Below are 56,616 nucleotides of genomic sequence, written 5' to 3'. Positions count from 1 at the left end.
TCCCCAATCGAACCTCGAACGCTCCTCCCCCAGAAGGCGTGCACGGATCGGCTGAAAGCGTGCACAAACGATCGGATCGACACATCGCCACCGATCTAGCGTTGGGGCAGACCCACCCATCCGCGGATCGGGTGGGCCGACATGCTGACACGACGTGATGAAGAGGAGTCGACCTGATGAGCCACGACGACGAAGCCCAGGAAATCAGCGCCCGGTACCGCGCCTACTGCGACGCCTGCCAAAGCGCGCAGCTGGACGAGGTGCCATCCTTCTGGGGGCTGCCCGCCCTCTTCGTCGTCGACACCGGAGCACCAGAGACCATCAACACCGTGCTCAACACACCGGAAGAACTGATCGCCTTGTACAGCACCGAATTCGGTGCCTCCACCGGCGTCGACCAAACCGTCATCGACAGCAGCGAGGTGGTCTTCTACGGAGACCAACTGGCGACCATCAAGACATCGTTGCGCCACTTGGCCGGTGGCACACTGCATGACACCCAGGACGCCATCTACGGCTGCCGCAAGGTTGACGGCGAGTGGCGCTTCGTCTCCCATCTCAGCGTCGAAGTCACGCAATGACCCCGGACCCGCACCCACTGCGGCACGCTCTATCCCCGAACGGCAATCCTCCATTACGACGGCATCGTCGCATTCTCCCAAACCGACTTCACCGAGGACCTCAAGAAGATCAGCGTCCCGGTCCTCGTGATGCACGGTGACGACGACCAGATCGTGCCCTACGCCGACTCCGGACCGCTATCAGCCGAACTCGTCCAGAACGGCAAGCTCATACCTACCACGGCTTTCCGCACGGCATGCCCACCACCGAGGCAGACACCATCAACGCCGACCTGCTCGCCTTCTTCACGACCTGACACCCGTCACGGACTAACTTGAGGAGAGAGACATGGATCTAGGTCTCACCGACCGCGTGTACGTCGTCGCCGGAGGCAGCAGGGGCCTGGGACTGGCCGTGGCCCAATCACTGCTCGCCGAAGGGGCCCGCGTCGTGCTGTCGGGTCGGGGTGCGGAGGTGCAGACCACCGCCGACGCCCTGGGCGGCCCCAACAAGGCGATCGGCATCATCGGTGACAACGCCGACGAGACCACCGCCGGGCACCTGGTCACCGCCGCCCGAGAGCACTTCGGGCGCCTCGACGGTGCATTGATCAGCGTGGGTGGACCTGACCCCGGCGCGGCGATGGACGTCGAGGACACCGTCTGGCGTCAGGCCTTCGAGACGATCTTCCTCGGTGCCCTGCGGATCGCTCGCGCGGTCGCCGTCGCCGCCCCGGGCGGCTCGATCCTCTTCGTCCTGTCCTCCTCGGTACGCGCGCCGATCCCCGGTCTGGCCGTCTCCAACGGCCTGCGACCCGGGCTGGGCATGCTGGCCAAGACACTGGCCAACGAACTGGGTCCAACCGGCACCCGGGTCAACGGCCTTCTGCCGGCCTACATCGCGACCGACCGCGCCAAGCAACTCGCCACCCTCACCGCAGACACCGCTCCCACCAACTCGCTGCGCCGCCAGGGCACACCCCTGGAAGTAGGCCATGCAGCGACCTTCATCCTGTCCCCCGCCGCCAGCTACATCACCGGGACGATGATTGCCGTCGACGGAGGCGCCATCCCCGCACTATGACGAACCCGATCGACCGCAAGTGATTTCATCCAACGAAGCCAACACGCGAAGGGAACGCACATGAGCACACCATCGTCGGTCAAGAACAACCCGGTGATCTTCGTCCACGGCCTTTGGATCCACTCCAGCGCCTGGCAGCCGTGGATGGACCTATTCTCCGAACGCGGGTACACCGTCTCCGCACCCGGCTGGCCGGGTGACAGCGAGACCGTCGCCGCGACACGGAACAACGCAGACGCGCTCAACGACGTTGGCATCGCCCAGATCGTCGACCACTACGCCGAACTGATCGGTGCGGGAAGACACGAGGTCAAGCCGATCGTCGTGGGACACTCCTTCGGCGGGTTGATCGCCCAAGAGCTGCTCGCCGGCGGGCACGCCGCCGCGGCCGTCGCGATCGACCCCGCCCCCATCAAGGGAGTCAAGGCTCTCCCCCTCACCCAAATACGGGCAGCGTTTCCGGTTCTGGGAAACCCGGCGAATCTGCACCGCACGGTGGCGTTGACCGTCAAGCAGTTTCACTACGCGTTCGGCAACGCCCTGACCGAGGAAGAGTCCAACGACCTGCACGACCGCTGGACCATCCCGGGCCCCGGACGGCCATTATTCGAAGACGCCACCGCTAACTTCTCCAAACACTCCCCCGCCAAGGTCGACACCCACCTGGCAGAACGCGGACCACTGCTGCTGACCTCGGGCACCGAAGATCACACCGTTCCGTTGAAGGTCACCAAGGAGGTCTACGCGCTATACGGCAATGGCAGCTCTGACACCGACTTTCACGAGTTCGAAGGCCGTGGACACTCCTTGACGATCGACAGCGGATGGCGCGACGTGGCCGAGGTCTCTTTGGATTGGCTTGGCAGCAAGGGACTTTGAGTGCGCAGCACGTCAACTACCGATTGCGCCGAAATGCCTGTCTAAGTAGTCCATCAGGGCTGCCTCGTCAGTGGCCGGACCGATGAAAGCGAGGTAGCCGTCGGGCCTGACGAGGTATAGACCAGCTGATCGGGCGTCATAGGATGTGTGCGCCCCCAGTTGAGGATCACTCAGTACGGTCACGTCCTGGAGCGCAACCTCAGGTGTCTGGTCAACCACGACGAGCAGCGCGCGGAGCAGTCCGCGGCTACACGATTGCGTGCGCCGCGCCATTTCGCCCAACGCTTGGGCGTCGCCGCGTCTGCTGTGTCCCTGGAAGATCAACAAGCGGAACTCGGTAGACCGGAAGTAGGTGAACAACGACGTTCGGTGTCCCTCATCATCGAGGACAGCGCCATCAGGTGCCCGATCGCCGGCCTGCAGTCCGGCCCCGACGTGGACGTGCCGTTCGGACAGCACCGACGACCGATAGTTGACACCCAATTGGGAGCTGCGCTGCAACGCGGCGTCGGTCACGTGCTCACGGAGCGAGGCATGACTCAGCAGAGGGACTGCCACATGGTTCACCAGGAACTCCGCCACTGAGTTGTGCGCCATCGCCAATCGCTGATTGACGTCGGTCTCCTTCAACACCTGACGGGCGACGGGGAGCCTCTCGGCTTCGTAGGTGTCGAGCAGCACCTCGGGTGCCCCGCGCAGTATCACGGCTGCCAGCTTCCACGCGAGGTTGTAGCTGTCCTGAATGCCGGTGTTGAGCCCCTGCCCTCCTACGGGGCTGTGAATGTGGGCCGCATCGCCTGCGACGAACGCGTGTCCCTTCCGGTAGTGTCCGACCATCCTGTGGTGAACGCGAAAGTTGGACAGCCACAATGGTTCACAAATTGTGATGCGGGTGTCGTGGCCCCGATCGGTGAGTAGCCGTTGGAAGACCTCGACCGATGCCTGCGGCACCTGGTCGGTCGTATCGGTGTCGACTGCGGCCAATAGCCGCCACACCCCGGGTTCGCGAAACGGAATCGCGGCGAGCAGGCCCTCGTCGTTCAGCCATAACATGGCCAGGCCATTCGGGAGATCCCCCTGCAAGTGGACGTCGGCCAAAATCAGGTTCTCCGGATACTGACTCCCCTCGAAGGACAAGCCGAGCTGCTTGCGTACCAAGCTGTGGGGCCCGTCGCAACCGACCAACCAGCGGGCGGTGATGCGCTCCGTCGAATTCGTCGTTGGATCGGCCACGTTGGCGACGACGCCCTCTGCGGACTCGTCGAAGCCGGTTAGCTCACGCCCGCCTTCAACGCAGCCGCCGAGTGCGGCGAGTTTCGTACGCAGGACACCCTCGATCACGGCTTGATTGACGATGACGACGCGGGGAAAGGGTTGATCGGGTTCGGCAGACGGTAGCGGCAACTCGAGCCGGGCGACTTCGGCCCCCCGGCGCATCACCACGACGCCTCGCACGGGGTTGGCGCCCTCCAGTATCCGCTCGGCCACACCGAGCGAATCGAGCACCTCCATCGAACGCGGCTGTAAACCATTGGCGCGTGACGTAGCCGGAAACTCGGTGAGCTTGTCGACGAGTCGGCAACTGACCTGACGTCTACGCAATTCGCAGGCCATCATCAGCCCGACTGGGCCGGCACCGACGATGAGGACGTCGGTCCGGCTGGACGTTGGAGCACTCACTACGTCACCTCTCCTGGTCCGATGATTGCGATGCGTCGGCGGTAGTGCGGATCATGGACCTGCGCGAGCATGAAATCGGCGACGTCGCCGCGGGCGATCCGGGGGATGGCGTGCAGTGCCAATGCTTCGCCGTGGCGATACCCACCCGTTCGGGGGCCGTCGGTGAGCAACGGTGGATACACGATGGTCCAGTCGAGATCGCTTGCCGCTAGAGCTTCTTCAGCTCGGTCCTTATCGGTCTCGATGGCGCGGCCTAGCGTTCGAAACGCCAACCGAAAACTGTTTGGCGCGTAGGCGGCGCTGCGTCCGACGCCGAGCGCCGACAGCAAGACGACTCGGGTCACTCCGCGCTCGGACATCGCCGGAACCAACGCGTCGACGGTGGCCCGCATCAAATCAGTGGGCAGGAATGAACGTTCAATCGGCGTCCCCAGCGCACACAGCACGGCGTCGACGCCGTCAAGAACGGCGGTCAGGGCCACTTGCTCAGTAGCATCGCCGACGACCCATTCCAGCCGCGAATTCTTTACCGCCCCAATGTCGGGATGTCGCGTAAGGGCGACGACCGTGTCATCACCCGCGATCGCCTGGGCGATGATTTGGGAGCCGGTCCGTCCCGTTCCACCCAGCACGAGCAACTTCATCGCGAACGCGGACTGGGCGAAGGCCGTCCAGTCGATGATCTTATGACTGCGTCCATTACCGCGGGCATGGCACGACCTAATCTCGTTTCTGGCGGGAGGTGTTCCCGCGACCGTGGGTCACGCTAGCTCGATGCGCCCCCGCGAGTCCGCCCGGTGGTGCACGCTTCTTGCGTTCTAGTGCACGGTTCATGGCGTCTGGTCCTTCTTCTGCCACGTCCGATGACTGACGCGCATTCAGTTTCTGACAGAGCGTTGAATGCTCAGAGCCAGCGTGGGGCTGGGTTTGGTGGAGCCCGGCGGCGCACTCTGACCTACGCGTGATCGCGGTTGCAGCGCATCCTGCAGATGCGAGAACTGAACTGCCCGTGACAGAAGTTGCTTAGCCGATGCAGATAACATCGGTCAGTGTCGAAGATCAATCGGAGAACGTTGTTGACCGGTGGCGGTGTCGTGGCGGCGGGAACCGCAGCATTCGGTGGTTACGAGTTGCTCAGCCGCTCAGGGCGAACCGATGCGGCGGCATCCGGAGGAAACAAGCCGAACATCCTCGTCGTCGTCGTCGATCAGATGCGAACACCGCAATGGTTTCCCGACACCCAGCGTCTGGATGCCCTGCTGCCAAACCTAGGGCGGCTGCGACAAAGCAGCGTCGCGTTCGATGCGCACTACACCGCGTCGAACGCCTGCACGCCGTCGCGGGGAGTCATGACGACGGGGCTGTACTCACATCAGACCGGCTGCCTCTACACGGGCGACGGCCCCACCGAATCGAGCCTCGCCCCGAAGTTCCCCACGTGGGGCACGATGCTGCGCGAGCAGGGCTACCGCACCTGGTGGTGGGGCAAGTGGCATCTCGGAGCAGCGGCCGACACCACCCCCGACGGACTCGACGCGCACGGCTTCGCCGGCGGCACGTATCCCTCCCCCAACGGCGCGCCCAACCAGGGGCTGCAGCGGGATCCCGGCATCGCCGACCAGTTCGTCGACTGGTTCGACGCTCACGCGACCGAAGGCCCGTGGTGCACGACGGTCTCCCTGGTGAACCCCCACGACATCATGTGGTGGCCGAAAACGCCTTTGCCAGAAGATGTTCCACGCTTCTTCGCCGAGAAGCCGCCCAACTTTGAGACACCCGCGGACCTCGCGCACCGCAGCAAGCCGCAATTGCAGATCGACTACATCGACTACATCGCACCGCTGATGGCTGGCGCGCTTGCGTTCTCGGGACCTGACGTCGACGAACGGTGGGCCCGCGGCCTTGACGTGTACCTGTGGCTGCAGCAACAGGTCGACCACCAGATCGGCAGGGTCCTCGACACCGTGACCGCACGCCCCGAGATCGATCGCAACACCATCGTCGTCTTCACCTCCGATCACGGTGAGTACGGCGGTTCACACGGTATGCGCGGGAAGGGCGCGGCCATCTACGAGGAGGCCATCCGTGTGCCGCTGTACATCCGCGACCCCTCCGGTCACCTCACGCCGAGCCGAGGCGACGTCCGTACCCAGATGACGTCCAGCGTTGACCTCGCACCGCTGTTGTTGACGATCGGTGCCGGCGGGAACGGCTGGCGCAGCGATTCCCGGTTCTCGCATCTCGCCGACCGAGCCGACATCGCAGGCATCGCTGCCAACCCTGCGGCGTCGGGGCGCCCCTGGATCGCTCACGTCACCGACGACATCTCCGTCGAGGAGATGGCCGCGATGTTGACGTCGCCGGGGCTGCCGACCTCGCAAGCACCGACGAACGCTCCCGGCGAGGTGCCGACGTCGGCGCCCAGCCACATCGTCGCCGTCCGCACGCCTGCCGCCAAGTTCGGTGTCTACTCGCACTGGAAGCCCGGCGGCATGGATGTCGCCCGGTCCCGTCCGGTCGACCTCGAACTCTATGACTACTCCACCCCGATGGGCGTACGTGAGATCGACAATCAGGCCGGGCGGAGCCGTCAGCAGGAGGGTCTTCAGGGGCTCATCGACCATGAGGTGCTGCCCGAGATCGGCGCCCCGCTACCCGCCGCCCTGCACGAGGCTCAAGAACTCGGTCTGGCCAACATGCAGCAACTGACCGCGGCCCGCGGAGGCTAGCAACTTCGACCTGAAGTTGGGCACGGCTGCGGCAGCCGCACGGACGAGAAACCCCAACTACCTGGGCGAGATCCTGATCTACGCCGCATATGCACTGCTGTCCATGCACTGGATCTCTTGGATCGTCCTGGTGGACTGGGTATTCGGCTTCTTCGTGCGCGACATGCTCAAGAAGGACAAGTGGGGTCATCCGGATTAACTACGAGGTCTAGTAAACAACAAGGGGCCACTTGTTGTTCGCTGCATCTCGACAAATACAACCGTTCGTGTAACGTCGAAGCGTGGGCGGCCCGATCGTCAGATCGACCGGTACAGCAAACAAAGCCTGTAGCAGGCGTCCGCCATTCCGCTCAGCGGAAATAAGGTTCAACCGTGCCACTGAGCTTGACGACCATAGGGTTTCCGTGGCGATCCTTCGCGGTAGGGACTTCAACACGGACCCAACCCTCGGCCACGTTGTATTCGTGAACATTGGTTTTCTCGGTGCCATTGAAGCGGATACCCACATCGCGGCGAAGCACCTCTTCGCTGTAGAAGGCGCTGCGCGGATCGATGGACAGGTGATTCGGTGGAACGTCTGTGTACTGATCCTCGGACATGGTGGCCTTCGTTGAACGCTCGGACTCTTCTCAAATAATTTACGCGACCGATGCCTCCGGTCGCGCCGTAGGCTCACGGCGTGCACAACGTGACCCTGGCCAACGCCGCGTCAACGGCGGCGTTGACGGTGGGGCTCGCGGCCTATGCAGCGTTAATCTTCGCCGGCATCGCTGTGGCGATCTTCGACGCACGCCGGCACAGACGGGGCCGGGCGACCGCCGCTGCGGTGATGGTCGGACTGCTGACCCTGGCAGGGCTGGTTTTCGCGATCGCCAGCAGTGTCGTGTGAACCGTCGCAACGCGGCGGGGTGAACACCAGGTGCAGGGCGAGGTCCGGCAACTCCCGGAAGTAGCAAAGGACCCCCACACGCGCCGATCCCGCGAGTGGACCCCAGTGACCCGACCCACAGGCCGCAGAGCGATACCAGTTCTGGTCCGTCCGCTGGTGGCGCCCTGGCCGGCAGTCCGCGCTTATCCCCTGTCACATTCCCCCGATTCACTGCAACGCATCGCGAGGAATACGACGGGATCGAATATGGCGGCTTACCAGTAAATACGCCGTTTTCATCAGATAAATCACGGGCGTTCTGAGCGTCCCTCACCCGCCGCGCTAGGTCGAGCTGCCCAAAGCACCTCGACGCCAACAGGTTTAGTTGGATTGGGCCCACGCGCAAGTCTAGGCTGGCTGCAGCGTTCGCTCGATCTGCTTAGACCTCGGCGCTGAGTCGTTTAATTGCGAAGACTCCGCCGATCAGAAGGTCGCCACTGTCGAGCACCGTGGTGATGCCGCCCAACGCGTTCCAGCGGCGGCTGTCGTCGGGGAACATCCAGCGTTGCTTGAGTTCGCCGGTCAACCAGTCCAGCCCGACGTATTGGTAATCGCCGTGGTCCTTGTGGGCGCAGTACATCAGACCCGTGGCCGCGGAGACGACGGGGACCATGATGTCGGAGTTGTCGACCTCGTTGTTGATCCAGGATTGTACGAAGCGCCGGTCATCGGGATTCCAGATGAACTTCTGCGCCCCGCGAGGTGCGGGACGGGTTACACCTGCGGTGAAGGCATTAGGTAACCCCGGCGTCGGCACCGGGTCCGGGTAGGAACCGTTGATCACCGCAACGCCGTAGCCGAGCACATTGGCCGACGGCTCAATCGTCAACTGGGAGATCGCGATCCTCGCCTGATCAGCGATGCGCCGCGACTTCGTGCCGGGGCGCTGCTCGAAGTCGGCTGGGATGTCGTCGCGCCAGAACCCCACCAGGTTGGTGCCGCCTCGGGCCGCGTCGGCGATCACCACCAGTTTGTCCGGGAATCCACTCGTACCCCGATTCCCACGCGCCGTCGGCCTCATCAGTCGACAGCGTCTCGCCATTCCAGACCACCTTGAGCATGCGTCGGGAGGTCACGACGTAGATACCGTTGTGCTCGTCGATGACGATGCTGTTATCGACGGCCTCGCCGGGAAAGGTGACGAAGTCTTGAACGTTGAGGTCGCGGTCCAGGACCACCAGGGCGCCGGGCGCGGCGGCGGCGATGAAGCCGTCGTAGGTCATGTTCAGCCCGATGATGCGGGTGACGGCCTTGGCTGTCTCCTCGGGCAGTGCGTCGGCGACGTTGACCGATTTCACCACCCGGACCGGGCCGTCGACCACATTGTCATCGCTGGTCTTGAGGACTTGATTGGCGCCGAAGACGCAGTAGTGGTTGCCGTCGCGGTCAAACAGGTTGTACACCCCGTTGATTCCGGCTTCGAAGGTCACGCCGAGTCTTTCGACTCCCCCGATGGCCGCCAGCAGTGCAGTGTCATCTACAGCTCGGCGGGCCTCATCGACCTCGGTCAGCACCCCGTTGATCGCCTCGTCCGTCGCCAACGCGGCGCTGTCTTCGTATCCCGGATACGGGGTGAAGGAGACCGCGTCCAGTGCGTTGCCAGTAAGCCGTAATTTGAGGATGCCGAGCGTTCCGCTGGCGAAAGCGACGGTATCGGAACCGATGTTCTTCACCGCCGGGTTGGACACCATGACATTCGTGACCGCCTTGACATCACGATCAAGGACAAGTTGACGTCCGACAGAGGGCCCGGCCGGAAGAACCGAATCCGTTGCGCCGGAGTTGAAATGGGAGGTGGGATACACGCTGTCGGTCAACCATAGATTGCGGGCAGGCACGGACGGCGTGGACACGGACGCGTCACGAGTCATCTCTCGATGGTTCCACTCCGCGCTCTACCGGAGACACGAATCGGCGACATCCGTACGGCTTCGCGACATCGCCGCCCAATCGCCAACTGAGTCGGGCACCTCTCGCTTGATTCAGCAACACGGCCACTCCTGAACCGGATGTAACCCTTCCACAGGGGGAATACGGCGGGATCAAATATGGCGGGTTACCAGTAATGCGCCATGTTCACGAAAAATGCTGTCTTTCAACGCAATTCTCCCTCTGCCCCGTCTACAGGGGGCGGTTGAGGCCTTTAGCAGCCGCGACTACGGCTGGGTGGTTGAGGTTGAGATGTTCGAGTTCGATGAGCTTGGGCCGTTCCCAGCTGGCAATGACTGTCCAGTTCGGCCGATGGAAGGACCACCATTGAACCGCCTGCCACTTTCTGTCGTCGATGGCAGGCGAACGCTGCGACCAGATGCGGTGAGCCCATTCTGAAGTGACGGCAAGGTTGCGGGTCACGATCTGTGTCGGTCGTAGCCCCAGCTCTACCAGGCGGTGTGGGTCATCGAGGTCGCAGATGCGCATATCGTCGGGCAGTTCGTACACCCCGAGTATCTTGCGCGCGCCAGCCACTGCAGGAAAGTCGAACATTGAGTCGGTCCAGCGTGAAAGGTTGCCAAACGCTTCGCCGCACGCGGCTTCGGTTTGGCGGGCTACGTACCAGACGTAATAGTCGGGGTGGTCAGCCCGGCCACCGCGTTGCGGGCGGTGCTCATACAGCGGATGCCCTGGTTCGCCGGGCGCAGCGGTGTCAAGGTAGGGAAAGACGCGGTAGACCAGCACTCACGCCGCCCCGCCCCACATCTCTGCGTCGAGCGCTTGAAGAACTCGAGCGGCTCCATCGGTGAGTAGAACGTCAAGAGGTCTAGCTCCCCCGAGGAATGCGTTAGCGCTTTCCATCCAGATGCGTGCCGACTCGCCTCCCCACACCAAACGCGCGCGTGAATAGACGTGTTCGAGGTCGATGAGGGCTGGGGCAGCGGCCGGGCCCGGCCGCTCCTCACCTGATGCCCAACGCGACGTCTGCGATGGACTCACACCAATCCACTTAGCCAGCTGGGCGCGTGAGAACACGTTTGCGAGGAAAAGAACCCGCTGTTCAGCCAAAGGATCGTCAGCGGCGACACGAGCCGTCCGCGCGGCCTTGACTGCGGTCGCCTTCTTAGTGGGCGCCCTCTTCACCGGAGTTCTGGCGGCGGCCTTCTTCGACGCACTCTTGGCGACAGCCACCTTCTTTGGAGCCATATTAACACTCTACCCAATGTTTTCCGTGGGCAACTAGTATGACTGGACAGAAGCTTCCGCCCGCTGGACATTGGCGCTGGCACTTGGGCCCATGCGTCCACCCACATCCCGGCCGACATCTCTGTCGCATAGCAAACGATCAGCGGTCAACTATGGCCCAAACTGAAGCCCACGGCCCAATCGTCGCCCTACCCAGCGCCCTGGAGCTGGGCCCACTGCGATCGCCGGCAGATCCACCGCTAGGCGCCTCAGGAATACGGCGAAATCGAATATGCAGGGTTACCAGTAACTGTCGCCGTTTTCATCTGATGAATAACGGACGTTCCGAGTGGCCCTGTCCGGTCTCGATTTAGCCCCTGCCATCATCGAGAATCAGGCGCTTCGCTCATCCTTGGGCCGCCCTGCCCAGAGGGAATGCGGCGGAATCGAACATGGCGGGTTACCAGTAGTCTGCGTGTGCTATTGCGCTGCACCCCAATTGGTTTCATCTGACTACGGTTTACACCGAGAGCTGGGATTACAGATCTAGGCCGAAACGCAGTGCCTTAGTCAACGGCGTAAATCGGTTTCAGCACGGATTGCTCGGGGCCGCCGCAGCCACGGTAATCATCCGGAAATCACCGGCTCGGTGCGGTCGCCTGGCAACCAACGTTGACTTAAATAACTTACTAGGTAAACTTATCGGATAAGTGTTCCGGCTGCAGGATTGGGAGGGTCGGGGCACGTACGGCTCGATCGTCTTCCCCACTCACCGAACAGGTTGGAGGATGTGCATTGCCGTCTTTGAAGGTCCTTGTCTGCGGTGCTGGCGTCGCAGGACAGGCACTGGCCTACTGGCTGGTGCGCAGCGGTCATCGAGCGATTGTGGTCGAGCGCTTCCCGACGCTGCGCGACACCGGCGCCCAGGTCGACCTCCGTGGTCAAGGCATCGCAGTCGTCGAGGCCATGGGGCTTCTTGCCGCGGTGAGAAGCAAGCTCGTGGACGAAGCGGGCGTCGCTTTTGTGAACGGACAGGGCAGGGCGAGGGCGACGATCATGGCCAACACGTCCGGTCGAGGACGCCAGACTCTGACCTCTGAGTACGAGATCATGCGTGGAGACCTCGTGCGCATTCTCAACGATGCGACGAAGAACGACGTCGACTACGCCTTCGGGTTGGGCGTCGAGCGCTTCGAACAGGGCGAGAACAAAGTCGTGGCGCACTTCTCGGACGGCTCGTCCGATGAGTTCGACCTGCTGGTCGGCGCCGACGGCCAGGGGTCGCGCATCCGCGGGGCCATGTTGCCGGCTGGGACTCCCGAGCCGTACCGGCGGGTCGGGATCCACATGTCGTATTGGTTTGTTCCGCGCGTCGAATCCGACAGCAACATCCGCGACACCTACAACGCGCCCGGCGGGCGAATGATCATGCGCCGCAGCCACAACCCCGACGAGACCCAGGTGTACTTCGTGCTGCGGGAAACATCGGAGGAAGCCTCAGCCATCCATCGGGAACCGGTGGAACGTCAAAAGGAGTTCTGGGCCGCCAGGTTTCGCGACGCGGGATGGCAGTCCGACCGATTCATCGAAGGCATGGCGGCAGCGGAGACCTTCTATTCCCAGGAGGCCGTCCAGGTCCAAACGAACGCCTGGTCGCAGGGACAGGTGGTGTTGGTGGGAGATGCCGCGCACTGCTGCTCCCCCTTCAGCGGCATGGGAGTCAGTGGTGCGCTGGTCGGCGCATACGTCCTGGCAGGTGAAATAGACCGGAATCGCGATGACCTTCCTCGTGCGCTGGCGAACTACGACACGATATTTCGACCGTTCGTCGACAAGATCCAGGCCACGGTGCGGCCAGGTTTGCTGCGCCTCGGCATGCCGATGACTCGGTCCGGGATCAATGCCTTTCTCACTGTTGCGGAGTTGGCGGCCTTCCTGCGTCTGCCTGACCTCTTCGCGCGGGTCTCGACCCAGGACCGGGGCGGCGACTGGCTACTCCCGGACACCCCGCAACGTCATCACTACTAGCGCGGCGACGGCACTGGGCCTCTTCACGATCGGTACAACAAGTCACAAGATGGGAGATGTACATGGTGCGGCGTCGAGACCGGGGTGGCACGAAGACCCGAGCACACATTGCGGCCGTCGCTACCGAGCTCTTTCTGGAGCACGGATTCGACGAGGTCACCATCGCCGAGGTGGCCGACGCCGCCGGCGTCTCGAAAGTCACGGTGTTCTCGCACTTCCAGCACAAGGAAGACCTGATGCTCGACCGCTTCCCGGACATCGTCGATCTCATACGGCGGGCAGTTCACCAGCGCACCAACGACGTCGGCGTTGTCGACGCGTTCCGGCAGATAGCGGTCGACCTGGCCGAGCAGGAGCATGTGCTGTCCGGGCTGACCGGCGACATCGAGCCCTTCATGCGTACCGTGACGAACTCGCCCGCGTTGGTCTCGCGGCTGCAGGCGTTCCAATTCGAGATCGAGGCGGAGTTGGCCGCCGCACTCCGCGACGACGACCGGTTCACCGGCGACAGCGCGCTGATCGCGGCTCTGCTTGTGGCGGCGTACCGAACCGTGGCCGTGAAGACTGTCCGGCGCCGACTCGCCGGACACGACATCGCCGACATCGCCGCTGCGCATCGGGAGCAGTTGGAGACCGCGTTCGACGTACTGACGACAGGCGTGCCGGCCGCCAGCAGCCCACTGTCCGCGATACCTGAGGCAAGGGAGGGTCGCGTTGCGCCCTACAGGACCTGATGAACCCCACCACGACCTCGTCGACTCGCAGTTGCGGCACAGCCCACACCCGATCTACGCGCGCTGGCGCTCCGAGTGCCCGGTCCGGCGGGCTCGGCTGCCCGCGGGCGACGAAGTGTGGCTGGTCACGGGATATGACCAAGCGCGGACAGCGCTGACCGATCCGCGATTGTCCAAGGCGCCGAGCATTTCTCAACTGAACAGGGGTCAAGCAGACTCGCTCGGCCGGCACATGTTGGCGGCCGATCCGCCCGCCCACACCCGGCTGCGCCGACTGGTTTCTGCGGCTTTCACCACTCGGCGTGTCCAGGCGCGCGACCGCGGATCGGGGAAATCACCGACAACTTGCTGGTAGCGATGAGCGGCCACGACCCTGTCGACCTAATCGATGCGTTCGCGCTCCCCCTCCCCATGCAGGTCCTGTGCGAACTGCTTGGCGTCGCTGTCGATGAACGGAATCTGTTCCGCGCCTGGTTCGGCGACCTGGTTTCCGGTGTCGAGATCGTCGGCGCCGAGCGGCTCCAATCGTCGAGGATGGCGCTACTGAACTACCTCGAGGATCTTATTGAGCACCGCCGCAGCCACCCCGCCGGTGATCTGGTCACCGGCCTGATCGAGGCGCGCGACAGCCAGGATCGGCTCTCCGAGGATGAGTTGATTTCGATGGTGTTCCTACTTCTGTTCGCAGGCCACGAGACGACCGTCAACCTGATCGGCAACGGCGCCTATCTGCTGCTCAGCGACCGTGACCGCTGGGAAGGCTTGCGAGCCGACCGTACGCTGCTGCCCGGCGCGATCGAGGAGTTCCTTCGGTATCAGAGCCCAGTCGAGATGACCAGCAGCCGCATCGCCACCGAGGCCTTCGAGTTGGATGGCCGGCACATCGCGGCCGGTGATGTGGTGATGGTCCTCCAAGACCGTTGCCCCGCTGACTTATTCGCCGCACTGCTAGCCTCAAATAGTCCGTGATGTTGCGACGTTGACTAGAACCCACCCCGTCGTCAACAAGCTATACGGCCGTACCAAATATGGTTGAGTTGTCCAAAGCAATGTCAGCTACCAGCTGGTGCCATCAAACCCTGGAATCACACACCGTCCGTCCGCGGCCACGCGGCCTATCACCATGCTGTCGTAACCGGTGCAGGACGAGTTGAGCGACTCGCAGGTATTGATCGACGTGATCACCTTGTCCGCGCCGCAAGGAGACCCCGGAGCTGGAGGGTCGGCTGCGGCGACGGCACTACTAAGGCTCAACGCGAGCAGCGCTGCAGACGTGACGGCGAACGAGCGGGTCGAGTCGAACATGATCGGTACCTCCACTGTTGATGGCCCCGTCGTGCACCCATGTTACGCCCGGATCGGGCGATGCCAGCTGTGCTGAAGCGGAGGCGCGCGGACGGGTGAGCTTCCCTATCTCGCACCTATCTCGCAGCGCTATAAACCGCTCCCTGACGGTGAGGGGGATCGGTCAAACCGCCACTACGGCGCAATCGCGCCTCTCGAACACATTGCTGCGCAACGCAGTAATACGGCCGGACGGGTTACAGAGTGCAGCGGGAACCCCTGCGCGACGGCTATGGACGGTTGGCCGGTCCGCGTCGCGGACCGGCCCACATCTCGCTACAGGATGCTGCCCGTGCCCGGCGGCAGCCACCCGGACTCATCGCGCAACACCGCGTCAGGGGCCACCGACGTACCCCAGCAAGTTAGTCAATCGTCAGCCGACGTTCGTGACGCCGGCCGTCGACACAAGGAAACCGTACGCGCGGCCGCCGCAGTGGCGGTCGCCGCCCTGTACGGCCACAATGTCCGGGCTCGACGCCTGGCCACCGGGAAGCTGGCGAACGAGCAGCGACGCGCTGGCTGAGCAGTAGGTACTGGCCGACCGAGCCAGAATCGCCCGCAAACTGCACGACGTTGTGGCACAACATATCTCGGTGATCACCATCCGAGCGGAGGCAGTAGCGCTCCAAGCCGAGGGCGATCCAGGCAGATGGGCGGAGGAGCTCGTCGAGATCCGCGCGCTGTCGCTGCGGACGCTGGCGGAGATGCGCCAGGTACTCGGCCTGCTGCGCGACCACAACGGTGCGGGCCACATTACGCCACAGCCAGGTCTCCACCTGCTCGACGAGCTGGTTGCAAACGTCACCTCCGCCGGATTCGACGTCACCGTTTCAGTCTCGGGCGTCCGAGCGGCTGGTGCTTTCCGAGCACACTGTCAAAACACACGTGGCGCGGATCCTGACCAAGCTCACCCTCCGTGACCGCGCCCAAATGATCGTCTACGCCTACGAAACCGGGATGGGCCGTCCCGGCGGGTGACATGCGCAAGCCCACCCCCTAGCCGCTCTCGCGCCTGCCGCGATCAGTCAACCGCCCCGGACGGGTGGGTGGAACGAATTGGCCCTTGCACATGCTCAGGATCAGGGCGATCGCGTCCTCCGAGTGGAATGCTGGAGTCAGAACTTCCTGTAACAGCAAGCCTCGCATCGCGGCAATGGCGACGGTGGCCACAGTCATCGCTTCCTTGGTGTCGAGCCCTTCGCGTTCCGCGAGCGCGGCCAGCATCGTGGTCAAGTCGTCGAGCGAGTCGCTGAACTCGCGAAAGTCCCCCGGGCTGTACGCGGCCAGTCCTACGACGTGAAAGAAGCCGCGGACACGCGACACCTGCTCCGGGCGGGTGTAGGTCCGCCAGATCTCCATGAGAAGGTCGTCGAAGGTGCCCTGCTGGGTGGCTGCAAGAAGCGCCTCGTTGTCATGAGATCGCTGTGCCTTGAGCATGGCGGCCAAGACGCCCGAGAGCGACCCGAAGTGATAACGCAGGAGTGCGTGGCTGGTCTCGGCCCGGGCGGCGACCTCACGCAGCGACACCTCCGGTGAGGGAAGGGCCCCGTCGAAGGCGTCGAGAAGCCGAGCCAGGAGACGCTCGCGTGCGTCGCCTTTGCGTTCCGTGCTTGACAAGATCACTCTCGCAGTTTATCCATTGGATAATACTTTGCCAATGGATAAAGTTGCTGAGGGTGCCACGCTGCGACGCGCCCTCCAAGTTGTGAAGGACCTTCGATGAGCCCTATGTGGCAAGGCTGCCTAGCCGACACCGACTATTTCGAGATGCGCTCCAGCGGTGGGCATAACTACGGCGTCTGGGTTACTACCCCACCGGGTTACGACCCCGCCAGGACGCCAGCGCCTGTCGTGTATGTGCTCGACGGCAACTTTGCCGTGGGCATGACTGCTCCGCTCATCGTGACCCAGATGGATCCCATGCAACGGATCCAGCCCTACATCCAAGTCAGCGTCGGCTACGCGGGCGAAGAGGCACAGGACTGGGATCGGCTGCGCAACAGAGATTTCGTGCCACCCGGTGAACCTATCGCCCAGGAGTTCATCGACGCCGTGGAGACGGGGCTCCAAATGGGCGTGCGGACGCGCGAGGAGGCCGACGCCTACCTTGCCGAGTTACACGACACCCACGCCGATGTATTCCTGAGCTTCCTCACCGCGGAACTGCATCCGCGGATCGAAAACGACTATGGCACAGCCGCAACCGGACACGGCCTCTTCGGATACTCCTACGGCGGACTCTTCAGTCTCTACACCTGGCTCACCGGCGCCACCCTCTTCGGGAGCATCGGAGCTGGCAGCCCCGGCGTCATTGCCGAAGACAGCCAGATCTTCGCCCAACTCCACGAGATGGGCGACAGCCACCGCGCCGCCAAGCTTCACGTGACCCTCAACGACCGCGAGCTTCTCGGAGACCTGGCCGTCTACCAAAGCCTCGCGAAGAACACGGCCACCGTCCTTCACCGCCTCACCTCACGCAGCGAAGCGGTCACCAGCGAGATCCTGCACGAAACGCACGTCACTGGCCTACAGGCCTCGTTCCTCAGCTACCTCAGGACCTGCCGTCCGCGGTAAGACGTGCTCCTTCCCCGGGAGTATCCCTCGCCTGGCACTCCCCTGAGGGTCGAACAATTAGATCCGGAGTGGATGCGACGCCGGAGGCAGCTATGTGTTAATAATGAAGACACATTAATGTTGATTTGATCTGGACCTGAGGAGTGCCAATGGGCACCTATGATGAGGCCGCGCGTCCGTCGGCCCCCAATGTGGTCATGATCGTGCTGGACGACCTCGGCTACGCCCAATTGGGCTGCTACGGGTCAGACATACAGACACCGACCATCGATCGTCTTGCTCGAAACGGACTCCGGTACAACCGCTTTCACGTCACTGGTCTGTGCTCACCGACACGAGCCGCATTGCTCACCGGCCGAAACCACCACTCGGTGGGGATGGGCTTCCTTGCCGACATCCCGACTGCCCACCCGGGCTATACCGGCAAGATTCCGGCCTCGGTGCCGACGCTGCCGCGCTTACTGCGGGATTCCGGCTGGAGCACGATGGCCGTAGGTAAATGGCATCTCGCACCGCGCGGCGAACGGACGAGTGCCGGACCGTTCACCCGCTGGCCGCTGGGACTCGGGTTCGAGCGCTATTACGGCTTTCTGCTCGGCGACGCCAATCACTGGGACCCGCAACTGGTACGAGACAACACATATCTCGACGGACCTGATGTGCGCCCAGACGGCTACCACTTGACCGAGGACCTCACCGATGAGGCGATCAGGATGGTGGTCAGCCAACAGCAGTCAGCACCCGGCAAGCCGTTCTTCCTTTACTTCGCCACGGGGGCCATGCACTCACCGCATCATGTCCACAAGAGCTGGGCCGACTCCTACGCCGGACAGTTCGACATCGGTTGGGACGGCTGGCGAGACGAGGTATTCGTACGCCAGCTCGCCGAGGGAGTGGTGCCCGCAGGCACCACGCTCACCGAGCGACCCGATTGGGTCCCGGCTTGGACCACCCTCACGGCAGACGAACGCGCCGTGTACGCGCGGATGCACGAGGTATATGCAGGCTTTCTGAGCCATACCGACAGCCAGATCGATCGATTGATCCGCACGCTGGAGGACCTCGACGTCATGGACAACACGCTCGTTCTCATCATGTCCGACAATGGGGCCAGCGCAGAAGGCGGCGTGGCGGGAACGAGCAACGAACACCGGTTCACGCATCGGGTGCCAGAGTCGGCGGCCGACAACCTCAATCTCCTACCGGACTGGGGTGGCACGGCGGGGTATCCGCACTATGCGTGGGGCTGGGCGTGGGCCGGCAATACTCCTTTCCGCCTGTGGAAGCGGTATGCGTGGCTGGGCGGTACCCGCGTTCCGCTGATCGTGCACTGGCCGCGCGGTATCGGCGACGGAGGCGCTGTGCGTTCACAGTTCGCGCACGCCATCGACGTCATGCCAACAGTGTTGGAAGCCTGCGGGGTTCGGCAGCAGTCGCCCTCTGCCGAAGCTACCGACAGCGCCGTTCAAGGGGCGAGCTTGTTGCCGACATTCAACGACGCGGCGGCGCCTGCACCCCGATCCACGCAATACTTCGAAGTCGTGGGTTCCCGGTCGATCATTGCCGATGGCTGGAAGGCCACGACGGATCACGTGGCCCAAGGCGTGATGGACGAGGAGGCGCTGCTGGAGGGTAGCCGGGACTTCGCCGCTGATCGATGGTCGCTGTTTCGGGCCGACGACTTCTCCGAGGCTCACGACGTGTCGGCGGATCACCCCGACGTGGTGGCGCGATTGACCGCCCGGTGGGCAGCCGAGGCCGCCCGCTATGACGTGCTCCCCCTGACCGATTCGTTGGTGGCACGAGCTGCGGAGATGGTATGGCCCGAATTCCCGCCCGCGCAGCGCGTGGTGTTGCGGCCTGCGGGCGGGCCGGTCGCCGATGAGGCATTGCCCTTGCTGTACAGCCGGTTGTCCGCTGACGTCGACGTCCCGTCCGGGGGTGCCAACGGTGTGTTGTTTGCGATCGGCAACTGGACCGGAGGGCTGGCGGCGTTCGTGATCGAGTCCAGACTGCACATTGCTGTCGCAGCCCCGGGCGGCGACATCCGAGTGCGGGCCGATCGGCTGCTGGCGGAAGGACGCCACAGCGTGGGCTGTCGGTTACACCGCCTCGACGGCGCGACCCGAGTGGAAGCAGTGATCGACGACACTGTTGTCGGCTCGACGGTGGCGCCGGTGACGCTGCCCCATGTCTGGCAGCATGGTGGGACTTCTTTGCTCATGGGTCGAGACCGCGGCCTGCCGGTGTGCGAAGACTATCGACCACCGTTTGCGTGGAACGGTAGATTGCGTTCGGTGACAGTCGAATCCGATCTGGAATCGCTACCAAGTCAGGAACTACTCAGGGCCGCGCTCAAGTCTGACTGAATCGGCTCCTCCACGGCGCGACGCCTCCAGGGTTTCGGCTGAGGCCGGCGCCCTGATGATCGCAGTCAGCGAATCGACGAGGTCGGACACGAACATCGCCGTGGACGGCGCGTCGGTTGCGTTAGCCCGTTGTCGCTGGTGGTCGGCCACCGCATTCAGGGAGCTTGTGTAGACGAAACGGAGCCTGGCCGCGGCGACGGCTTCAGGGAGATGCGAAAGATGCTCCCAGATAAGCTGATTGAGTCGTTGCCCGTGCCCCGTCAACGAAGGATCGGCCAGAATCCAGGCATGTCCACCGGGTTCGCCGTATCCGTGAAACAGCAGTTGGGCTACCAGCTCGACATGTCGCTCCCCCCGCTCGATGCTGCTCACCTGAGGGAGAATCAAGGCCGCAAGGAGGCGTCTGAGCTCTGTCGGGTCATCACCCGATACCGCCTGGTCGAGTAGTCGTCCGCGATCTTCATCGATTCGTTCGAGGCGATCTTCGAGTATGGCCTTGATCAGGTCGTCTTTTGAGCCGAAGTGGTAGTTCACCACCGCGGCGTTGCTTTGCCCGGCGGCGAGCCTGATCTCGTTGAGGCTCACAGCTGCGATCCCCCGGTCGGCGAACATCGTCTCCGCGACGTTGATGAGCTTGAGGCGCGTCGCTTCTCCGCTGCTGGTGCGGCCGCGTGTGCGCGCCTGTTCCCGAATGCGGTCCGACTCCGAGGGCATTGCCCGATGGTACGCATCTCCTCGGATCAGTATATAATGAGGCCTCATTAGTTTAATCGGCGTGGAGAAAGCACGGGTGTGCAATGCAGGTGGAGCTGGCGTCCTTGGCACTGGTCATCGCCGTGTCGCCGGCCTCGGTGGTGCCGGCGATCCTGATGCTGCACACGCCGCGTCCGCTGGCTGCGGGATGGGCGTTCGCTATGGGCTGGATGCTCTCCGTGGCGGCCACGACCTGGCTTTTCGTCGAAATCGCCGGGCAATTGCCTGACGCCGGCGGTCCGCCGCCACCATGGATCCGACCCGCAACGATGATGCTGGCGGTGCTCCTGATCCTCGCCGGCCTCGTCACCTGGATGCGCCGGGGACGTAGCGCACGTGCGCCGCTATGGCTGCGGGCACTGGACTCGGTCACTGCGCCACGGGCACTGGCCGCCGCGCCGGTTCTGGCGGCCCTGAATCCAAAGGTGCTTTCTGCCTGCGCTGCAGCAGGTTTCAGCATCGGGTCCACCGCGCAGTCCAGCCTGGCCCAGTGGGGTGATGTCACCGGTTTCGCCCTGCTCGCCAGCGCGACAGTGATAGTGCCGGTGCTCAGCTACGCGATCTGGCGTGAGCGCATGAGCGAACCCCTGCGACGGCTCAGGGTCGCGCTCGAACGCCATAATGTCGCCATCCTGGCGGTGGTTCTCGTTGCCGTAGGGCTGATGTTGTTGCTGCAAGCAGCGTGATCGCCCTGCCCCTGACGATATGAAGGAAAACCTGTGTCTGTAGCTAATTCTCACCGTCCGAGTCGACGGCTGCTCGCTCTCCAGAAGCTCATGCTGTTGTCGACCTCGCGATCAGCCGGTGTTCAGGATGTAGGGAACACGCGCAGAATCACCCGATCGATGGAGTCGCTCCAGCGACGGGCGCGCGGAGTCCAGGAATCCACCGACTCGGTGGCAGGGGTGCCCGTTCGGTGGTTCCGGCCGGACCGGGCGGACGCCGGATTGATCTTCCACGTGCACGGCGGGGCCTTCGTCGCCGGTAGTTCCCTGGCGGCCCGTGCCCACAGCACGCTGGCCCGGTCCATTGGTGCGGAACTGATAAGTGTCGATTACCGGCTTGCGCCGGAGCATCCGTTCCCCGCGGCGCTCGATGATGTGTGGGCGGTCTACTCGGAGGTCGCGCGCCACCGGCCTACCGTCATTGTCGGGGAGTCCGCGGGAGGTGGTCTGGCCCTGTCGCTGGTGCGGCGAGTGTTGGACCGGGGTGGTCACGCGCCGAAAGGTCTCGTGACTATGTTTCCCTGGGCAGACCTCACCAACAGTTCCGAAAGCTTCGAGCGGAACGAACCTCGAGATCTGCTCTCCCGCAGGGGTCTTTCGCGTAGTGCGGTGGCCTACGCCGGCGACTGTGATCTGAGGATGCCTCTGGTGTCACCACGCTACGGCTCATTCGCCAACTTTCCTCCCACGCTGATCGTGGTCGGTACCCACGACTGCCTACTCGATGACTCCCGCACCGTTTCGACCCGCATGCGTGCCGACGGTGTAGATGCCACACTCATCGAAATAGCCGGCGGATTCCATGGTTTCATCCTGTTGCCCGCACCGGAGTCGAAGGAAGCCAGGCGGCAGATATCGTCCTTCGTAGGCTCAGCCCTAGGCGACCGATGATTGACCGACTGAGTAATGCCATCAGCGCATCTAGGCCGTCATGCGTGATGCTTCCGTTCGCGCCGTAGGCTCACGGCGTGCACAACGAGACCCTGGCCAGCGCCGCGTCAACGGCGACGTTGACGGTGGGGCTGGCGACCTATGCAGCGTTGATCTTCGCCGGCATTGCGGTGGCGATCTACGACGTACGCCGGCACCGACGGGGCCGGGCGATCGCCGCCGCGACAATGGTCGGGGTGCTGACCCTGGGCGGTCTGGTTATCGCAATCATCAGCAGTGTCGCGTGAACCGTCGCAACGCGGCGGGCGTGAACACCGGATGGTTATGGGTTTCGCCGGACTAGAGGTCGCATCCACTGAGATCGGACATGCGCCGCCTGCCGCCCTTGCGTCAAGAAGCACCTGCTTTCTCGCCTGCCGCGACGGGTAGGCCGTGCTCGAGGAGGTCGAAGACGGCATCCAAGGCTTTGCGCGGCTGGGGCTCATCGCCGATGAACTGCGGGATCTCCAACACGTAACGCGAGACAGCACGAGCCGTTACGTCGTCGCACGGTCGCCCCAGTTCGGTTGCGATTGCCTCGGCAAGTGGCTTCTCGCAACGGATCCAGAGTGTTCGGGAGTATTCCCGTAGGGCTGGGGTGGTCATGATCAGTTCGGTACGCCGGACGAACGCTCGCGAGGGATCTCTCTCGAACGGTCCCCTACCAGCCATGAACTTCCGCAATGCGGTGAGCACTGAGGTGCGCGGCGGCCTGCCGTGAACGGCGGCAAGCAGACTTTCGAGTCGTTCCACGCCATCGTCGAACATCACGGCCGGCTTCCCGTCGGGAACGTGCTTGAACAATGTGGGCACTGAGATATCGACCTCGTCGGCAATGTCTTTGACCGTCACGGTGTCATACCCCCGGGCGAGAAAAAGACGCTCGGCCGCCTCGGCCAAAGCGCGACGCGTCTGCGCGTTCTTGCGGGCGCGACGGCCCGGCACGTCAGTCGTCACTGGATCACCATACAGAGTGGTTGCAAGTTGCTTAACTACCTTATCCACTATATAACTTTAGTGCCTAAAGGTTTACGATACTAGGAGTTCAAATGGATGGCGAATCAGCCGATCACACAACCACCTTGGTCGTCGGAGGCAGCCTTGTCGGCCTCTCGGCGGCAGTCTTCCTCGCGTCGCATGGCGTCCCGACAACTCTCATCGAGCGCCATTCCGGTAGCGCGCTGCACCCCCGCGCCATCGGCTACACGACCCGCACGATGGAACTGTTTCGTAGTGTCGGGATCCAGCTACCGGCGAGCACGCAGAACGGCCCACCCCGTCGAGCACGCGTCGAAAGCCTTGCCGGACAGTGGTTTGAGGAGTATCCATGGTCACCACCGGTAACTGCGCCAGCAATCACGGCGGACCATTCCCCGGTGCAGGCGAGCGCGATAGCGCAAGACGCGTTAGAGCCCATTTTGCGCAAGCGCGCCATCGAACTCGGCGCTGACTTGCACTTGGGCACCGAGCTTGTCTCCTTCGACGACAACGGTGGTGGTGTCACCACCATCGTGCGCCGACGGGTCGACGGAAGCGAATACCGTCTCCACGCCGACTATCTGGTCGCCGCCGACGGGGCTGCCAGCGGGATCCGCAGCCATCTGCGCATCGCCCGCACGGGACGGGGTCTGCTGTCAGTCCAGCGCAGCATCCTATTCCGGGCACCCGAGCTGGAACGCTATCTGCGCCAGGGCATTGTGCAATTCGAGATTGAACAGCCCGGATTCGACGCCTTTTTGACGACCTACTCCGACGGGCGTTGGGTGTTGATGCTCAAGGACGACTTCGAGCGGTCCGAAGACGAACAACGCACGGCCATTCGGCGCGCCACGGGAATCGAAGATCTGGCGATCGACCTGATCACCACCGGACGTTGGGAGCTGTCAGCGCTCATCGCCGACCATTTTAGTTGCGGGAGAACCTTTCTCGTCGGGGATGCCGCGCATCAACTCCCTCCGAATCGCGGCGGCTATGGCGCCAACACCGGAATCGGCGACGCGCACAACCTCGCCTGGAAAATTGCCGGCGTCCACGCCGGTCGAAGCGAGCCGGCGCTCCTCGACACCTATGACGCCGAACGGCGCCCGGTCGCATGGCTACGCCATGAGCAGATCTTCGCCCGTGCCGACTACAAGGCCTACATCGACACCCCCACCTCCGAGGCTGAAATCATCGATGACGTTGCCATGGAACTCGGCCAGCTCTACCGCAGCGTCACCGCAGCAGACGTAGACCCCGACCTGCCGGTTGCCCGCAGGCCAGATGAATGGCTCGGGCAACCCGGCACCCGGGCGCCGCACGTGTGGATCGCCGAAGGCCGCTCGACGCTGGACCATTTTGGGCGAAACTGGACCCTCGTCACCGACTCAGAAACATGGCGCACCGCGGCCGAGTCCGTTGCCGGCCAACTCGGTCTTCAGATCGATGTCCTCTGTTTCACACCCGACTCCGAGTTGCACACACCAATAGTCACGGCATACGGACTGGGCCCCGGTGGGGCTTCCTTGGTGCGACCTGACGGCTACATCGCATGGCGCTCGGCGACGGCTCCAACCTGTCGTGAAACGGCGCTGTCGGCCGCGCTGACCACCGCCGCAATACTCACCCCGAGACCGTCAAGATGGGACGACCACGCCGCCATCGTCGACCTGACCGCGCGTTACGCCGACGCGATCAACCGCGGCTGGGGCGGCAAGACCATTCATCCGGAGGCGATTGCGGACCTCTTCACCGCCGACGGCACATTCGAACACCCGGGCACAACTCCGACCATCGGAGCCACCGCGATCGCAGCAGGATTGGCCGAAGCCACCGCACCCGTGCCGTTGGCCATGCACGCCTTCCTGAACCCCATCCTTGTCATCAACGGCGATCGTGCCACCGGTCAGTGGCTGATGTGGGTAGCCGCCGACGGCGATGACGACCCCCGCGCCGCGTACCTCGGTGCCGACATCGCCTATACGCGTGCTGCGGATGGATGGCGCATCCAGTCGATCGTCATCACACCCGGGATGCGGATACCAGCCGAAGCAAGATGAGCCCGACCGGAAGTTGAGCCGGTGGCGGATCTCCACGAGTTGCTGAGCCGTTAGTCGGCCCTTTCCAGGCGCGGTTTGACGGTCGAGAGTTTGTTGATCACCACGTCACTGTCGGTGACCGTCTGGGCGTTCTAGGTGCATCTCGCGGATGGCATCTGCAAAGCGTCGGCCGATGCGCTGGTGTGCTTGTGGGCCTGGATGCAGTCTGTCGGCGAGTGGGAACTCGGCGAAGTCAGCCGGGCCGTAGAGCGTCAATCCGTCTAGGTAGTGGATGTTCGGGTCGCTGGTCGATCGCTGTTCGACGATGGCCGCGAGTTCGTCACGGATGACGCTGAGTGTGAGCTTTCCGGCCGCGGTCTCCGCGGGATCGCCAGTTGCGACGAAAGACATTGTGCCGCCCGCGAGATCGGGCGCCAACGGTCCAGGAGTGTGTTCGTGGATGGGACAGCGCAAGGCGGAGACGACGATGATCGGAGTGATGGGGTGTCGGTGGGGTGAAGTGCGTTGGAGCCGTGGCTGATGGAGCTGCCGTGATGCAGCCAGATGGGCCGAGTGATCGGGCAGCCTTCCATCGGGTGGTCGCTCCGAAGTGCGATCAGTTCGGCGGTTTCATTGTGCGGCAGCCAGATTTCGACTGTCTTGTGGCGATCGGGGAGGTCGGTGAAACGGATCGTGCCGGGTGCACCGGGCAGGAGTGTCTCGGTGCCGGTAGCGGCGTCCCTCATCAGAATGTTGCCGCCGCTGAGGGTCTGCGCATTGCGCTCGGGCCCACGCCGGCAGCCGATGCGGAAGTAGGCCGTGCGGCGTCCGCTCGAGTTCGCGAGCGCCGCGCAGGAGATCCACTGAGATCGGGGTGGTGATGGTGGCCGGCATGGTCATAGCGTTCCGTTCAGTTGTTCAGCGAGGCGGGTCACAACAACCATTGGGCCAGCGGGTGTACGAGGTACCTCAGCGAGAATGCTTCGTACACCGCACCGACGGCGAGCAGGATGGCGGCAGGCAGGGCAAGCCAACCGAGCTGTCCCAGTCCTCGACGATAGCCTTGCCGGCGATTCTCGATACCGACGGTTCGCGGCCACATCCAGCATTTGCCGAGCAGGTATGCGCCTGACAGGAAAAGGATGTATGCCTGGAATTCGATGATCACTGTGAGGCAGTGAGGAATCAGAGCCACCCAGCCGATCTGACTGGCGGGGACGAGCGTCACTCCCGTCGTGTATGCCCAGTATCCGAATAGTGCGATGCCCGAGAACGGCACGATCAGCGATGGCAGAACGATCGTCAGCGCACCCATCTTCACTGTGTTCACTGCGAGAATGGTCAGCGCGAAGAGCCATGGGCTGTTGATCAGCGACCGGACGAGATCCGCTGTGCCGTCGTCGGTTAACCGTGCGTGCTGGGCTTGGCTGAGATGCGGAAAGATGATTCCGACACCGAAGCCGATCACAAGAAGTCCGTAGGCGCCCGCGTTCATCAACACGTAAGCTCGGGCGTTTGCGCGGACGATGCCGAACGGTCCCCACGTCATCAGTCGAGCCGCTGTTGTCTCCGAGTGCGATGCCATGTCTCCTGTATTCGGTTGTGGGAAAGGTGCATTCGTGGTCGACTCACCGCTGCCGTCCACGCAGTCTCCCTGCGCCGGACTACCATCACCAACACACCGTGCTAGCGTTCAAACTAACACACCGTATTAGTCAGCCGTACGGCCACGATCGCACGCCTTGACGAGAGGGAACCGCCATAGAAACGCGAGAGAAGATTCTCAAAGCGGCGGCAGAGATGATTGCTGACGACGTCACGGCGACAATCAGTGTCCGCGCAGTCGCGGCACGCGCCGGCGTGAGCACGGGGTCGCTCCGGTTCCACTTCCCGACTCAACGAGCCCTACAGGACGAGGTGCTGAGGAGGATCTACCAGCACTTCATGCCGAACGACCCGCTCCGGGATCGGTCCCTGCCCGCCCGAGACCGGTTGGTCAATTGTCTGCGGCAGATGCTTGCCCCCGCCGGGGTTGGCGAAGACGCTCGAAGAGCGTTCAAGGCGGCATTCGCGGCATTCATCGCACCCGACCCGAGCGAACAGGTTCACACGGCGTACCTCAGTTACGAACGGGCGTCCGCAGGACGGATAACGCACTGGCTGAACGCCCTCGACGACGAAGGCGCTGTTCCCCAGAGGGATCGCGCCAAAGACGTACGATTCCTGCTCACCGTGCTCAACGGACTGGCGATGGAACGTGCACTCCCCTACGGTGATTCGGTCCTGCAATCCGAGACCGACACGCTCTACACGGCGGTGGACGCGATCCTGGGGACCGCCGCGTCATGACGATGGGGCGCAGAATGGGGCTTGTCAGGTTCTGCACCACTGGATCGGGCACCCATCGTGAGCTTGATCGTGAGCTTGTCCGATCACGCGTCCAGTTTCGCGACAACTACCTGCCACGAAGCTTTAGTCTCCCCCGGTGCCGGAAATGAGCCCCTCCCCCGACTTCGACGCCGAATTCGACTTCATCATCGTCGGAGCAGGCAGTGCGGGCTGCCTGCTCGCCAACCGTCTCAGCGCAAACCCTGATCATCGCGTGCTCTTGGTTGAGGCCGGCGGCAAAGACAACTGGTTCTGGATCAAAGTTCCGGTGGGCTACCTCTACACCATCGCCAACCCCCGCACCGACTGGTGCTTCACGACCGAAGCTGACCCAGGTCTGGCCGACCGCAGCATTCATTACGCGCGCGGCCGTGTGATCGGCGGCAGCTCGTCGATCAACGCCATGATCCATATGCGCGGACAAGCCAGCGATTTCGACCTATGGGCGCAGGCCACCGGTGACGATCGCTGGCGGTGGGGTGACCGGGACGATGCTGGCGAGACACTGTCGATCTACAAGGAATTGGAAGACTACTTCACCGGCGCCGACGAGTGGCACGGCGCCGGCGGCGAAATCCCCGTCGAACCCCCGCGGGTGCGCTGGAAGATCTTGGACGCCTGGCAAGCCGCCGCTGCCCAGGTGGGCATTGCCCCGATCGGCGAGTTCAACCGGGGGGACAACGCCGGCAGTGCGTACTTTCACGTCAATCAACGGCGTGGCCGTCGCTGGTCGATGGCCGATGCCTTCCTGCATCCCGTCGCCCACCGCCCGAATCTCACCGTCTACACCCACACCCAGGCCTTGGAGCTGCTGATGGACGACCAGGTCCATGACCATCAGCGTCGCGGTGCCTGGATGACAGCTGCGCGCCGTGCCACCGGTGTGCGGCTACTCAAAGACGGGCAGATCATCGACGTCCAGGCCCACCGCGAGGTGATCCTGAGCGCCGGAGCTATTGGATCGCCGCATCTCATGCAGGCATCAGGCCTCGGCCCGGCCGGGCTGCTCGCCCAGCATCAGGTCCCGGTAGCCGTCGACCTGCCGGGAGTGGGTGAAAACCTCCAGGACCACCTGCAGCTGCGAACGGTGTACCGGGTGCGGGGCGCCCGAACCGTCAACACGCTGTACCGCAATTGGATCACCCGCGCAGGCATGGGACTTCAGTACCTGTTGCTGCGTTCAGGACCCATGACCATGCCGCCCTCCACGCTGGGAGCTTTCGCCACAAGCGATCCCGCGTTGGCCAGCCCCGACTTGGAGTGGCATGTGCAGCCCTTGTCCTTGCCCAAGTTCGGCGAACCGCTCCATCCTTTCGGCGCGATCACTCCCTCGGTCTGCAATCTGCGACCCACGTCGCGTGGCCATGTGCGCATGGCCAGCGCAGATCCGCTGACCTATCCAAAGATCTCCTGCAACTACCTGTCCACTGACGCCGATCGTCACGCCGCCGTGCGGGGCTTGAGGATGACCCGGCAGATCATGGCGGCGCCGTCCCTGGCCCGCTACTGCCCAGAAGAGTTGCTTCCCGGAGCGCAACTGGTGAGCGACGAAGACCTCCAGCAGGCGGCTGGTGAGCTCGGTACAACCATCTTTCATCCGGTGGGCACCTGTGCGATGGGAGCCTTCGACGCACGCGGTCTGCCGCGCTCGACCGCCACGGTGCTCGACACCGACTGTCGCGTGTACCGCGTCGCCGGCCTTCGAGTGGTGGATGCGTCGGCGATGCCGACCATCACGTCGGGTAACACCAACGCCCCGGTCATGCTGATCGCGGAGCGCGCTGCGCGGGCGATCCTGGAATGAGTCCGTCGACACCAAGTGGTCCCCCGGTTTAGCTGATCTTGACTTACCCAGTGCCGTAGCGACTTCCGCCATGCTGCATGGCCGACAGCGGTTGCCGGTAGACCGGCGGCCCGGTCATCACAGCCCGGAAGGTACGACCGTGCCGTTGACCGTGACCTCGACCTGGTCCGTCTTGGGGTCGTACTCGATCTTGCCGTGTTCGAAGGTCGTAACGAGGAGATCGCCGACGGCGCTCTCGTCGCTGGTGGGCGCGCCCAACGGACCCATCGAGCCGTTATCGCCGGTGACCGCAGGCACGCCCTCTGGGTCGCGCTGGACATTCCAGGCCTCACGGATCTTGCCCCAGGTGATGTATCCAGGCGTGCCCGCGTCATCGTTCTTGGCAGTGATCACGCCACCCTGGAACTGCTGGAAGACCACACCGCTCTCCCGGGCACCCGCATTGCGGTCACCCGTCAGTGGTTTGCCAAGAGCTTGCCGCTGGATCTCGGTTGCCGACGCGTACTTGGCCGCAATCGGACCGGTCAGCGTCACCTCGACGTCTCTCTCCCCGATGAGCTTCACTTCGGTTGGTGGGGCTTCGGTCTCGGAGGTGGCGATCAACCCGACTTGCGGCGGCGTCGACGGGTCGGCGCTCTTGCCATTGCTGCAGCCCAAGGTGATCAATGCGATGACGGCCAGGCCGACGACTCCCATGTGGCGGTACCCGATCGTCCTCATGGGCTCACTCTCGCGTCTTCCTGTGGTGTGGGTCAAATTTCGGCTGAATCGCTCGTCCGGCCGGTTATCTGCTGGGGGCATACACCTCGGTCGACAACGCCTCTTGGTGGGCCCACGACGCCAGTAGGGCCAGATTGTCGGCGGCCGCTCCTCCCGCAGTTGCGGTGTACACATTCAACTGCAGGCCAGATTCGGTGGGCAGATCCATGGACTCGAAGTTCAAGTCGAGCAGGCCCACCACCGGGTGGTTCACCCGCTTGCTCCCGTGTCCCTTCAGCCGCACGTTCCGAGATGCCCAATGCTGCCGGAATAGCTCACTGCCACTGGATAATTCGCCCACCAAGGCGATGAGTTCCTCGTCGTGGGGATTATTACCCACTTCCATACGCAACATCGCGGCCGCATTTCGCGCCGCTTGGTCGTAGTCGACGAAGAACGTCTCGGCCTCGCTGGGATGCAAGTACACGAACCGCGCCGTGTTGGCGGGCCGTCGAGGGTCGGCCAGTACCGGTGAATACAGCGCGCGCCCGGGTTGATTCATGGCCAGCACGTCGAGGCGCCCATTGCGGATCAACGCCGGCGCACCGGTAATGGCGTCGAGCACCTCCTGCAGCGCGGGGCGCACCGTCGCGGGAGATTTGCAGTGCCGCCGACCGCCAGGCGCCCTGGACTGGCGTGCGAGATGGAACAGGTGATCGCGCTCCGCTTCGTCGAGCTGAAGAGCCGTGGCTAGCGCGTCGAGCACGCCGGCCGATGTGCCAGCCAGGCCGCCACGCTCGATGCGCACGTAATACTCGACCGAGACCCCAGCGAGTAGCGCTACCTCCTCTCGGCGCAGACCCTCTACCCGGCGTTTGCCACCGTAGGCGGGCAGGCCAGCCATCTCAGGCCCGATGCGGGCGCGACGCGACCTCAGAAACTCTCGAATCTCGGTGCGCAGACCAAGCGTGGCGTCCATCCACTCACCGTAGGCCCGCACCGCAAGCGAAGGGAGGTACCGCCAATACCCTGAAGCCTCACGCGGTCGTGGCGATCCCTCCGTCGACGGGGATGATGGTGCCCGTTAGGTAAGCGCCTGCGCGGCTGGCGAGGAACACGGCGACACCCGCCATGTCGTCGTCGCGGCCAATCCGGCGCAGCGGGGCCGACGCCGCGATCGCCTCGCCGAACTCGTCGAGGGTTGCCGCCATCATCGTCGACGGGAACGGTCCCGGCGCCACCGCGTTCACCGTGATGTGCTGCGGTCCCAGCTCCTTGGCGAGCACTCGGGTGAGTTGATGCAGCGCGGCCTTGCTGCTGGAGTACGAGTAGTTGGGCCGGTTGGGGATGTGGATGGCGGCGATGCTGCCGATGTTGATGATCCGCGCGGGATCGTCGGCGGTGCCAGCGCTGCGAAGTGCTGGCAGCAGCGCCTGCGCCAGCCAAAACGGCGACTTCAGGTTGAGATCGATGACCGTGTCCCAGGCTGCGTCCGGGAACGTCTCCAACGGTTCGTCCCACATTGCACCGGCATTGTTGACGAGGATGTCCAGACTCCCGGAGTCGGCCGTGACGAGCTGGGCGAGGCGCTCACACTCCTCGCGTCGGGACAGATCGGCGGGGACCGCCCACACGTCGCCGAATTCAGACAGCTGTTCCTGCGCCTGAGCGCAGGCTTCTGCGTTGCGTGAGCTGATGATCACGCGGGCGCCCGCCTGAAGAAGCCCGCGTGTGATCATCATTCCAATACCCCTGGTACCACCGGTGACCAGGCCGCGCTTACCGCCGAGATCGAAAAGTTCTGCCTGCGTAGTGAATTGGCTGTTTGCCACGTGTCGCCTTTCTCGTTGGTCGACGTGACCGTCGGTCGTTACCGTTGCGTCTTCGGTCCTGCTGAATGAGCCGATCGGCAATAAGGCTGACGGGAACCTCTCGTAGCAAGTTATGCCGCATTCCCGAGGCCGGGGAGATCCCCGTAATACAGGTACTGCCAGGGGCCCTCTTGTCCGCTAGCCAATTGACGGGGGCGGCGAGCGCCGCCACCAATGGCCTGGGGCGTTCACTCGACGGGCGAGCCCTCTACCAAAGTAGGCGTCGCGATCCGGAATAAACCCCGCACCCGATGGGCTTGGGTCATGAGTCGACCCTTCTTCAATCAAGGAGCATCCATGACCCGTCCCGTCCGCGTCGCAGTGCAGATCCAGCCCGGCGGCACGCCCGACTACCGCACCTGGCGCGACGCGGTCCTGGCCGCCGACGACCTCGGCGTCGACGTGATCTTCGGCTACGACCACTTCCATCGCCCAGCGATGAAGGGCATCGTCGACGGCAAGCCCGTCATGTTCGACGAGCAGCCCGACGTCGCCAACTTCGAGGGGTGGACCGCGCTTGCGTCGTGGGGCGAGATCACCTCACACGCCGAGATCGGGCTCCTCGTCACCGGCGTCGGATACCGCAACGCGGATCTGCTCGCTGACATGGCTCGCACCGTCGACCACATCAGCGGCGGCCGGCTCATCCTCGGCCTCGGCGCTGGGTGGTACGAAAAGGACTACACCACTTACGGTTACGACTTCGGAACCTTCGGCTCCCGCTTCGACTTGTTCGACGAGAGCCTGATCCGCATCGAGAACCGCCTCGCTGCACTGGTTCCGCCACCCGTGCGTAAGCTACCGATCCTCATCGGCGGCACGGGGCCCAAGCGCTCGCTGCCCGCCGTTGCCAGGCATGCCGATATCTGGCACGCGTTCCAGGACCTCGACGCCTTCCGCAAGTCCAGCGACCGCGTCGATGAGCTGGCAGCGACGTTCGGCCGCAACGGGTCCGACATCGAACACTCGACGCTCTGGGTGAACGCCGAGAGCGCCGATGCCTTCCGCGAGGCAGGGGTGACGTTGTTCCAGACCGAGCTCACCGCCGATGACGGCTACGACCTCACTTCTCTCAAGCAGGTGCTCACATGGCGGGACAACGGGTGAGGCCGCGACGCTGGACCATGTTCATCTAAGGAAACATTCCGGTCAAGCCAGACCTCTGGCGTTGCGCAATCCTCGCTCCATGAGTGCTGCGCTTGTCGGGTGAGCAATATGAAAGAGGCCTCTTCGCAACGTGATTCGCCCACTGAGAAGTGTATGACCGTGCGCTTGAGATTTCGGTGAGGTTCTTAGGTCCCGACGGCAACTCATTGGGAGAATCAACCACAAGCGACACCCCATGTTGCGATCATGCAGCAGAAGAGCCACTCCCCCGCCGAGTGATTTGACATCCTCCGCCGGCATTTGATTGCGCAACTTCTTAATCGCCGCCTGTGAGTTTCCTGGCGAGTGGTCGGCTATTCGGACAACTGCGAATCCCTGCTGTCACACTTCAATCGATCCGTCTTGATCCAGACCATTGGAGACGCGTTGGGGTCGAGTCACAACCAGCGGCTCTCAACTTGCCGAGTCGCGCGAAAGCCGTTGGCCAGAACTATAGTTCGGGGTTTTAGATTCAATCTGCTTGGCCCAGACATCCGATAATGGGTTAAGCCCGTCACGGGGGTAAAGGGATGCATGATCCAGATTTCGATGCCGTCATAAGCTATATCGACGCGCTGCCACTGGAAGCTGTGGTTCGGAATAAGGAACCCGAAGAGTTTGTGCATTGGAGCGGACGTCAGCGCACGCTAGTCGAGATGAGCGCTCGCAGCCTGGATATCCTCGTCATCGGCCGGGAAGCCGACGTCGAATACATCACCGGCGTGCCAGAAGTGTGGGTCGCAACGAAGGTGCCGGTAGCCCCAATCGGTGTCCTGGTGCGCGCGACCGGTGAGTTGTACCTGAGCGGAACCGCGGACGAGGTGAACACCAAGGCGATCGGCCCCAACGAAGTGTATGGGTTGAGCTGGGACCCGACGACACTCGTTGGAGAACTGCAGAACATCGCGGGGGCATCGGCAGTGCGACGGGTCGGCTTCAGCACGGTCTCACCGAAGGTCCGGGCGATGCTGCCGAATGCCTTTCCCAACGCCGAATTCGTCGAAGGTAACGTGGCCATTCACACCGCGCAGGAAATTCAGACTCCAGACGAGATTGCATCACCTTTGACTGACGGTAAGAAACAAGCGAGCGTTGTCGCGTCGAATCTCGTCACTTTCGCCGACACTACTCCTGTTGCGGTGCGCAATGATGTTGGTCATTGGACGCTATTTGCACAGCTGGCCGCTTCGAATGCTGTTCCGAATAGAGATGAGGTCCGAGAATGGATGGACTTCTATATCAAGGTACTGACTACCACTGGCTGGGAAGTGGCAGGAGATATCGTGAATGAGACGACCGAGGAGGTCGTCGGATCAACCGTACATGAAAAGATATTGGCGCTGGCAGTTGCCGCCCTCGGCCCCATCCCTTCGGCCGTCAACATGGTGGCACTCGCGCTGAACGCATTGCAGGGAATGAACAGAAACAGTCCGTGGATCAGGCTATTCAATCGGCGAGCGGAGGATGCGCGGAGTTGCGGGCTTCAAATCGCCGATTGTGAGGCGGACGACGCAGGCGCGGTTACCCTCCGTGGGGTTGAATTTCTGGTCGAAGCGCACCAGAGGCTGACTCAGTTTCTGTTCTTCCGATTTGCCTCAGGCGATGCGAGACTGTACCAACGAACACGAACTTTGAGACTTTCGGCTGAGAATCGACAGAAGTACTCGGCTGCGGTGGCACAGAAAATCCTGGATAGAATCACCGACAACATCTTGTCGTTTGATGTGTGACCGAGCGCCGCAAATGCCGGACAACCTCCGTCGCGGCGAGGCTCACCGCATCGCCAGTCTTGCGCTCTGCCAACGGACTCAGCCTGCAGGATGACCTATCCCATCTAGCCGACCGCCGACGATGCGCCCGCATCTTCGGCGTCCCGATTCGCGATACCGTCTCGAACATCGTGCGTCTGCTGCGAGCAGAAACCCCGGATGAGGTAGTCGATTCCGCGATGGTAGGCACTGTGCCGATCGAGCATGTCGGTGGCTTTCAGGGCGGCGACGAGGTGTGGGAACTCCTCTGAGCCGAGGGTGTCGAGTTTCTGTTGGGTTGTTGCGGCGGCTGCCGGTTTGTTTGTCTCTACTGTGAGCACAGAGCCGAGGGTGTAGCTCCACAGCGCTCGATACATGACCAATGCCTCTGTGTGACTCAGGCCGGTTTCTGTTGCGGCGGCGATGATTTGGTCGACGAGCCACAATGCTCCCGCGCCACCGGGACTGCCTGTGCGCAGCACCTCTGCTATCCATCGTTGGCTCACCAGCACCTCGAACACGGCCTGCAGCAGCGTCGCGATGCGTTCGCGCGGGTCGGCGGGTAGTTCGATATCGGGAAACGGCGCCGAGACGTCGTCGAGGACAAGGCCAAGCAGTTGCTCCCGGTCGCCGACGTGGCGGTAGATGGCCATCGGTGTCACGCCGATAGCGGCAGCCAGTGCTCGCATGCTGAAGTTCTCGATACCAGCGTTGTCGAGGTGAGTGCGGGCGACGTCGACGATGAGGGTGCGTGTCACCGTCGGGGGCCTACCGCGCCTGGGCGCCTCGGGCGTCATCGACTGAGTCAATCACGGAGGTGACTCTTGCGCATCGCAGCTGTAAGAAGTACTAATATTGAATTATGATATGCCGTATACAAATTAGGTTGCCCACGTCTTCGGTTTGCCGATGACGACGCTCGTCGGTAATCCGTCCGCGTTGAGATTCGGCGTGCTGCTCAACATGGGGGCCGTGCTCGGAGCCACCGCCGAGGCCGTATTCGATCTGACTCTGCAGCAGGCGCTCGCCGCCGAAGAGCTCGGATACGCCGATCTCTGGGTGACCGAGCATCACTTCATCACGTTCGGAATCAACCCCAGTGGTCTGACGACTGCCGGCTTTCTCCTTGGGCGAACCCGGCGGATTCGTGTCGGGACTGCCATTGTTCTGACGCCGTTGCGCCATCCGATCGAACTGGCCGAGCGGGCGGCATTGCTGGACCAGCTCAGCGGCGGACGGTTCGACCTCGGCCTCGGCCGCGGCGGATACAGAAGGGATTTCGAGATGCTCGACGTCGACTTCGCCCGGTGGGACGACGAGCCGCTAGCAAGTGCGCAGCGCCTTGTCGACCTTTGGAACAGCCCGGATGAGGCGGCGATCGTGCAGCCCCCGCCGCGCACCCTGCCTCATCCCCCATTGCTGTTGGCGACCTCAAGCTCCCCCGGCGTTGAGTTCGCGGCCCGCAACGGGATTGCGCTGCAGCACTACTTCGCCACACCGACCGCGCAACGAGTTGCCCTGGAGTCCGAGTATCGCGAATGTCGAGGCGGAACGCAGGGCGCGCCAGCCCATCTGCACACACTCATTGTCGTTGTGGATGGCGCTCCGAATCGTCGCGACCAACTTGCTGCGGCACTGCGTCGCTCCTTTCGCGACGGGAACCATCCCCATGTTCCACAGGCTTCCCATCGGCACACCGGACCGGACGGCAAACCCGCCAGCCCAGACGCGATGGCCGAGCAGGTCGCGGCCAATGCGATTGTCGGAACGCCGTCGCGGGTGGTCGACGAGCTCGGGCGGTTCATCGAAACCACAGGTGCGCAGAGGATCACACTCTTTCACGAAGCGATCGCTGACCCCGCAATCGCCATGAGGTCGCTCGAAGACTTCGCCCTTCTCGTTGCACCCCAACTCCCGACAGGCACAGAACGGGAGAGAGCATCATGAGCAAGGTCACTCCTCAACGGCCGATGGGCCCGCGCTCTCATCGCGCGCATTGACTACGGTTTCGCACGCTTTCCTGGCGCTTCGCTACCGGGATCAGCCTTGCGCACAGCGATTTTCGACGCGTGGGTCCGCCGATTCCTCGATGAGTACCCGACCGCTACGGTGATCGGTGCAGGACGGTGCCGCCGAGCTCGGGGGCCGGTTACCGTTTGACGGGTGCCGACCGTTTTCCGTCACGGCCAAGGAGGATTGGGTGCTATGGCGAGTGCTTTGGTCTCAGTGCCGGACCTGGTGCGGGTGCTCGATCTGACGGGGGTGTTCGCCAACGCCCTGCTCGGCGGCGCGGTCGCGCGCCGCCACGAATTTGACCCGGTCGGTTTCGCCGCGCTGGCGATCGTGTCGGGTCTTGGCGGCGGCCTCATCCGCGACACTCTGTTGCAGCGCGGCACGCCGGTGGCGTTAACGAATTATGCGTATCTGACGACGGCGTTGATCGGCGCGGCGGTCGCGTTCGCGGTGCGGTTCGAAGGGCACCTCTGGGAGCGGCTGTTTCCGTTCGTGGATGCGCTTGCGTTGGGTTGCTGGGCAGCGGTCGGCGCACAGAAAACCCTCACGCTCGGGTTGGGTTGGCTCCCGGCGGTGCTGTTGGGAACGGTGACCGCCGTCGGCGGTGGCGCGGTGCGCGACATCGCGGTGGGCAGGATTCCGACGATCTTCGGTGGGAACACGCTGTATGCGACCTGCGCAGTGATCGCCAGTGGGACACTGGTTTTGATCCAGCTCTGGGGGTACCCGCAGGCAGGCCTGGTCGTAGCGACGGTCGTGGGCGCGGTGTTGTGCCTGCTGGCGCGCTGGCGGGGCTGGATCCTGCCGGAACGTGTCGAATGGCGCCGGCCCGATCGCTTCCTGACCCGCCGACGAAAGGACAAGTGATGGCTAGGAACTCACAGACTTCGCCCAGCATGACCGTGCTGGCCGGACTCGCTAGCATCCGAGGCTGGCAGGAAGAGTTCTACCGAGACCTTCATCAGCATCCGGAACTCTCGCATCAGGAGCACCGCACCGCAGCGCGGGTCGCCGAGCGATTACGTGGGACCGGGTTTTCGGTGCACGAGGGTATCGGCGGCACCGGGGTCGTCGGGGTGCTGCACAACGGGGACGGGCCTACCGTGCTGCTGCGCGCGGATATGGACGCCCTCCCCGTCAAAGAGGCGACCGGTCTGACCTACGCGAGCACGACCACGGTCACCGATGCAGCCGGAGCCGAGGTGCCGGTGATGCACGCCTGCGGGCACGACGTGCACGTCACCTGCCTTCTCGGTGCAGCACAACTACTCTCCGACCGCACCGAGCAATGGAGCGGCACCGCCGTGGCGTTGTTCCAACCAGCTGAGGAGGTCGGCGACGGCGCCCGCGGGATGGTCGAGGACCACTTGGGCGAACTGCTCCCAAAAGTCGATGTCGCCCTGGCCCAGCACGTGCTGCCGATCCCAGCCGGGATGATCGGCACCCACCCGGGACCGTTTCTGTCCGCGGCCGACAGCATGCGGGTCACCGTTCACGGCCGGGGCGGGCATGGTTCCATGCCGCAGACGACAGTGGACCCGGTGGTGCTAGCCGCGATGATCGTCATCCGGCTACAGACCGTCATCTCCCGGGAGACGCCGCCCGGTGAGATCGCGGTTTTGACCGTCGGGAGCATCGCCGCCGGCACCAAGAGCAATGTGATCTCAGATCATGCGGAACTTCAGCTCAACGTCAGGACGTACAGCGACGCCACCCGCACCGCGATCTTCGATGCCATCCGCCGAGTCGTCGTGGCCGAATGCCAGGCCTCGGGATCGCCGAAGGAACCTCAGTTCGAATTATTCGACCGTTTTCCCTTGACCGACAATGACCCGGACACGACCGCACGTGTCGCGGCGGCCTTCAGCGCGCACTTCGGCGACCGCAGCACGACGATGCCGATGGGGACCGCCAGCGAGGACTTCAGTGACATCCCGAACGCACTCGGCGTGCCTTACACGTACTGGGGTGTGGGCGGTATCGACCCCGACGCCTATCGCACAGCCGAGCAAGCCGGGCGAGTGTCACAAGACATTCCCGTCAACCACTCGGCCACCTTCGCCCCAGTCCTCCAGCCCACGCTCACCACCGGGACCGAGGCACTCGTCGTCGCCGCACTGGCTTGGCTCTGACTAAGTGTCCCTGATGCCTCCCGGTTCATGACCGAGCCTGCGGAACCGCCAACGACGTTGAGACAGGTACGACCGGTGGCGCCGCCGCCGCGGTCCCCGGCAACTTCACCTGTAGGGCCTGCCCAAAAGAAGGCGAAGTCTCCCGCTTAGACGAATGTGCCAGATATGTACTTCTCACCCACGATGGCCTCGCTGCCGCCGGGTCCGGCCGAGGCGTCAACCACTTGCGCAGCCGCGGTCTGTGGAATGACGCCGCACGCGGTCCATGCGTGCCTCATTGATCTGGTGGACGCGGACGCTCACCTCCAACTGAAAACGATCCGCGTGGTTCTTGAGCGACAGGCCGGTGAGCTCCTCGATGAGCTTTATCCGATACAGCAACGAGTGCCGGTTGAGGTACAGCGCTCTCGCGGCCGCACTGGTGTTCGTTGCCTCGTTGAGGAGGATCTCCAAGGTGTGTACAACCTGCCCACGGCGGGTCCGGTCATAGTCGACGAGCGGCTGCAAGGTCTGCAGGATCGTCGCCATGCTCCCCGGATGCTGCCGAAGCACCTCGGCGAACTGTCGCGGACCGACCGGTCCCTCGGGCACCAACGCCGGCACCGATGCTGCGACGGTGAAGGCCTGGCCGCGCTCGGGAGGAAGGAGCACCCAACTGACGAGGTTCTCCGGAAACGCGCTGGACTGCTGGGCGGACGCGACCAACCCGGAGACCGTGGGCGTCGACATCGCCGAGGAGAAGTGGCTCATCACCAGGTCGTCGGTGACCGATGAACTCACTGTCACACCGGCCGAGAGCGCCAACTCGTTGAGAGCCTTGGCGAAAGTGTCGGCGAAGGCGTTCCAGCTGCTGTCGTCACGGTCGCGGCGTCCGATGACCATCTGGACCTGCACGTCCTGCGGTGACGGATGGACAAGGGGCAGCAGACTCCGCTGGACCTCGGCGAATGCGACCTCCCACGGCAGCAGCACCACCGGGAACTCGTGACGATCGGCCAACGGGACCAGCGAGGCAAGGATCTCGTGGACGGCGACCTCGGGCGGCGGGCTCAGCACCACCCCCGCCGCCGGCGAGGAGGTGAGATAGGTGAGGAAATCGCGCACGCCCGCCTGACGGATGTCGGCGCCGGTGGTCAGCACCAGATCGCCGGCACGGACAAAGGACTCAGCAGGCGCGTGCATGATGTCCACCCAGAGGACCTCACGGGTCAACCCTTGATGCCCAGCAATAACCGAGCCCAGGTCCAGTGGCGGCACGGTCAAGGCCGCCGCCACACTCAGCGGCGAGTCCCAAGACATGTCACCCCTTCTCCTGATCGACCGCTTCTGCCCGCTTGCTGACTTCGGTGCCGGCGAAACCGCAGCGGGGCGCCGATGCCGTCGAGAACGACGGTATCAACGCCCCGAGCGGGTATGAAAACACGAGTTCGGTTGATGCCTATCTGTTGGTTTACCGGTCAGCCGAGGACAGGTCCGCAGTAGATCGCCGGCTGAGTAGCATGCCGAGTCCGAGCAGCACCAGCGGCATCACGCCGAAGATCACGGCGAGGGTGGAGCTCCCACCGACGACCAAGGTCAGGTTCGACACCACCAGCACCAGGGCCGCGGCCAGCGCGAGGGTTGCGATCGATGCCAGCACCACGATGCGCGGCGAACCGCCGCGGCGGGTGAAGAAGATCACGACAGAGATCGTCGTCATCAGCCACAGGATCGCCAGCGCCAGGATACCCAGACCGCCCAGCGGGCCGAAGATCTGCAGCACCGGGTCCAGCTTCAGTGCGGCGAGCACGCCCATGATCACGAACGACAACACGGTGATCAGAATTGAAGCGTTCGCCGGTGAGCCGTGGCGCCCGTGGACGTCACCGAACCGCTTCGGCAGAACGCCGCTCTTCCCCAGCACGAACGCGTAGCGGGAACTGATGTTGTGGAATGCCAACGCGCAGGCGAACACGCTGATGAACCAGAAACCGGTGGTGAGATCGCGACCCAGCATGCCGAGGTACTGCTGGGCGGTGTTCACCATGAAGTTGTCGGGATCGTCCTTGGCCGCCTGGATGGCGTCCGGGCCGCCGTTGCCCTCGATCAGGGCCCAGCTCGAGAAGGCGTAGAAGCTGGCCACGATCCCCACGGCCCAGTAGGTGGCACGGGGGACGGTTCGGTCCGGGTCCTTGGCCTCGTCCCGGAAGACGGCGGTCGCCTCGACACCGACGAAGCCCCACAGTGCGTACAGCAACGCGATTCCGAACCCGCCGGCGAGGCCCTGCGGTGAGAAGGAATCTCCCGTGATGCCATGCTCACCGCCGCGAAGCACGATGACCAGATCCAAGACGACCAGGATGGCCACCTCGGAGACCAGGAAGATGCCCAGAACCTTGGCACTGAGATCGATGTCGCGGTAACCCAGCCACCCGACGATCGCGAGCACCAGTCCGGTCAACAACCACCAGGGGATGGCCGGTCCGCCGAATCGCTCGATGAAGCCGGACAGGATCACACCGTCGTACGCAGCTACGCCGAGCAGCGTGCACATGTACGCCGGAAGTGCGAGCACGGCCGCGCCGGTGCCGGCTGCGCGGCCGAGCCCCTTCTGGATGTATGCGTAAAAGGCGCCGGTGTCGGTGACGTACTTCGACATCGCCACGAAGCTGGCCGCGAAGAGCAAGAAGATGACACCCGCGACCAGGAACGCGACAGGAATACCCGTGGTGTTGCCGAGCACCATCCCGATCGGCACGTTTCCACCGATCGTCGACAGCGGCGCTGCAGCTGCCACGACCATCAGGACGATCGCCGGGACGCCGAGATTGCCGCGCAATTTGCCGGCGCGACCATCTGGTGACTTTTCGCCGCTACATATGTCGTCTGCGTTGACAACGTCAGACATGGGCTGATCCTCCTCTGCCAGCAGAGCCGCAGATTGCCGGCTCCGTCGAATTCCGGGCAAGTCTGCGAGAAGGACGCGCAATCTGCCAGAGCGGTGCGGCACTTTCCAACACCTTGTTGTAGGCCAGGTCACACGGGTGCGAGCGGTCCGCATCCCGCATCAAACAGATTGTTGGAAGGTCTGCATACGTCGTTGCCTCGCCCCGGTGTTCGGTCGATGCTGGGTCCGTCACACAACAGGAGAGGTACGGCGAGCGCATGCACCTGGGCAGCACCGAGATCGAACAGGACCACCGGCTGGGACGCATTCGGATGCTCGATGAGCAGCGCGTCAACCTCGACGGCTTCGCCGAGGCAGACCCGGAACTGGGAATGATCTCGCACCTTTCGCCCAACGACCCGGAACCGTCGTGGGTCGTGGCCGAGGACGGCACCGTGCTGGAGATGGACTCGACGCCGGCCGAACAGTTCGACACGATCGACGAGTTCATCGTGCGCTATGCGATCGACCACACCGAGGCACCCAGATCGATGGCGATGGGTGAGGTTGATCTGGCTCGGCTGATCGTCGATTCGAGCGTTCCGCGCGAGCAGGTGCTGGCTGTCTGCGCAGGACTCACCCCGGCCAAGATGGCCCGCGTTGTCGCGATGTTGCAGCCCGTCGAAATCCAGATGGCGATGATGAAGATGCGGTCACGTCGGACTCCGGCGAATCAAGCCCACGTCACCAATCGTCTCGACGACCCGTTGCTGATCGCAGCCGACGCGGCCACCGCAGTGGTCTACGGATTCCGGGAGCTGGAGGCGACCGTCCCGGTTCTCGACGACGCCCCGGCCGTCGCCGTGGGGCTCCTGATCGGCTCCCAGGTGCCTGCCCCCGGTGCGTTGACGCAGTGCTCTGTCGAAGAGGCCCGTGAACTGGAGCTGGGCGTGCGCGGATTGGTCTCCTACGCCGAGACGGTATCGGTCTACGGTACCGAGCAGGTCTTCACCGACGGTGATGACACTCCGTGGTCGAAAGCGTTCTTGACCTCGTCATATGCCTCCCGGGGCATCAAGATGCGACTGTCCAGCGGGGCGGGCTCCGAGGTGCTCATGGGCCAGGCCGAGCGAAAGTCGATGAACTATCTGGAGTCCCGGTGTGTAGCCCTGGCCAAGGGCATCGGAGCGCAGGGCGTGCAGAACGGCGGCATCGACGGTGCCGGCATCACAGCGTCGGTGCCCGGAGGGGTTCGAGAACTGATCGCCGAGAACCTCATGGTCATGCTCCGTGGGCTCGAGTCCTGCAGCGGCAACGACAGTTTGATGTCCGAGTCCACGATGCGCCGGACCAGCCGGACGTTGCCGGTGCTGCTATCCGGTTCGGACTTCATCTTCTCCGGATTCGGCTCGGTTGTGGCCTACGACAACATGTTTGGACCATCGAACTTCAATGCCAGCGATCTCGACGACTACCTCGTCCTACAGCGCGACTGGGGTGTCGATGGTGGCCTGCGGTCGGTCGACCCAACCACCCTTGAGGCCATGCGCCGGCATGCCGCCGAAGCCACTCGGGCAGTCTTCGAGTACCTCGGGCTCGCAGACTTCGATGACGAACACGTGGAAGCTGTTGTCGGAGCGGCGGGTTCGAAGGACCTACCGCAGACCGACGGCGTGAAGGTGCTGAGTGCGGCCAGGATGATCGAGCAGTCGGGACTCACGGTGCTGGACGTGGTGGGTGCGCTCGCCGAGACCGGTTTCGGTGACATCGCGGATCGGGTTCTGGGCATGGCCACGGCCCGGGTCGCCGGCGACTATCTACAGACTGCCGCGATCTTCGACGAGGAGATGAACGTGCTGTCGTCGTTGACGGATCCCAATGACTACCGCGGGCCGGGAACGGGGTACCGGCCGACGGCGGAGCGCCAGGCCCAGATCGACGCCGTGCGGCAGGCGCGGTCGGTGGCCGACCTGGTCAGGGAGCAGGCGACCTTCGCCCGGCCGGGCCGCTTGGTGGACCTTGGGCCGGCCGGCGTCGGCGAGGATCCGCGGGAGGTCGTCATCGGTGTCTCACCCGCGTTCGGTACCAAGCTGTTTCAGGCCCTGTCGGGCCTGACCATCTACGACGTGCTCGAGCAGATTCTCGCCGGCCTGGAGGAGGAACACTGCGTAGCGCGGCTGGTGCGGATCACCGACAGCATCGACCTCGGCGCGATCGGGAAGTCCGCGGCGCAACTGTCCGGGTCCGGGATCTCGGTGGGGCTACAGGCCAAGGGCACCACGATAATTCACCGTCGCGACCTGTCTCCGCTGGCCAACCTCGAACTGCTCAGCATCGCGCCGCTGATCACCCCGGAGATGTATCGGTTGATCGGCATCAATGCCGGCCGGCACGCCAAGGGCACAACGCCCGCCCCGATGCGCAACGCCTACACCGAGGAGGCGATCACCGCCCGATACCACACCAGAGTCGTTTCCATGGTTGCCATCGAACGGGAGCAGTCCGCACCCCGCACAGGCGATGAGATCAGCACGCACGTTGAAATGGAGTTCACGCGATGACCATTACCTCACATTCGGGTCGCAGCATCGGCGATGTGACCGTCGAGGCAGCCCGCTCCGGCGATTTGACTCTGGACGATATCCGGATCAGCCGGGAGACCCTGCTGGCTCAGGCGGACACCGCGCAGCGCAGCGGCTCGATCCAGTTGGGGATGAACCTTCGACGCGCGGCCGAGATGACCGCACTCAGTGCCGAGGACATGCTGTCGGCCTACGAGGCGCTGCGACCGGGACGCTCCACGTTCGCGGAGCTGGAAGAGCTGGCGCAGCGGCTTGCCGAGCAGAAGGCACCCACCTGCGCAGAACTCGTTCGTGAAGCCGCAGCGGTCTACCAGCGGCGTGGCCTGCTGAAATGACCATCTGGGCCGGTGTCGACATCGGCAACGCCACCACCGAGGTGGTCCTCTGCGGAGACTCCGTGGGGCTCGACGTGCTGGCCAGCGCACGCACCCCCACGCGCGGCGGCAAGGGATCACTGGGTGCCGTCCAACGCGCCGCGCAGCTGGCCCGCCGCCTGGCAGATGCTCGCGGACTGGTCGTCGAACGGGCCGCCTTCGCCCCGACGCCACCCGTCCACTCGACAGTCGGACGCGTCCAACTGCAGACCCCGCGCACCGGACGGCTCACCATCGCCACCCGCTCGGCAGCGACCACCGCGGGCGATGCCGCCGGTGTCGGAGTTCCGGTGCCGGTCGAACAACTCGCCCATGCCGACTCCGACCGCCCGATGGTCGCCTGCGCGACCGCGGAGTGGGGTTACCTCGAGGTGGCGGCCCTGGTGAATGCGGCGGTCGATGACGGCCGAAACGTGGTTGCGGTGCTGACGGCCAACGACGAGGCCGTGCTGGTGTCCAACCGGCTACGGACCGGTCTGCCGGTGATCGACGACATCGACGTGCAGCCCCTACTGTCGGCAACACTGATCGCGGTCGAGGTACGCCAGGGTTTCGCACCGCTGCAACGGCTCACCGACCCCTTCTGGCTCGCCGACGTGTTCGGCCTCCGCGACGACGAACGCGGCGATGCCCGTATCGTTGCCGACCAGCTCTTCGACAGCGCGTGCGCGGTGATCTCGCTCGGGCGCTCCACGCCGGTGCCCGCCGACGACTCGCCCCGTCGGGTTCTCGAACCGGCCGTGCTGTCGGCCGCGCAGACCGATCAGGCCTACGTCGTCCAACTGGCAGACATTGCGGCACAAGCCAACTCGCGACGCGGGTCGGTTGAGGTGGACAGTCTGGTGATGGCCACCATGGGCGGCGTGGAGGAACCGCCGGCCGACGCCGATGCGCTCAGCAGCGCCCTTGGGGTTCCGGTGACACGGATCGACTCGGAAGCCGCTGCCGCGCGTATCGGCGCGCTCACCACCCCCGGTGTCACGTCCGACGTCGTGGTGGTGGACGTCGGAGGGGGAACCGTCGACGTCGTAAGCTACGGATCGCGCGTCGTCTTGCCGGGCGCAGGGCAGCTGCTCACCGCCGCCACGGCCGCCGCACTGGACGTTTCCAAGAGCGCGGCCGAATATGCGAAACGGGCGGAGGCGCTCTCCGCTGTCACCGTCCAACTCGTCGAGGACGAACACGGTCGGCGGCAGTTCCTCGACAAGCCGATCGACGGCCGATGCACGGGGTGGTTGCTGACCTCGGCACCCAGTGGTCTGCTGCCATTCACGTCGCGGCTTTCCGGCGCGGAATGGCGCAGCTGGCGACTCGCGGCCAAGCGGCTGGTCATCGGCGGCAACGTGATGAGGGGTATCCACCAGGTGGCCCCCGGCGCCGCCGGAGTACTGCTGGTCGGTGGCGGAGCCAGTGACGACGAGCTCGTCCGAGCGGTCAGCGAACAGCTCGGCCACCAGGTCACCGTCGGGCGCGGCAACGTGCGCGGGGAGCTGGGCCATCGCTTCGCCGTTGCCTACGGGCTCGTGGTCCTGGCGGCCTGAGGGTTGTCGCCAAGCTGTGATGAATACGGCGGGTTTCGAATTGAGGGTTACCGATAGGCGACGTGGACGCGCTCGATGTGCCCTTCGAACGGGAATGGTGCTTTGTCGTAGTAGTCCATGGATACCGGGGAGCCAAGGCAGGTGCCGATGTCGAGGCAGTCGTTGGCGGTGAACAGCAGCGAGGCGCTGATCGGCACGTGGCATTGTGCAACGACCTCGTCGGCGGCTCGCAGAGTGATGTCCAGCGGGCCGCCGGGCCGCTGTTCGGCGTAGGTGGTCTCCACGACGATGGTCGTGTTTCCAGCGGGAAGCCTGCTGACTGAGCGGGCCTTGGTGCGCATGAGGATGAACAGGTTGTACTCGTAGCAGAGGTAGCCGTCATCGAGGTAGCAGGTGACTCCGCCGGCTACCCCGCCCAGTGCGTAGAGCACCCCGTTGGCGTTGGCGGGCAGGTCGGCCTCGATGGTCACAGAGTTGTTCCTGTTGCCCAGCGACGGGGCGCAGAACTCCGGCATGCGGGTGAGATCGCCGGAGAACTCCCACTCGGTATAGGGCGGGGCGATGCGAAATTCGGGGTGATACACCGGCACCCACAGCCCACCGCCGACGGGCAACACCTTGTTGCGTGCGGCTTCGATGGCGAACAGTTCGCGCATCTGGGCGAGCTTCTCGGGCATCTCGGCGGCCAGATCGTGGGCTTGTGACCAGTCCTCGTCGAGGTGATAGAGCTCCCAGCGGTCATTGTCCGGGGTCCAGGACTCGAACCCCTCGGGCAGGCCCGGCAGCCAGGGTGTGCGGGGTCCGAACGCCGACGCCATCCACCCGTCGTGATAGATCGACCGGCTGCCCATGACCTCGAAGTACTGTGTCTTCTTCCCGCCCGCCGCTGAGCGGTCGGTGAGGGTGGCCGCGAAGCTCGCCCCAGCGATGGGAACCTGCTGGACCCCGTTGACGTGCAGCGGCGCCACGATGCCCAGGATGTCGTACAGGGTGGGCACCAGGTCGGTGCAGTGCAGGAACTGATCGCGGGGCACTGGGTCCGCCGCGACCTTCTTGGGCCAGCGGATCGCCATCGGGTTGCGGGTACCCCCCAGATGTGACGCGAGCAGCTTCATGCCCTTGTAGGGCGTGACACCCGCCCACGCCCAGCCGGCGTGGTATTGGTTGTCGACCTTCGGCGAACCGAGCACATCGAGGCCGCCGAGCTCCTCGAGGGCGTCGATGTGTTGGCGAACGGTGGTCGGGATGCCGTTCTGGGCAAGGAGTTCGGCGATGGTGCCGTTCTGGCCTTCCCCGGAGGACCCGTTGTCGCCCCAGATGTAGATGAAAATCGTGTTGTCGGCGTAACCGAGGCGGTCGAGTTCGTCGGCGAGGCGGCCGACTTGGACGTCGACGTGTTCGGCGTACCCGGCGGCCACCTCCATCAGGCGGCGTTGGAACGGCTTCTCGTCCTCGGGGATGCTGTCCCAGGACGCCAATGTCTCATCACGCGCGGTGAGTTCGCAGTTCTGCGGAATCCACCCCCTGTCCTTGGCGCGGTCAAACACCCGCTCCCGGTAGGCGTCCCAGCCGTCGTCGAACTTGCCCGCGTACTTGTCGGCCCACTCCTTCATGATGTGGTGCGGGCCGTGTAAGCAGCCGCTGGCCCAGTACATGAAGAACGGCTTGTCAGCTTGCAGCGCCTTGTGGTTGCGCAGCCAGCCGATGGCATCGTCGGCCAGGTCCTCGGAGAGGTGATAGCCCTCCTCGGGAGTCTTGGGCGGCAGCACCACGGTGGTATTGCGGACCAGGTTCGGTTCGTACTGCGAGGCTTCGCCCGCGAGGAACCCGTAGAAGTACTCGAAACCCAGTCCGGTGGGCCAGTTCTCGAACGGGCCGGCTGCGGTGGTCTCCTCTGCGGGGGTGTTGTGCCATTTGCCGAATGCGGCGGTGCTGTAGCCGTAATCCTTGAGGACCTCGGCGGCCAGGGCGCTGCTGGGCGGGATATGCCCGGAGTAGCCGTCCCAGTCATTGGCCAGTTCGGCGATCTGGCCGTTGCCGATCTCGTGGTGGTTGCGCCCGGTCAGCAACGAGGCTCGCGTCGGGGAACACATAGCGGTCGTATGAAATCGGTTGTAGGACACACCTTCACAGCAGATACGATCCATGGTGGTGGTCGTGACCTCCCCACCGAACGTGGTAGGCAGACCGGGGCCAGCATCGTCGATGAGCACGATGACGATGTTCGGTGAGTCCTTGTGCAGCCGAGGCGGGATGACGCGTTGGGCGTAGGTCGACTCTTGCAGCGTCCTGCCGGCGATGCTCGCCGACGGCGTCGGCGGGAACGGCAGTGTCGCACCGTCGGGCAACACCGGAGCAATCACGCCCTCGGTACCCGCGCTGCCATTGCCGGTCGCGGCAGGAGGCATAGCCGCTCCTCTCCTTGAAGCTGCATGCGCCCTCGCGCACACGACGAGCCCAGGCGAATGTACCCGACGCCGCCCGCCATTCGGCCTCCCCGACGGCCCCACTGATAACCGGCGAACTTCGAGGATCGATCACCGACGTAATTCGCGTAGGAGACGAGCGCGGAGTGTCCGGTCTTGGGCAGTCTCGTCTAGTGCGACAACATTGAGGACATCGATCCACGCGTTGATATGCACTTATCTGCCCGGCGACCGTGTCGACCGAACCAACGAACAGCGTTGCCAGACTGCACGTCAGATACTGGCGCGCCGCATCACGGATGTCATAGGTGCCTGCGAGTTCGCGTTGGTGTTCACAGGCGATTTGAGCAGACTCGCGCAGTTCCTCGACGGAGCGGGTCTCGAGGATCTCATTCCCATGGCGTCGGAACTCTTCCAAGGTTTGGCGCGCTTCCCGGTCGGAATCGGCTAGGAGCACGAAGAATTGCTTCCATAGCTTTATTTCGCGGTGATATACCGCCGCCAAAGTGCGCAGCTCGGCTGAAGCGTGTGTGGTGGGATCGGTTGCTGGGTGGGTTCAAACCCGGACCAAGCGTCCTCGACCTTGAACCACTGGCCTTGGTAGTCGAATGGTTCGTCTGCGGTAAGCGCACGTACGAAAATCTCGAGATACTCCTTGGCGCGGGCGTACCGCTGCGCCTTGTCCGAGAAATCGCCGTCACGCCGGGCGGCGCCATCACACCCGGACGGTGAGCAACGGTCAATCCGACGCTGGTCGTCGCCGCTGCAGCATGAGCGGCGACGAGCCATGGGTCCGGCCACGAGCTGTAGATCTGGACCAAAGACCGATCAAATCCATCGCTCTGGTCGTTTCTTGCCCGTCGCGCGATGTGGACGACGACAGTGCCGCGCTGATGGTCCACCAGGTCAGCGCGACGGCCGCTGCGGAGCAGCGCTCCCGCCACGGGCGTACTCGATGCTAGGTAGCCCACTGATCCCAGGGCACGCTCCAGTCGCCGTTTTGCCATAGCTGCAGCGGCTTGCCGCCGGAATGCCGCACTTCGACGACGTCGCCGGGCACCGAGAAGTTGTAGAACCAGGTGGCGTTGTCGCGGTTGAGGTTCAGGCATCCGTGGCTGGTGTCGGTGTTGCCCTGTGCCCACACCGTGCTGTCTAGCTCGTGCAGGTAGACGCCGTCGGTACTGATGCGCACGGCGTAGTTGATCGACTCCTTGTAGCCCAGGTGGGAGTTGATGGGCAGCCCGAATGTCGAGGAGTCCATCACCACTGGATTGCTTTTGTCGAGCACCGTGTAGACACCTGGCTGGGTCCAGAAGCTAATGGTCTTGTCGCCGACGGTGTCGGTTCCGCCCCGACCCATCGAGGTGGGCATGGTTCGGGCCAGCACTCCCCCGTCGTAGACACTGACTTGCTTGGTGGCATCGTCGGCGATCGACACGTGGGAGGCGCCGATCGTGAAGGTCAGCGGCGCGTCTTGACCCACGGTGACCACGGTGCCCGGCGCGTAGTACTGCGGGGGGCGCCAGTGTGCGGTGGTGTCATTGACCCAATGCCAGGCGCCCGACACCGGCGGGGAGGTGGATACCGCGAGTTGCTGCTCGGCGGCACCGCGGTCGGCGACCGGCGCCGCGAAGTGCGCAACGATCACTACCCCGATGCCGTAGGTTCCGCCGTTAGTGAGCGGGGCGCCGGAGGTGGATGTCAGTGAATATCCCGGCGGCGGCCCCGGGTCGTCGTCAGCGCGTGCCGAGTCGGTGGGGCCGGCGAGCATCGCGATCAGCAGCGTCGCCGCCGACAGCATCATGGGCGTGCGGAACGCACGTGTCATCGGCAACTCCTGTGATTGAGTCGGGGCAAAGATACTTCCTACGATAGGTCCGCTCCCCGTGGGTGGACTGTCAGCTGCGAAGCTACATGTGCGCGGTGGGCGAACCCATCTGATCGCATCTGGTGAGCAACCCGGCGTGCCCCAGATATCCGTCACATGATCGGAAATATGACGACCGCCGTCGGCCATGCAGTAACACTGTGGTCATGACCATTGCAGAGGAGGTCGCGGCCGAGCGGGCGGCACTCACGGTGTCGTTGATCGACGTGGGTCCGGCGGCTCGTACCGCGTGCGGTGAGTGGACTGCACTGGACCTTGCGGCCCAGCTGGTGGGTGAGGAACGCAACGGTGGTGTGACGACTTTTCTCGCCAGATCCCCAGTAGCACAGGGCATTTCAGTGACGGGTACGCCAAAGATGGTCGACACCGCCCTGCGCCTGGAGCGTCGACACGGCTTTGCGGCACTTATGGACAGGTTGCGTCGGCCCATGCCGCGGCTCCTGCTGCGGCCGCGGGTAGCGCCATTGACTATGTTCGAGCATTGGACGCATCACGACGATCTCATCGGCGTCGACAATGGCTCCCACGCCGTGCCGGGAACTCCCCCGGACCTTGTCCGATGGCTGTCCGGGCGCAGCACACTAGGCGAAATCACCATGACCGGACCCAACGCCCTCGTGCAGGCACTACACGCATTCGCGGGTCGGGTCTAGACCTCGGCACTACGAACCATCACGCAGCGAATGGATCATGCTCTGCAGGATCCGGAACGCTCCCGACTGCTCGGACTTGGTCATGCCGGCCAGCATTCGGGTCTCGACCGATCGGACCGCTGCAGACGCCTTCTCCAGACTGCGTCGACCGCGAGGGGTGAGTCGCGCGGGAAGTACCTTCCCGACAGGTGCGTCCGCAGGCCTGGTCACGTAGCCCTCGCGTTCGAGAGCCTGGAGCAATACGTTCATCGACTGCCGTGTCACGAACGCGCCCCGCGCGAGCTCGGAGTTACTCAGGCCCGGTCGTTGAGCAAGCAACTCGAGGCAGGAGTAGCGCGTCACGCTCATCCCTAGCGGCCGCAACACCTCCTCCATGGCGGAGCGCAGGACGCTCGACGCCTCTTTCAGGACATAACCCAGTGACGTCTCCAGGTCAACGCCGACACCATCTTGACTCATGTCAGCATTCTGACATACGTTGATTCGTGTCAGTAAATTGACACAGACAGAAGGAGCATCATTGTGCCCGCCACCGGTCCCGACTTCATCTCGCTTCAAGCGCGCGACCTCGACGCATCGCAGGCGTTCTACGAGAAATACCTCGGCCTCGTCCGCTCGCAGGCCGGACCTCCGCACGCGGTCGTCTTCGAGACGACGCCGATCGCGTTCGCACTGCGCGACGTCGTTCCCGGTACCGACCTCGCATCCGTTGTTCAGCCCGGCATCGGCGCCGCGATCTGGCTGCACGCCAACGGCGTCCAGGCCATCCACGACGCACTCGCCGCCGACGGTCACACCATCGTCTCCGCGCCGATTGACGGTCCGTTCGGTCGGACATTCACCTTCGCCGACCCCGACGGCTACCAGATCACTCTCCACGACCGGGCCTGATCAGCCACACGTCTCCGAACAGTCAGCGGTCACACGTCACGACGATGAACCCGTCCTTGCGTTGCGTTCGTCGATGGCCGTCGAAATCTCGGCGTTGAACACCGCGCCCTCTCCGGCGGCTGCGCTTTGCACCAGGTCCGCAACAACCTCAGTTCAGCGGACGAGCCGGAAGAACCCCCGGACCTGCTCAACCAGTGACTTCGGCTGCTCCAGTGCGGCGAAGTGGCCTCCGCGCGGCAGCTCTTCGAACCAACGCAGGTCGGTAAACCGCAGTTCGGCCTCCCGTCGCGACGGGCGGGTGATGTCTCGCGGGTAAACCGACAGCCCGGACGGCGCAGTGACCTTGTCTCGGAAACTGCCGAAGCTCTCCCAGTACAGGCGCGCCGACGACGTGGCTGATGCGGTGAACCAGTAGACCGAGATCTCGTCGAGGATCGTTTGCCGCGACACCGCGTCCTCGGGGTGGCCGTTGTTGTCCGTCCAGGCCCAGAACTTCTCGGCGATCCAGGCCGCCTGGCCCGCCGGGGAATCGGTGAGGCCGTAGCCGAGCGTCTGCGGCCGTGTCGCCTGCTGACCGGAATACCCCCGCCCGGTGCGCTGGAATTCCTTGGCGGCCTTGAGGTTCGCCAGCTCCTCGGGAGTCGGGTCGTCGAATGCGCCCAGTGCGACCGACCCCATGTTCAGGTGCACGCCGGCGACTCTCTCGGGTGCCACCTCGCCCAGCGCGCCGGACACCGCCGAACCCCAGTCACCGCCCTGCGCGCCGTACCGCTCGTAACCCAGCGAAACCATCAACGTGTCCCAGGCGCGCGCGATGCGAGTGACGCCCCACCCGGTGGTCGACGGCTTGTCACTCCAGCCGTACCCCGGCAAGGATGGCGCGACCACGTGGAATGCGTCCGCTGGATCCTCGCCGTGCGCGCGCGGGTCGGTGAGCGGGCCAAGGATCTGGAGGAACTCGAGCACCGACCCGGGCCACCCGTGCGTGAGCACCAGCGGGAACGCATCCGACTCGGGCGAGCGGACGTGCAGGAAATGGATCCCCAGCCCGTCGACCGTGTCGCGGAACTGCGGGAAAACGTTGAGCCGCTTGGCGAACCCGAAATCGTAGTCCTCGGCCCAGCTGCGGCAGAGCTCCTGCGCGTAAGCCAGCGGCAACCCCTGTGACCAGTCGTTCACCGGCTCACGCTCGGGCCACCGCGTCCGTCGCAACCGGTCACGCAGATCCGCGATCTCGGCTTCGGCGATGCTGACCTCAAACGGCTCGGCGACCACAGTGGTGCTCCCTGTTAGGCGAAATCACGGCAACCTACCTCCTATGTCATTTCGGGACCGGCCCCCTTCCGGACGACCGATCACCGTGCTACCGGCGATGTGCACCCACCCACAGAGTGCCAGACTCTGTCGACAGATTCTCCGGTCTGGTGTTGATGCGTCCACGCAATCTTCGTCGCCTAAACCGTCACCAGTGCAACGGCTTTAACGGTGTCCGCATCTCGCGGGCCGGAGCCCAGTAACTGAACATCGATTTCCGCCCCGTCGCGCTGACGTACGGTGCTTGGCCCGTAACGTCTACCCCCGTGGACGAGGGGGTGAGCAGCGATGCAACGCAGGTTCGGTTCTCCGCGGCGCCGATGGATCTCGGTGGTGGGTTGATGTCGTCCGGCTTTGCCGGAACCAGTTGCCGACCCCAGCACTGCAGATGGGGCCGATGATGGGCGACCGGCTAGCGGCCGCGACCCAGGGAGCCGGCCTGGTGCCCGTGCTGCAGCCGATCATCGCGTTGCCAGCCGAGACGGTGGTGGGCTTTGAAGCACTGGCGCGGTGGCCGTCGCTCAACAATCCCCATCCTCCGGACGTGTTCGCCTACGCGTCGGCCACCGGGCAGCTGGATGAACTTGATCAGCGGTGTATCGAGGCAGCGATGCGCGCAGCCCTGGCACGCCGGTTGCCGCGTGGCACCTTACTTGCCGTCAACAGTGAACCCGAAAGCGCTTATGTCGGGCCGGCAGACAGCGACGCACTAGCCAGCGGACGGGCCGAACTGGCGGTGATGTTCGAACTGACCGAACGTAATCTGCTGACCCATCCGCGAGCACTGCTGGCCAAAGTGGCTGCCCTGCGTCGAGACGGTTTCGCTATCGCCCTGGACGATGTTGGCGCGCACCCGGATTCGCTGGCACTACTCGATGTCGTGTCACCCGATGTCATCAAATTGGACCTCCATCTGGTGCAGTCCCAGCCCCGCCGAGACCAAACCCGGATATTGGCCGCGGTCTTGGCCCATCACGAACGATCAGGTGCGGAGATTCTTGCCGAGGGTATCGAAACCGATGCCCACCTCGAGCAGGCGCTCGCCCTGGGCGCGACACTTTGCCAGGGCTACAAATACCCTGATCTGGGTCCTGGCAACGAGAGCCATCCGTGGTCTCCGTCTACTCAGCATCCGCCGGCGCAAATCGTGACGGGGTCACCGTTTGGTCTACTGACCAGCAATAGGGAACTGCGAACCGGGCGCAAAAAGACTCTGACGGCGTTTTCGCGGCACATCGAAGATCAGGCCAGCTACACCGCTGACCCGCCGATGGTGCTGGCTACGCTGCAACAAGCGGAGAACTTCACTGCGGCCACGCGCCGCCGTTACCTCGACCTCGCTCAAACCTCGCCGCTGGTCGCGATGTTCGGTGAACACTTACCGCCCTGCCTCGAGCCGAAGATTCGCGGCGTCCACCTCAGCCAGACTGATCCATTGCGCGCCGAATGGACCGTACTGGCGTTGGGAGCGCAGCTCAGCGTGGCGCTCATCGCCCGCGAGCGCGCTGACGTCGAAAACGAGCGGCGCGCAGATGACGACCGGCGCTTCGACTTCACCATCACCTACGACCGCTCCCTGGTCACCGCCGTCGCGCGCAACCTCCTAGGCCGAATGTCCTAGCTCGCGGGGGTTCGTTCCCCGGTGCTTGGCACCTCCGGCGAGGGCGAGTCGGAGTCGAGGTCCCCCTGTGCTGGGGATGATGGATCCGGGGACGTTGCCGCCGTGGGCATTTCGGTAGTCGCCTGGCCTCCGGCGTCGATCACAGCGAGCACCGGCCGCCTGCGTTTCGGGCGTGTTAAGAGTTCGTGCGTCTGAGGCTTCTGTCTTGCGGCGAGGTAGCTGTGGACTTACTGTTCGCCGATAAGCGATCTGTTAAGTGACTCTTAACGAGATGAGGCACGTGTTTTCTGAACCCGCAATTGCCCTGAGCGACAGCGACGCTGCAGCGCGTGACCAGCTCGGAAATCGACTCCGACAGGCGCGCGAACGCGCGCGGCTATCCACCCGGGACGTCGCGTCCCGGGCAGGGGTGAGCGCAGGCTTCATCAGCCAGTTGGAGAACGGCAAATGCGGTGTCTCCGTGGGAGTTCTGAAACGTATCTCGGCGGCTGTCGGCATCTCGGTGGCCGACCTGCTTGCCGACGAAGCACCCGTCGCGCGGCCGGTGTTGCGGGCGCACGAGCGGCCGGTCTTTTCCAGTGACGGCGGGCTGCAGAAACTGCTGCTCTCGCGGCCACCGCTCCAGCAGCTCGAAGTGTACGAGGGCACGTTCGAGGTGGGCGGCTCGACCGGCCCCGACGCGTACGCCCACGACAACGCGCAAGAACTGTTCTACGTGCTCACCGGCCACCTCGAAATCTCGATCGCCGCCGAGACACTGATCCTCGGGCCACGCGACAGCGTCGAATACCTCTCATCGGTTCCTCACCGAGTCGTGAACATCGGCGCAACCCCCGCCCAAGCCATGTGGATCACTTCGCATTTCACGCCGCCCCTCGACACGAATCCACTCAGCGCGCTCCCCGCACACCAGATGAAGGAATGACACCATGTCTACTCCCAACCGCCTTTTGATCACCGGAGGCCACGTCTTCACCCCGGCCGGAATCGTCGAAGAACCCGTTCTGATCGAAGACGGCATAATCACCGCGATCGGTGCGGATGCAGTGGCCACAACCGATGCCGTTGAGATCGACGCGGCTGGTGGCCTGGTCGCCCCCGGCTTTCAGGACAGCCATATTCACCCGTATCACGCCGGTCTCGACATGATCGCCTGCGATCTGACTCCGTATGTCACCGCCGAGGGCTACCTCACCCGCATCGCCGAA

The 56,616-nt window shown here is 64.0% G+C and carries 53 protein-coding genes and 4 pseudogenes (1 of these 57 running past the window's edge); 34 read left to right on the top strand and 23 right to left on the bottom strand.

All coding sequences use genetic code 11. From position 1 onward, the window contains the following. Window positions 1–176 precede the first annotated feature (176 nt). The 4 genes and pseudogenes from H7J73_RS11540 to H7J73_RS11525 all read left to right on the top strand — a co-directional run bounded on the left by H7J73_RS11540 (window position 177) and on the right by H7J73_RS11525 (window position 2,523). Window positions 177–581, top strand: coding sequence for a DUF6841 family protein (locus H7J73_RS11540; RefSeq protein WP_264067498.1), 405 nt, complete (start codon window positions 177–179; stop codon window positions 579–581). 51 nt (window positions 582–632) lie between these two features. Continuing rightward, window positions 633–877, top strand: a pseudogene (locus tag H7J73_RS11535) (alpha/beta fold hydrolase); the annotation flags it as partial. A gap of 32 nt (window positions 878–909) precedes the next feature. Next, on the top strand, window positions 910–1,644 hold the full coding sequence (locus tag H7J73_RS11530) for an SDR family oxidoreductase (RefSeq protein WP_264067497.1): 735 nt from the start codon (window positions 910–912) through the stop codon (window positions 1,642–1,644). A 60-nt stretch (window positions 1,645–1,704) separates the two neighbouring features. Beyond that, a complete protein-coding gene (locus H7J73_RS11525; RefSeq protein WP_264067496.1) occupies window positions 1,705–2,523 on the top strand; it encodes an alpha/beta hydrolase in 819 nt (272 codons plus the stop codon). 12 nt (window positions 2,524–2,535) lie between these two features. Here the strand turns inward: H7J73_RS11525 and H7J73_RS11520 are convergent, their stop codons facing one another. Both H7J73_RS11520 and H7J73_RS11515 read right to left on the bottom strand, forming a co-directional pair. After that, window positions 2,536–4,203, bottom strand: a complete 1,668-nt coding sequence (locus H7J73_RS11520; protein ID WP_264067495.1) for an FAD-dependent monooxygenase — start codon at window positions 4,201–4,203, stop codon at window positions 2,536–2,538. Next, a complete protein-coding gene (locus tag H7J73_RS11515; protein ID WP_264067494.1) occupies window positions 4,203–4,847 on the bottom strand; it encodes an NAD(P)-dependent oxidoreductase in 645 nt (214 codons plus the stop codon). The genes H7J73_RS11520 and H7J73_RS11515 overlap by 1 nt, the downstream gene beginning before the upstream one ends. A 405-nt stretch (window positions 4,848–5,252) precedes the next feature. Between H7J73_RS11515 and H7J73_RS11510 the strand changes: the two genes are divergently transcribed. After that, window positions 5,253–6,932 carry a sulfatase-like hydrolase/transferase gene (locus H7J73_RS11510; protein ID WP_264067493.1) on the top strand — a complete coding sequence of 560 codons (1,680 nt, stop codon included), beginning with the start codon at window positions 5,253–5,255 and terminating at the stop codon, window positions 6,930–6,932. Window positions 6,933–6,948: 16 nt separating this feature from the next. After that, window positions 6,949–7,131 (top strand): hypothetical protein, encoded by a 183-nt coding sequence (locus H7J73_RS11505; RefSeq protein ID WP_264067492.1) that lies wholly within the window; start codon window positions 6,949–6,951, stop codon window positions 7,129–7,131. 151 nt (window positions 7,132–7,282) lie between these two features. Here the strand turns inward: H7J73_RS11505 and H7J73_RS11500 are convergent, their stop codons facing one another. Then, the gene (locus H7J73_RS11500) at window positions 7,283–7,531 is read right to left on the bottom strand and encodes a DUF3297 family protein (RefSeq protein ID WP_264067490.1); all 249 of its coding nucleotides are present in this window, start codon (window positions 7,529–7,531) and stop codon (window positions 7,283–7,285) included. 80 nt (window positions 7,532–7,611) lie between these two features. Here H7J73_RS11500 and H7J73_RS11495 point away from each other — a divergent pair, with 80 nt between their 5' ends. Next, window positions 7,612–7,821 (top strand): hypothetical protein, encoded by a 210-nt coding sequence (locus H7J73_RS11495; protein ID WP_264067489.1) that lies wholly within the window; start codon window positions 7,612–7,614, stop codon window positions 7,819–7,821. Window positions 7,822–8,239: 418 nt separating this feature from the next. Here the strand turns inward: H7J73_RS11495 and H7J73_RS11490 are convergent, their stop codons facing one another. From H7J73_RS11490 to H7J73_RS11475, 4 genes are all read right to left on the bottom strand, one after another. Further along, complete coding sequence (locus H7J73_RS11490; protein ID WP_264067488.1) at window positions 8,240–8,689, bottom strand: hypothetical protein; 450 nt, start codon at window positions 8,687–8,689, stop codon at window positions 8,240–8,242. Between the two features lie 25 nt (window positions 8,690–8,714). Beyond that, window positions 8,715–9,731 carry a hypothetical protein gene (locus H7J73_RS11485; RefSeq protein ID WP_264067487.1) on the bottom strand — a complete coding sequence of 339 codons (1,017 nt, stop codon included), beginning with the start codon at window positions 9,729–9,731 and terminating at the stop codon, window positions 8,715–8,717. Between the two features lie 250 nt (window positions 9,732–9,981). Beyond that, window positions 9,982–10,536 carry an RES domain-containing protein gene (locus H7J73_RS11480; protein ID WP_264067486.1) on the bottom strand — a complete coding sequence of 185 codons (555 nt, stop codon included), beginning with the start codon at window positions 10,534–10,536 and terminating at the stop codon, window positions 9,982–9,984. Continuing rightward, window positions 10,537–10,998: an antitoxin Xre/MbcA/ParS toxin-binding domain-containing protein gene (locus H7J73_RS11475; protein WP_264067485.1), complete on the bottom strand. Its 462-nt coding sequence runs from the start codon at window positions 10,996–10,998 to the stop codon at window positions 10,537–10,539. It lies immediately after the preceding gene. A gap of 774 nt (window positions 10,999–11,772) precedes the next feature. Here H7J73_RS11475 and H7J73_RS11470 point away from each other — a divergent pair. The 5 genes and pseudogenes from H7J73_RS11470 to H7J73_RS11450 form a co-directional block, all read left to right on the top strand. Next, window positions 11,773–13,005, top strand: coding sequence for an FAD-dependent monooxygenase (locus H7J73_RS11470; RefSeq protein ID WP_264067484.1), 1,233 nt, complete (start codon window positions 11,773–11,775; stop codon window positions 13,003–13,005). A gap of 62 nt (window positions 13,006–13,067) precedes the next feature. After that, the gene (locus H7J73_RS11465; protein WP_264067483.1) at window positions 13,068–13,739 is read left to right on the top strand and encodes a TetR/AcrR family transcriptional regulator; all 672 of its coding nucleotides are present in this window, start codon (window positions 13,068–13,070) and stop codon (window positions 13,737–13,739) included. A 357-nt stretch (window positions 13,740–14,096) separates the two neighbouring features. After that, a complete protein-coding gene (locus H7J73_RS11460) occupies window positions 14,097–14,708 on the top strand; it encodes a cytochrome P450 (protein ID WP_264067482.1) in 612 nt (203 codons plus the stop codon). 908 nt (window positions 14,709–15,616) lie between these two features. After that, window positions 15,617–15,805, top strand: a pseudogene (locus tag H7J73_RS11455) (histidine kinase dimerization/phosphoacceptor domain-containing protein); the annotation flags it as partial. A 127-nt stretch (window positions 15,806–15,932) separates the two neighbouring features. Then, a pseudogene (locus H7J73_RS11450) lies at window positions 15,933–16,061 on the top strand (response regulator transcription factor); the annotation flags it as partial. 18 nt (window positions 16,062–16,079) lie between these two features. On the opposite strand, the gene H7J73_RS11445 reads toward H7J73_RS11450, so the two are convergent. Next, the gene (locus tag H7J73_RS11445) at window positions 16,080–16,706 is read right to left on the bottom strand and encodes a TetR/AcrR family transcriptional regulator (RefSeq protein WP_264067481.1); all 627 of its coding nucleotides are present in this window, start codon (window positions 16,704–16,706) and stop codon (window positions 16,080–16,082) included. A 96-nt stretch (window positions 16,707–16,802) separates the two neighbouring features. Between H7J73_RS11445 and H7J73_RS11440 the strand changes: the two genes are divergently transcribed. Together H7J73_RS11440 and H7J73_RS11435 are read left to right on the top strand one after the other, a co-directional pair. Then, window positions 16,803–17,657 (top strand): alpha/beta hydrolase, encoded by an 855-nt coding sequence (locus H7J73_RS11440; RefSeq protein WP_264067480.1) that lies wholly within the window; start codon window positions 16,803–16,805, stop codon window positions 17,655–17,657. Window positions 17,658–17,806: 149 nt separating this feature from the next. Then, window positions 17,807–20,026, top strand: a complete 2,220-nt coding sequence (locus H7J73_RS11435) for an arylsulfatase (protein WP_264067479.1) — start codon at window positions 17,807–17,809, stop codon at window positions 20,024–20,026. Here the strand turns inward: H7J73_RS11435 and H7J73_RS11430 are convergent. Beyond that, entirely contained in the window at window positions 19,997–20,740 is a 744-nt protein-coding gene (locus H7J73_RS11430) for a TetR/AcrR family transcriptional regulator (protein WP_264067478.1), read from the bottom strand. The genes H7J73_RS11435 and H7J73_RS11430 overlap by 30 nt on opposite strands. Window positions 20,741–20,823: 83 nt before the next feature. Here H7J73_RS11430 and H7J73_RS11425 point away from each other — a divergent pair, with 83 nt between their 5' ends. From H7J73_RS11425 to H7J73_RS11415, 3 genes are all read left to right on the top strand, one after another. Then, the gene (locus tag H7J73_RS11425) at window positions 20,824–21,465 is read left to right on the top strand and encodes a GAP family protein (protein WP_264067477.1); all 642 of its coding nucleotides are present in this window, start codon (window positions 20,824–20,826) and stop codon (window positions 21,463–21,465) included. Between the two features lie 159 nt (window positions 21,466–21,624). Beyond that, window positions 21,625–22,395: an alpha/beta hydrolase gene (locus H7J73_RS11420; protein ID WP_264067476.1), complete on the top strand. Its 771-nt coding sequence runs from the start codon at window positions 21,625–21,627 to the stop codon at window positions 22,393–22,395. Between the two features lie 77 nt (window positions 22,396–22,472). Next, a complete protein-coding gene (locus H7J73_RS11415) occupies window positions 22,473–22,682 on the top strand; it encodes a hypothetical protein (protein WP_264067475.1) in 210 nt (69 codons plus the stop codon). A gap of 103 nt (window positions 22,683–22,785) precedes the next feature. Here the strand turns inward: H7J73_RS11415 and H7J73_RS11410 are convergent, their stop codons facing one another. Further along, on the bottom strand, window positions 22,786–23,391 hold the full coding sequence (locus tag H7J73_RS11410) for a TetR/AcrR family transcriptional regulator (RefSeq protein WP_264067474.1): 606 nt from the start codon (window positions 23,389–23,391) through the stop codon (window positions 22,786–22,788). 92 nt (window positions 23,392–23,483) lie between these two features. Here H7J73_RS11410 and H7J73_RS11405 point away from each other — a divergent pair, with 92 nt between their 5' ends. After that, complete coding sequence (locus H7J73_RS11405; RefSeq protein ID WP_264067473.1) at window positions 23,484–25,472, top strand: FAD-dependent monooxygenase; 1,989 nt, start codon at window positions 23,484–23,486, stop codon at window positions 25,470–25,472. Between the two features lie 105 nt (window positions 25,473–25,577). Here H7J73_RS11405 and H7J73_RS33690 read toward each other — a convergent pair whose 3' ends face one another. After that, window positions 25,578–25,862: an SGNH/GDSL hydrolase family protein gene (locus tag H7J73_RS33690; protein ID WP_308207408.1), complete on the bottom strand. Its 285-nt coding sequence runs from the start codon at window positions 25,860–25,862 to the stop codon at window positions 25,578–25,580. Between the two features lie 520 nt (window positions 25,863–26,382). Further along, window positions 26,383–27,036 carry a stage II sporulation protein M gene (locus H7J73_RS11395; RefSeq protein WP_264067472.1) on the bottom strand — a complete coding sequence of 218 codons (654 nt, stop codon included), beginning with the start codon at window positions 27,034–27,036 and terminating at the stop codon, window positions 26,383–26,385. Between the two features lie 176 nt (window positions 27,037–27,212). Between H7J73_RS11395 and H7J73_RS11390 the strand changes: the two are divergent. From H7J73_RS11390 to H7J73_RS11380, 3 genes and pseudogenes are all read left to right on the top strand, one after another. After that, a pseudogene (locus H7J73_RS11390) lies at window positions 27,213–27,356 on the top strand (TetR family transcriptional regulator); the annotation flags it as partial. Window positions 27,357–27,395: 39 nt separating this feature from the next. Beyond that, window positions 27,396–27,800, top strand: coding sequence for a TetR/AcrR family transcriptional regulator (locus tag H7J73_RS11385; RefSeq protein ID WP_264067471.1), 405 nt, complete (start codon window positions 27,396–27,398; stop codon window positions 27,798–27,800). A gap of 145 nt (window positions 27,801–27,945) precedes the next feature. Further along, window positions 27,946–29,643, top strand: a complete 1,698-nt coding sequence (locus H7J73_RS11380) for a GMC family oxidoreductase (protein ID WP_264067470.1) — start codon at window positions 27,946–27,948, stop codon at window positions 29,641–29,643. 117 nt (window positions 29,644–29,760) lie between these two features. On the opposite strand, the gene H7J73_RS11375 is transcribed toward H7J73_RS11380, so the two are convergent. From H7J73_RS11375 to H7J73_RS11365, 3 genes are all read right to left on the bottom strand, one after another. Beyond that, window positions 29,761–30,363: an LGFP repeat-containing protein gene (locus tag H7J73_RS11375; RefSeq protein WP_264067469.1), complete on the bottom strand. Its 603-nt coding sequence runs from the start codon at window positions 30,361–30,363 to the stop codon at window positions 29,761–29,763. A gap of 64 nt (window positions 30,364–30,427) precedes the next feature. Continuing rightward, the gene (locus H7J73_RS11370) at window positions 30,428–31,321 is read right to left on the bottom strand and encodes a helix-turn-helix transcriptional regulator (RefSeq protein WP_264067468.1); all 894 of its coding nucleotides are present in this window, start codon (window positions 31,319–31,321) and stop codon (window positions 30,428–30,430) included. A 58-nt stretch (window positions 31,322–31,379) separates the two neighbouring features. Beyond that, a complete protein-coding gene (locus H7J73_RS11365) occupies window positions 31,380–32,174 on the bottom strand; it encodes an SDR family oxidoreductase (protein WP_264067467.1) in 795 nt (264 codons plus the stop codon). Window positions 32,175–32,510: 336 nt separating this feature from the next. Between H7J73_RS11365 and H7J73_RS11360 the strand changes: the two genes are divergently transcribed. Continuing rightward, window positions 32,511–33,320 (top strand): LLM class F420-dependent oxidoreductase, encoded by an 810-nt coding sequence (locus H7J73_RS11360; RefSeq protein WP_264067465.1) that lies wholly within the window; start codon window positions 32,511–32,513, stop codon window positions 33,318–33,320. Window positions 33,321–33,889: 569 nt separating this feature from the next. Beyond that, the gene (locus H7J73_RS11355; RefSeq protein ID WP_264067464.1) at window positions 33,890–35,089 is read left to right on the top strand and encodes an aminopeptidase P family N-terminal domain-containing protein; all 1,200 of its coding nucleotides are present in this window, start codon (window positions 33,890–33,892) and stop codon (window positions 35,087–35,089) included. Between the two features lie 104 nt (window positions 35,090–35,193). Here H7J73_RS11355 and H7J73_RS11350 read toward each other — a convergent pair whose 3' ends face one another. Then, complete coding sequence (locus tag H7J73_RS11350) at window positions 35,194–35,865, bottom strand: TetR/AcrR family transcriptional regulator (protein ID WP_264067462.1); 672 nt, start codon at window positions 35,863–35,865, stop codon at window positions 35,194–35,196. 151 nt (window positions 35,866–36,016) lie between these two features. Between H7J73_RS11350 and H7J73_RS11345 the strand changes: the two genes are divergently transcribed. From H7J73_RS11345 to H7J73_RS11335, 3 genes are all read left to right on the top strand, one after another. After that, window positions 36,017–37,054, top strand: a complete 1,038-nt coding sequence (locus tag H7J73_RS11345; protein ID WP_264067460.1) for an LLM class flavin-dependent oxidoreductase — start codon at window positions 36,017–36,019, stop codon at window positions 37,052–37,054. 258 nt (window positions 37,055–37,312) lie between these two features. Further along, complete coding sequence (locus tag H7J73_RS11340) at window positions 37,313–37,987, top strand: trimeric intracellular cation channel family protein (RefSeq protein WP_264067459.1); 675 nt, start codon at window positions 37,313–37,315, stop codon at window positions 37,985–37,987. Then, window positions 37,987–39,252, top strand: coding sequence for an amidohydrolase (locus tag H7J73_RS11335; protein WP_264067458.1), 1,266 nt, complete (start codon window positions 37,987–37,989; stop codon window positions 39,250–39,252). Before H7J73_RS11340 ends, H7J73_RS11335 begins: the two co-directional genes overlap by 1 nt. A gap of 216 nt (window positions 39,253–39,468) precedes the next feature. Here the strand turns inward: H7J73_RS11335 and H7J73_RS11330 are convergent, their stop codons facing one another. Genes H7J73_RS11330 through H7J73_RS11320 form a run of 3 tightly spaced genes read right to left on the bottom strand, consistent with a single transcriptional unit; the run spans window position 39,469 to window position 42,139 of the window. Beyond that, entirely contained in the window at window positions 39,469–40,551 is a 1,083-nt protein-coding gene (locus H7J73_RS11330; RefSeq protein ID WP_264067457.1) for a PucR family transcriptional regulator, read from the bottom strand. Window position 40,552: 1 nt separating this feature from the next. Further along, window positions 40,553–40,675, bottom strand: coding sequence for a hypothetical protein (locus H7J73_RS11325; RefSeq protein WP_264067456.1), 123 nt, complete (start codon window positions 40,673–40,675; stop codon window positions 40,553–40,555). Between the two features lie 27 nt (window positions 40,676–40,702). After that, the gene (locus tag H7J73_RS11320) at window positions 40,703–42,139 is read right to left on the bottom strand and encodes an APC family permease (protein WP_264067455.1); all 1,437 of its coding nucleotides are present in this window, start codon (window positions 42,137–42,139) and stop codon (window positions 40,703–40,705) included. 257 nt (window positions 42,140–42,396) lie between these two features. Here H7J73_RS11320 and H7J73_RS11315 point away from each other — a divergent pair, with 257 nt between their 5' ends. From H7J73_RS11315 to H7J73_RS11305, 3 genes are read left to right on the top strand one after another with little or no spacing between them, the layout of a single operon-like run. Then, complete coding sequence (locus H7J73_RS11315; protein WP_264067454.1) at window positions 42,397–44,679, top strand: propanediol/glycerol family dehydratase large subunit; 2,283 nt, start codon at window positions 42,397–42,399, stop codon at window positions 44,677–44,679. Further along, the gene (locus tag H7J73_RS11310) at window positions 44,676–45,035 is read left to right on the top strand and encodes a diol dehydratase small subunit (protein WP_264067453.1); all 360 of its coding nucleotides are present in this window, start codon (window positions 44,676–44,678) and stop codon (window positions 45,033–45,035) included. The genes H7J73_RS11315 and H7J73_RS11310 overlap by 4 nt, the downstream gene beginning before the upstream one ends. Further along, on the top strand, window positions 45,032–46,615 hold the full coding sequence (locus H7J73_RS11305) for a diol dehydratase reactivase ATPase-like domain-containing protein (RefSeq protein ID WP_264067452.1): 1,584 nt from the start codon (window positions 45,032–45,034) through the stop codon (window positions 46,613–46,615). Before H7J73_RS11310 ends, H7J73_RS11305 begins: the two co-directional genes overlap by 4 nt. Before the next feature lie 47 nt (window positions 46,616–46,662). On the opposite strand, the gene H7J73_RS11300 is transcribed toward H7J73_RS11305, so the two are convergent. Continuing rightward, complete coding sequence (locus tag H7J73_RS11300; RefSeq protein ID WP_264067451.1) at window positions 46,663–49,023, bottom strand: arylsulfatase; 2,361 nt, start codon at window positions 49,021–49,023, stop codon at window positions 46,663–46,665. 976 nt (window positions 49,024–49,999) lie between these two features. After that, window positions 50,000–50,869: a L,D-transpeptidase gene (locus H7J73_RS11295; protein WP_435405468.1), complete on the bottom strand. Its 870-nt coding sequence runs from the start codon at window positions 50,867–50,869 to the stop codon at window positions 50,000–50,002. 206 nt (window positions 50,870–51,075) lie between these two features. Here H7J73_RS11295 and H7J73_RS11290 point away from each other — a divergent pair, with 206 nt between their 5' ends. Beyond that, on the top strand, window positions 51,076–51,582 hold the full coding sequence (locus H7J73_RS11290; protein ID WP_264067450.1) for a hypothetical protein: 507 nt from the start codon (window positions 51,076–51,078) through the stop codon (window positions 51,580–51,582). A gap of 9 nt (window positions 51,583–51,591) precedes the next feature. On the opposite strand, the gene H7J73_RS11285 is transcribed toward H7J73_RS11290, so the two are convergent. After that, on the bottom strand, window positions 51,592–52,041 hold the full coding sequence (locus H7J73_RS11285) for a MarR family winged helix-turn-helix transcriptional regulator (RefSeq protein ID WP_264067448.1): 450 nt from the start codon (window positions 52,039–52,041) through the stop codon (window positions 51,592–51,594). Window positions 52,042–52,104: 63 nt separating this feature from the next. On the opposite strand from H7J73_RS11285, the gene H7J73_RS11280 reads away from it, so the two are divergent. Continuing rightward, window positions 52,105–52,473, top strand: coding sequence for a VOC family protein (locus tag H7J73_RS11280; protein ID WP_264067447.1), 369 nt, complete (start codon window positions 52,105–52,107; stop codon window positions 52,471–52,473). Window positions 52,474–52,626: 153 nt separating this feature from the next. Here H7J73_RS11280 and H7J73_RS11275 read toward each other — a convergent pair whose 3' ends face one another. Continuing rightward, a complete protein-coding gene (locus H7J73_RS11275; protein ID WP_264067446.1) occupies window positions 52,627–53,748 on the bottom strand; it encodes an epoxide hydrolase family protein in 1,122 nt (373 codons plus the stop codon). A 439-nt stretch (window positions 53,749–54,187) separates the two neighbouring features. On the opposite strand from H7J73_RS11275, the gene H7J73_RS11270 reads away from it, so the two are divergent. The 3 genes from H7J73_RS11270 to H7J73_RS11260 all read left to right on the top strand — a co-directional run. Then, complete coding sequence (locus H7J73_RS11270) at window positions 54,188–55,408, top strand: sensor domain-containing phosphodiesterase (protein ID WP_264067445.1); 1,221 nt, start codon at window positions 54,188–54,190, stop codon at window positions 55,406–55,408. Between the two features lie 280 nt (window positions 55,409–55,688). Then, window positions 55,689–56,333 carry a type II toxin-antitoxin system RelB family anti-toxin gene (locus tag H7J73_RS11265; protein ID WP_264067444.1) on the top strand — a complete coding sequence of 215 codons (645 nt, stop codon included), beginning with the start codon at window positions 55,689–55,691 and terminating at the stop codon, window positions 56,331–56,333. Between the two features lie 4 nt (window positions 56,334–56,337). Next, window positions 56,338–56,616, top strand: partial view of an amidohydrolase gene (locus tag H7J73_RS11260; RefSeq protein WP_264067442.1) — the beginning only. Its footprint extends 1,374 nt past the window's final position; the window shows 279 of its 1,653 coding nt (coding positions 1–279); its start codon is at window positions 56,338–56,340; the stop codon falls past the right edge of the window.

It is taken from the genome of Mycolicibacterium komossense, assembly GCF_025822605.1.
Lineage (GTDB): Bacteria > Actinomycetota > Actinomycetes > Mycobacteriales > Mycobacteriaceae > Mycobacterium > Mycobacterium komossense.
This window is presented reverse-complemented; position numbering and strand designations above follow the sequence as displayed.

Bases quoted from the DNA above. Each gene is read 5' to 3' on its own strand.
- H7J73_RS11405 (WP_264067473.1), top strand. From the start codon at position 23,484: ATGGATGGCGAATCAGCCGATCACACAACCACCTTGGTCGTCGGAGGC.
- H7J73_RS11345 (WP_264067460.1), top strand. From the start codon at position 36,017: ATGACGACGCTCGTCGGTAATCCGTCCGCGTTGAGATTCGGCGTGCTG.
- H7J73_RS11435 (WP_264067479.1), top strand. From the start codon at position 17,807: ATGGGCACCTATGATGAGGCCGCGCGTCCGTCGGCCCCCAATGTGGTC.
- H7J73_RS11530 (WP_264067497.1), top strand. From the start codon at position 910: ATGGATCTAGGTCTCACCGACCGCGTGTACGTCGTCGCCGGAGGCAGC.
- H7J73_RS11295 (WP_435405468.1), bottom strand. From the start codon at position 50,869: ATGACACGTGCGTTCCGCACGCCCATGATGCTGTCGGCGGCGACGCTG.
- H7J73_RS11380 (WP_264067470.1), top strand. From the start codon at position 27,946: ATGAGCCCCTCCCCCGACTTCGACGCCGAATTCGACTTCATCATCGTC.
- H7J73_RS11290 (WP_264067450.1), top strand. From the start codon at position 51,076: ATGACCATTGCAGAGGAGGTCGCGGCCGAGCGGGCGGCACTCACGGTG.
- H7J73_RS11320 (WP_264067455.1), bottom strand. From the start codon at position 42,139: ATGTCTGACGTTGTCAACGCAGACGACATATGTAGCGGCGAAAAGTCA.
- H7J73_RS11485 (WP_264067487.1), bottom strand. From the start codon at position 9,731: ATGACTCGTGACGCGTCCGTGTCCACGCCGTCCGTGCCTGCCCGCAAT.
- H7J73_RS11335 (WP_264067458.1), top strand. From the start codon at position 37,987: ATGGCTAGGAACTCACAGACTTCGCCCAGCATGACCGTGCTGGCCGGA.
- H7J73_RS11270 (WP_264067445.1), top strand. From the start codon at position 54,188: ATGGGCGACCGGCTAGCGGCCGCGACCCAGGGAGCCGGCCTGGTGCCC.
- H7J73_RS11340 (WP_264067459.1), top strand. From the start codon at position 37,313: ATGGCGAGTGCTTTGGTCTCAGTGCCGGACCTGGTGCGGGTGCTCGAT.
- H7J73_RS11370 (WP_264067468.1), bottom strand. From the start codon at position 31,321: ATGGACGCCACGCTTGGTCTGCGCACCGAGATTCGAGAGTTTCTGAGG.
- H7J73_RS11330 (WP_264067457.1), bottom strand. From the start codon at position 40,551: ATGTCTTGGGACTCGCCGCTGAGTGTGGCGGCGGCCTTGACCGTGCCG.
- H7J73_RS11500 (WP_264067490.1), bottom strand. From the start codon at position 7,531: ATGTCCGAGGATCAGTACACAGACGTTCCACCGAATCACCTGTCCATC.
- H7J73_RS11425 (WP_264067477.1), top strand. From the start codon at position 20,824: ATGCAGGTGGAGCTGGCGTCCTTGGCACTGGTCATCGCCGTGTCGCCG.
- H7J73_RS11395 (WP_264067472.1), bottom strand. From the start codon at position 27,036: ATGGCATCGCACTCGGAGACAACAGCGGCTCGACTGATGACGTGGGGA.
- H7J73_RS33690 (WP_308207408.1), bottom strand. From the start codon at position 25,862: ATGTCTTTCGTCGCAACTGGCGATCCCGCGGAGACCGCGGCCGGAAAG.
- H7J73_RS11440 (WP_264067480.1), top strand. From the start codon at position 16,803: ATGAGCCCTATGTGGCAAGGCTGCCTAGCCGACACCGACTATTTCGAG.
- H7J73_RS11540 (WP_264067498.1), top strand. From the start codon at position 177: ATGAGCCACGACGACGAAGCCCAGGAAATCAGCGCCCGGTACCGCGCC.
- H7J73_RS11525 (WP_264067496.1), top strand. From the start codon at position 1,705: ATGAGCACACCATCGTCGGTCAAGAACAACCCGGTGATCTTCGTCCAC.
- H7J73_RS11310 (WP_264067453.1), top strand. From the start codon at position 44,676: ATGACCATTACCTCACATTCGGGTCGCAGCATCGGCGATGTGACCGTC.
- H7J73_RS11460 (WP_264067482.1), top strand. From the start codon at position 14,097: ATGAGCGGCCACGACCCTGTCGACCTAATCGATGCGTTCGCGCTCCCC.
- H7J73_RS11430 (WP_264067478.1), bottom strand. From the start codon at position 20,740: ATGCCCTCGGAGTCGGACCGCATTCGGGAACAGGCGCGCACACGCGGC.
- H7J73_RS11355 (WP_264067464.1), top strand. From the start codon at position 33,890: ATGCATGATCCAGATTTCGATGCCGTCATAAGCTATATCGACGCGCTG.
- H7J73_RS11515 (WP_264067494.1), bottom strand. From the start codon at position 4,847: ATGAAGTTGCTCGTGCTGGGTGGAACGGGACGGACCGGCTCCCAAATC.
- H7J73_RS11375 (WP_264067469.1), bottom strand. From the start codon at position 30,363: ATGAGGACGATCGGGTACCGCCACATGGGAGTCGTCGGCCTGGCCGTC.
- H7J73_RS11465 (WP_264067483.1), top strand. From the start codon at position 13,068: ATGGTGCGGCGTCGAGACCGGGGTGGCACGAAGACCCGAGCACACATT.
- H7J73_RS11305 (WP_264067452.1), top strand. From the start codon at position 45,032: ATGACCATCTGGGCCGGTGTCGACATCGGCAACGCCACCACCGAGGTG.
- H7J73_RS11285 (WP_264067448.1), bottom strand. From the start codon at position 52,041: ATGAGTCAAGATGGTGTCGGCGTTGACCTGGAGACGTCACTGGGTTAT.
- H7J73_RS11420 (WP_264067476.1), top strand. From the start codon at position 21,625: ATGGAGTCGCTCCAGCGACGGGCGCGCGGAGTCCAGGAATCCACCGAC.
- H7J73_RS11300 (WP_264067451.1), bottom strand. From the start codon at position 49,023: ATGCCTCCTGCCGCGACCGGCAATGGCAGCGCGGGTACCGAGGGCGTG.
- H7J73_RS11385 (WP_264067471.1), top strand. From the start codon at position 27,396: ATGCCGAACGACCCGCTCCGGGATCGGTCCCTGCCCGCCCGAGACCGG.
- H7J73_RS11315 (WP_264067454.1), top strand. From the start codon at position 42,397: ATGCACCTGGGCAGCACCGAGATCGAACAGGACCACCGGCTGGGACGC.
- H7J73_RS11360 (WP_264067465.1), top strand. From the start codon at position 32,511: ATGACCCGTCCCGTCCGCGTCGCAGTGCAGATCCAGCCCGGCGGCACG.
- H7J73_RS11475 (WP_264067485.1), bottom strand. From the start codon at position 10,998: ATGGCTCCAAAGAAGGTGGCTGTCGCCAAGAGTGCGTCGAAGAAGGCC.